Source organism: Saccharopolyspora sp. NPDC003752 (genome assembly GCF_053605825.1).
In genome coordinates this window covers 115,344-171,881 of record NZ_JBSGJZ010000005.1, presented here as the reverse complement: position 1 = coordinate 171,881, position 56,538 = coordinate 115,344, and the positions used below count along the sequence as shown (strand labels likewise).

50 protein-coding genes, 1 tRNA gene and 1 pseudogene (2 of these 52 running past the window's edge) are annotated in these 56,538 nt (G+C 70.1%); 26 read left to right on the top strand and 26 right to left on the bottom strand.

Annotated features, from left to right (window positions below; genetic code table 11):
* From ACWEV3_RS08845 to ACWEV3_RS08835, 3 genes are all read right to left on the bottom strand, one after another.
* On the bottom strand, positions 1-7,126 hold the 5' portion of the coding sequence (locus ACWEV3_RS08845) for a WXG100-like domain-containing protein (RefSeq protein WP_452613316.1). 3,194 nt of this gene lie to the left of the window's left edge; 7,126 of the gene's 10,320 nt are visible here — the first part of the coding sequence; its start codon is at positions 7,124-7,126; the stop codon falls past the left edge of the window.
* 27 nt (positions 7,127-7,153) lie between these two features.
* Positions 7,154-7,483 carry a hypothetical protein gene (locus ACWEV3_RS08840; RefSeq protein ID WP_452613315.1) on the bottom strand — a complete coding sequence of 110 codons (330 nt, stop codon included), beginning with the start codon at positions 7,481-7,483 and terminating at the stop codon, positions 7,154-7,156.
* Between the two features lie 300 nt (positions 7,484-7,783).
* Positions 7,784-8,197: a YbaB/EbfC family nucleoid-associated protein gene (locus ACWEV3_RS08835; RefSeq protein WP_452613314.1), complete on the bottom strand. Its 414-nt coding sequence runs from the start codon at positions 8,195-8,197 to the stop codon at positions 7,784-7,786.
* An 85-nt stretch (positions 8,198-8,282) separates the two neighbouring features.
* On the opposite strand from ACWEV3_RS08835, the gene ACWEV3_RS08830 reads away from it, so the two are divergent.
* Positions 8,283-9,560, top strand: a complete 1,278-nt coding sequence (locus tag ACWEV3_RS08830) for a S8 family serine peptidase (RefSeq protein ID WP_452613313.1) — start codon at positions 8,283-8,285, stop codon at positions 9,558-9,560.
* Between the two features lie 260 nt (positions 9,561-9,820).
* Here the strand turns inward: ACWEV3_RS08830 and ACWEV3_RS08825 are convergent, their stop codons facing one another.
* The 4 genes from ACWEV3_RS08825 to eccD form a co-directional block, all read right to left on the bottom strand.
* Positions 9,821-10,111, bottom strand: a complete 291-nt coding sequence (locus tag ACWEV3_RS08825) for a WXG100 family type VII secretion target (protein ID WP_093274562.1) — start codon at positions 10,109-10,111, stop codon at positions 9,821-9,823.
* Positions 10,112-10,178: 67 nt separating this feature from the next.
* Positions 10,179-10,517 (bottom strand): WXG100 family type VII secretion target, encoded by a 339-nt coding sequence (locus ACWEV3_RS08820; RefSeq protein ID WP_132494485.1) that lies wholly within the window; start codon positions 10,515-10,517, stop codon positions 10,179-10,181.
* Between the two features lie 141 nt (positions 10,518-10,658).
* Positions 10,659-12,089: a type VII secretion protein EccB gene (eccB, locus tag ACWEV3_RS08815; protein ID WP_452613312.1), complete on the bottom strand. Its 1,431-nt coding sequence runs from the start codon at positions 12,087-12,089 to the stop codon at positions 10,659-10,661.
* Positions 12,090-12,248: 159 nt separating this feature from the next.
* Positions 12,249-13,649 carry a type VII secretion integral membrane protein EccD gene (eccD, locus tag ACWEV3_RS08810; RefSeq protein WP_452613311.1) on the bottom strand — a complete coding sequence of 467 codons (1,401 nt, stop codon included), beginning with the start codon at positions 13,647-13,649 and terminating at the stop codon, positions 12,249-12,251.
* A 258-nt stretch (positions 13,650-13,907) separates the two neighbouring features.
* On the opposite strand from eccD, the gene eccCa reads away from it, so the two are divergent.
* The 5 genes and pseudogenes from eccCa (at position 13,908) to ACWEV3_RS08785 (ending at position 21,967) form a co-directional block, all read left to right on the top strand.
* Entirely contained in the window at positions 13,908-17,873 is a 3,966-nt protein-coding gene (gene eccCa, locus ACWEV3_RS08805; RefSeq protein ID WP_452613310.1) for a type VII secretion protein EccCa, read from the top strand.
* A 167-nt stretch (positions 17,874-18,040) separates the two neighbouring features.
* Positions 18,041-19,045, top strand: coding sequence for a hypothetical protein (locus ACWEV3_RS08800; protein ID WP_452613309.1), 1,005 nt, complete (start codon positions 18,041-18,043; stop codon positions 19,043-19,045).
* Positions 19,046-19,050: 5 nt separating this feature from the next.
* Positions 19,051-21,267, top strand: coding sequence for a hypothetical protein (locus tag ACWEV3_RS08795; protein ID WP_452613308.1), 2,217 nt, complete (start codon positions 19,051-19,053; stop codon positions 21,265-21,267).
* Between the two features lie 177 nt (positions 21,268-21,444).
* Positions 21,445-21,801 (top strand): annotated as a pseudogene (locus ACWEV3_RS08790) (Scr1 family TA system antitoxin-like transcriptional regulator); the annotation flags it as partial.
* Complete coding sequence (locus ACWEV3_RS08785; RefSeq protein ID WP_452613307.1) at positions 21,764-21,967, top strand: DUF397 domain-containing protein; 204 nt, start codon at positions 21,764-21,766, stop codon at positions 21,965-21,967. The pseudogene ACWEV3_RS08790 and the gene ACWEV3_RS08785, both read left to right, overlap by 38 nt.
* On the opposite strand, the gene ACWEV3_RS08780 is transcribed toward ACWEV3_RS08785, so the two are convergent.
* The 3 genes from ACWEV3_RS08780 to ACWEV3_RS08770 all read right to left on the bottom strand — a co-directional run bounded on the left by ACWEV3_RS08780 (position 21,964) and on the right by ACWEV3_RS08770 (position 25,029).
* A complete protein-coding gene (locus tag ACWEV3_RS08780) occupies positions 21,964-22,512 on the bottom strand; it encodes a hypothetical protein (protein ID WP_452613306.1) in 549 nt (182 codons plus the stop codon). The two genes, ACWEV3_RS08785 and ACWEV3_RS08780, sit on opposite strands and share 4 nt — an antisense overlap.
* Before the next feature lie 325 nt (positions 22,513-22,837).
* Positions 22,838-23,890, bottom strand: a complete 1,053-nt coding sequence (locus tag ACWEV3_RS08775) for a hypothetical protein (protein WP_452613305.1) — start codon at positions 23,888-23,890, stop codon at positions 22,838-22,840.
* A complete protein-coding gene (locus ACWEV3_RS08770) occupies positions 23,887-25,029 on the bottom strand; it encodes a type VII secretion protein EccE (RefSeq protein ID WP_452613304.1) in 1,143 nt (380 codons plus the stop codon). The genes ACWEV3_RS08775 and ACWEV3_RS08770 overlap by 4 nt, the downstream gene beginning before the upstream one ends.
* A 233-nt stretch (positions 25,030-25,262) precedes the next feature.
* Here ACWEV3_RS08770 and ACWEV3_RS08765 point away from each other — a divergent pair, with 233 nt between their 5' ends.
* Positions 25,263-26,210: a sigma-70 family RNA polymerase sigma factor gene (locus ACWEV3_RS08765; RefSeq protein ID WP_452613303.1), complete on the top strand. Its 948-nt coding sequence runs from the start codon at positions 25,263-25,265 to the stop codon at positions 26,208-26,210.
* Between the two features lie 238 nt (positions 26,211-26,448).
* Here ACWEV3_RS08765 and ACWEV3_RS08760 read toward each other — a convergent pair whose 3' ends face one another.
* Complete coding sequence (locus tag ACWEV3_RS08760; RefSeq protein WP_452613302.1) at positions 26,449-27,444, bottom strand: aldo/keto reductase; 996 nt, start codon at positions 27,442-27,444, stop codon at positions 26,449-26,451.
* 117 nt (positions 27,445-27,561) lie between these two features.
* On the opposite strand from ACWEV3_RS08760, the gene ACWEV3_RS08755 reads away from it, so the two are divergent.
* The 3 genes from ACWEV3_RS08755 to ACWEV3_RS08745 all read left to right on the top strand — a co-directional run bounded on the left by ACWEV3_RS08755 (position 27,562) and on the right by ACWEV3_RS08745 (position 31,482).
* On the top strand, positions 27,562-28,419 hold the full coding sequence (locus tag ACWEV3_RS08755; protein ID WP_452613301.1) for a helix-turn-helix transcriptional regulator: 858 nt from the start codon (positions 27,562-27,564) through the stop codon (positions 28,417-28,419).
* Positions 28,420-28,445: 26 nt separating this feature from the next.
* Positions 28,446-29,006, top strand: a complete 561-nt coding sequence (locus ACWEV3_RS08750) for a GNAT family N-acetyltransferase (RefSeq protein ID WP_452613300.1) — start codon at positions 28,446-28,448, stop codon at positions 29,004-29,006.
* 544 nt (positions 29,007-29,550) lie between these two features.
* Positions 29,551-31,482, top strand: coding sequence for an N-acetylmuramoyl-L-alanine amidase (locus ACWEV3_RS08745; RefSeq protein ID WP_452613299.1), 1,932 nt, complete (start codon positions 29,551-29,553; stop codon positions 31,480-31,482).
* A gap of 57 nt (positions 31,483-31,539) precedes the next feature.
* On the opposite strand, the gene ACWEV3_RS08740 is transcribed toward ACWEV3_RS08745, so the two are convergent.
* On the bottom strand, positions 31,540-31,761 hold the full coding sequence (locus ACWEV3_RS08740; RefSeq protein ID WP_452613298.1) for a hypothetical protein: 222 nt from the start codon (positions 31,759-31,761) through the stop codon (positions 31,540-31,542).
* A gap of 232 nt (positions 31,762-31,993) precedes the next feature.
* Between ACWEV3_RS08740 and ACWEV3_RS08735 the strand changes: the two genes are divergently transcribed.
* The gene (locus ACWEV3_RS08735) at positions 31,994-32,545 is read left to right on the top strand and encodes a flavoprotein (RefSeq protein ID WP_452613297.1); all 552 of its coding nucleotides are present in this window, start codon (positions 31,994-31,996) and stop codon (positions 32,543-32,545) included.
* A gap of 10 nt (positions 32,546-32,555) precedes the next feature.
* Here the strand turns inward: ACWEV3_RS08735 and ACWEV3_RS08730 are convergent, their stop codons facing one another.
* Together ACWEV3_RS08730 and ACWEV3_RS08725 are read right to left on the bottom strand one after the other, a co-directional pair.
* A complete protein-coding gene (locus ACWEV3_RS08730; RefSeq protein WP_452613296.1) occupies positions 32,556-32,780 on the bottom strand; it encodes a hypothetical protein in 225 nt (74 codons plus the stop codon).
* Positions 32,781-33,258: 478 nt separating this feature from the next.
* Positions 33,259-33,480, bottom strand: a complete 222-nt coding sequence (locus ACWEV3_RS08725; RefSeq protein WP_452613295.1) for a hypothetical protein — start codon at positions 33,478-33,480, stop codon at positions 33,259-33,261.
* A 193-nt stretch (positions 33,481-33,673) separates the two neighbouring features.
* Between ACWEV3_RS08725 and ACWEV3_RS08720 the strand changes: the two genes are divergently transcribed.
* Both ACWEV3_RS08720 and ACWEV3_RS08715 read left to right on the top strand, forming a co-directional pair.
* Positions 33,674-35,275 (top strand): hypothetical protein, encoded by a 1,602-nt coding sequence (locus ACWEV3_RS08720; RefSeq protein ID WP_452613294.1) that lies wholly within the window; start codon positions 33,674-33,676, stop codon positions 35,273-35,275.
* 181 nt (positions 35,276-35,456) lie between these two features.
* Positions 35,457-36,752: a hypothetical protein gene (locus ACWEV3_RS08715; protein ID WP_452613293.1), complete on the top strand. Its 1,296-nt coding sequence runs from the start codon at positions 35,457-35,459 to the stop codon at positions 36,750-36,752.
* 36 nt (positions 36,753-36,788) lie between these two features.
* Here the strand turns inward: ACWEV3_RS08715 and ACWEV3_RS08710 are convergent, their stop codons facing one another.
* Positions 36,789-37,334: an RICIN domain-containing protein gene (locus tag ACWEV3_RS08710; protein ID WP_452613292.1), complete on the bottom strand. Its 546-nt coding sequence runs from the start codon at positions 37,332-37,334 to the stop codon at positions 36,789-36,791.
* 227 nt (positions 37,335-37,561) lie between these two features.
* Here ACWEV3_RS08710 and cmtR point away from each other — a divergent pair, with 227 nt between their 5' ends.
* The gene (gene cmtR, locus ACWEV3_RS08705; RefSeq protein ID WP_358580035.1) at positions 37,562-37,900 is read left to right on the top strand and encodes a Cd(II)/Pb(II)-sensing metalloregulatory transcriptional regulator CmtR; all 339 of its coding nucleotides are present in this window, start codon (positions 37,562-37,564) and stop codon (positions 37,898-37,900) included.
* On the top strand, positions 37,897-38,544 hold the full coding sequence (locus ACWEV3_RS08700; protein WP_452613291.1) for a cation transporter: 648 nt from the start codon (positions 37,897-37,899) through the stop codon (positions 38,542-38,544). The genes cmtR and ACWEV3_RS08700 overlap by 4 nt, the downstream gene beginning before the upstream one ends.
* A 4-nt stretch (positions 38,545-38,548) precedes the next feature.
* Here the strand turns inward: ACWEV3_RS08700 and ACWEV3_RS08695 are convergent, their stop codons facing one another.
* Positions 38,549-38,983 carry an ArsI/CadI family heavy metal resistance metalloenzyme gene (locus ACWEV3_RS08695; RefSeq protein ID WP_452613290.1) on the bottom strand — a complete coding sequence of 145 codons (435 nt, stop codon included), beginning with the start codon at positions 38,981-38,983 and terminating at the stop codon, positions 38,549-38,551.
* Between the two features lie 80 nt (positions 38,984-39,063).
* Between ACWEV3_RS08695 and ACWEV3_RS08690 the strand changes: the two genes are divergently transcribed.
* The 4 genes from ACWEV3_RS08690 to ACWEV3_RS08675 all read left to right on the top strand — a co-directional run bounded on the left by ACWEV3_RS08690 (position 39,064) and on the right by ACWEV3_RS08675 (position 42,123).
* On the top strand, positions 39,064-39,426 hold the full coding sequence (locus tag ACWEV3_RS08690; RefSeq protein WP_452613289.1) for an ArsR/SmtB family transcription factor: 363 nt from the start codon (positions 39,064-39,066) through the stop codon (positions 39,424-39,426).
* Positions 39,423-40,505, top strand: coding sequence for an ACR3 family arsenite efflux transporter (gene arsB, locus ACWEV3_RS08685; RefSeq protein WP_452613288.1), 1,083 nt, complete (start codon positions 39,423-39,425; stop codon positions 40,503-40,505). The genes ACWEV3_RS08690 and arsB overlap by 4 nt, the downstream gene beginning before the upstream one ends.
* Entirely contained in the window at positions 40,502-40,897 is a 396-nt protein-coding gene (locus ACWEV3_RS08680) for an arsenate reductase ArsC (protein ID WP_452613287.1), read from the top strand. The genes arsB and ACWEV3_RS08680 overlap by 4 nt, the downstream gene beginning before the upstream one ends.
* 194 nt (positions 40,898-41,091) lie before the next feature.
* Positions 41,092-42,123 (top strand): tetratricopeptide repeat protein, encoded by a 1,032-nt coding sequence (locus tag ACWEV3_RS08675; RefSeq protein ID WP_452613286.1) that lies wholly within the window; start codon positions 41,092-41,094, stop codon positions 42,121-42,123.
* Between the two features lie 121 nt (positions 42,124-42,244).
* Here ACWEV3_RS08675 and ACWEV3_RS08670 read toward each other — a convergent pair whose 3' ends face one another.
* Positions 42,245-42,661 carry a YeeE/YedE thiosulfate transporter family protein gene (locus tag ACWEV3_RS08670; protein WP_358580050.1) on the bottom strand — a complete coding sequence of 139 codons (417 nt, stop codon included), beginning with the start codon at positions 42,659-42,661 and terminating at the stop codon, positions 42,245-42,247.
* On the bottom strand, positions 42,661-43,317 hold the full coding sequence (locus ACWEV3_RS08665; protein ID WP_452613285.1) for a YeeE/YedE family protein: 657 nt from the start codon (positions 43,315-43,317) through the stop codon (positions 42,661-42,663). Before ACWEV3_RS08665 ends, ACWEV3_RS08670 begins: the two co-directional genes overlap by 1 nt.
* 1,279 nt (positions 43,318-44,596) lie before the next feature.
* Between ACWEV3_RS08665 and ACWEV3_RS08660 the strand changes: the two genes are divergently transcribed.
* Entirely contained in the window at positions 44,597-45,538 is a 942-nt protein-coding gene (locus tag ACWEV3_RS08660) for a bile acid:sodium symporter (RefSeq protein WP_452613430.1), read from the top strand.
* A gap of 60 nt (positions 45,539-45,598) precedes the next feature.
* Here ACWEV3_RS08660 and ACWEV3_RS08655 read toward each other — a convergent pair whose 3' ends face one another.
* On the bottom strand, positions 45,599-45,991 hold the full coding sequence (locus ACWEV3_RS08655) for a VOC family protein (RefSeq protein ID WP_452613284.1): 393 nt from the start codon (positions 45,989-45,991) through the stop codon (positions 45,599-45,601).
* 249 nt (positions 45,992-46,240) lie between these two features.
* On the opposite strand from ACWEV3_RS08655, the gene folP reads away from it, so the two are divergent.
* From folP to ACWEV3_RS08640, 3 genes are all read left to right on the top strand, one after another.
* Positions 46,241-47,056 carry a dihydropteroate synthase gene (folP, locus tag ACWEV3_RS08650; protein WP_358580057.1) on the top strand — a complete coding sequence of 272 codons (816 nt, stop codon included), beginning with the start codon at positions 46,241-46,243 and terminating at the stop codon, positions 47,054-47,056.
* Positions 47,056-47,805, top strand: coding sequence for a dihydrofolate reductase family protein (locus ACWEV3_RS08645; protein ID WP_452613283.1), 750 nt, complete (start codon positions 47,056-47,058; stop codon positions 47,803-47,805). Before folP ends, ACWEV3_RS08645 begins: the two co-directional genes overlap by 1 nt.
* Before the next feature lie 283 nt (positions 47,806-48,088).
* Positions 48,089-48,436, top strand: a complete 348-nt coding sequence (locus ACWEV3_RS08640; protein WP_452613282.1) for a helix-turn-helix domain-containing protein — start codon at positions 48,089-48,091, stop codon at positions 48,434-48,436.
* 9 nt (positions 48,437-48,445) lie between these two features.
* Here ACWEV3_RS08640 and ACWEV3_RS08635 read toward each other — a convergent pair whose 3' ends face one another.
* From ACWEV3_RS08635 to ACWEV3_RS08610, 6 genes are all read right to left on the bottom strand, one after another.
* Positions 48,446-49,036, bottom strand: coding sequence for a ClpP family protease (locus tag ACWEV3_RS08635; protein WP_452613281.1), 591 nt, complete (start codon positions 49,034-49,036; stop codon positions 48,446-48,448).
* Entirely contained in the window at positions 49,033-49,659 is a 627-nt protein-coding gene (locus tag ACWEV3_RS08630; protein WP_452613280.1) for a ClpP family protease, read from the bottom strand. Before ACWEV3_RS08630 ends, ACWEV3_RS08635 begins: the two co-directional genes overlap by 4 nt.
* Positions 49,660-49,815: 156 nt before the next feature.
* Positions 49,816-50,205, bottom strand: coding sequence for a hypothetical protein (locus ACWEV3_RS08625; protein WP_452613279.1), 390 nt, complete (start codon positions 50,203-50,205; stop codon positions 49,816-49,818).
* Between the two features lie 584 nt (positions 50,206-50,789).
* Positions 50,790-51,416, bottom strand: a complete 627-nt coding sequence (locus tag ACWEV3_RS08620; protein WP_452613278.1) for a hypothetical protein — start codon at positions 51,414-51,416, stop codon at positions 50,790-50,792.
* 662 nt (positions 51,417-52,078) lie between these two features.
* Positions 52,079-52,480 (bottom strand): DUF6578 domain-containing protein, encoded by a 402-nt coding sequence (locus ACWEV3_RS08615; RefSeq protein WP_452613277.1) that lies wholly within the window; start codon positions 52,478-52,480, stop codon positions 52,079-52,081.
* Positions 52,481-53,086: 606 nt separating this feature from the next.
* A tRNA-Lys gene (locus ACWEV3_RS08610) sits at positions 53,087-53,162 on the bottom strand.
* Between the two features lie 335 nt (positions 53,163-53,497).
* On the opposite strand from ACWEV3_RS08610, the gene ACWEV3_RS08605 reads away from it, so the two are divergent.
* Complete coding sequence (locus ACWEV3_RS08605) at positions 53,498-54,220, top strand: DUF4232 domain-containing protein (protein ID WP_452613276.1); 723 nt, start codon at positions 53,498-53,500, stop codon at positions 54,218-54,220.
* 93 nt (positions 54,221-54,313) lie between these two features.
* Positions 54,314-54,751, top strand: coding sequence for a nitroreductase family deazaflavin-dependent oxidoreductase (locus ACWEV3_RS08600; RefSeq protein WP_452613275.1), 438 nt, complete (start codon positions 54,314-54,316; stop codon positions 54,749-54,751).
* A 215-nt stretch (positions 54,752-54,966) separates the two neighbouring features.
* Here ACWEV3_RS08600 and ACWEV3_RS08595 read toward each other — a convergent pair whose 3' ends face one another.
* Positions 54,967-55,986 (bottom strand): hypothetical protein, encoded by a 1,020-nt coding sequence (locus ACWEV3_RS08595; RefSeq protein WP_452613274.1) that lies wholly within the window; start codon positions 55,984-55,986, stop codon positions 54,967-54,969.
* Between the two features lie 216 nt (positions 55,987-56,202).
* Here ACWEV3_RS08595 and ACWEV3_RS08590 point away from each other — a divergent pair, with 216 nt between their 5' ends.
* Positions 56,203-56,538: the beginning of a sensor histidine kinase gene (locus ACWEV3_RS08590; protein ID WP_452613273.1), read on the top strand. The gene runs 780 nt beyond the window's last position; 336 of the gene's 1,116 nt are visible here — the first part of the coding sequence; the start codon lies at positions 56,203-56,205; the stop codon falls past the right edge of the window.

Genomic DNA, 56,538 nt, shown 5'->3' with positions numbered 1-56,538 from the left:
CGGTCTCGCCGACGTCGCCGATCGGCGAGTCCTGCGTCTCGCTGAGGTCCCCGGAAACACCGGCGGTTCCGGTCGCGCTGTGCGTGATCCTGGCGTTGGCCCGGTGGCGGTAGCCGACCGCCGCGACCGCGCCCGGTTCGGTGCCGACGGTGGTGGCCGGGCCGGTCGGGGTCACCTCGTAGGTCAGCGAAAGCCGCATCCACCGGCCGTTCTTGCGGACCAGCCCGGTGAACAGGTCGGTGCCGCCGTCGGCGAGCGCCTGCCGCTGCGTGTTGTTCAGCGCCGCGCCGGGCGCCAGCGCGCCGCGCAGCCGCTCCTCCAGGCCGGTCGTCTCGGCCACGTCCTGGCCGAGCTCGGACAGCAGGTCCAGCGCGTGCTGCAGCGGCCGCCCGTCGCTCGACCGCCAGCCGCTCACCAGGCCGGGGCCGATGCCGCTGCCGGTCACCGGGCGTTCCGGATCCCGGTGGTACTCCGGCGGCCGGAACCGGTTGCCCAGCACCACTTCTTCGTCGGTGTCGCGCAGCAGGCGCGCCAGTTCGGCGAGGGCGTCCGCGTCGCTGGTGTCGGCGGCGGCCCGCGAGTTCGGGTACTCCGCCAGCGCGCGATCCACCAGCCGCCGGTCGATGTCCGCGCCTTCCCGCCCGAGTTCGGCGGCCCGCCGCTGCACGGCGCGGGCGGCGACCCGGCGGTCCAGCGGCAGGTCGCCGTTCTCCCAGGCCGTCAGCATCTCGTCGACCATCGCGGCCGGGACGGCGTCCACGACGAGTTCCAGCCCGATGGCGTAGAACTCCATCACCTGCTGGGCGGTCAGCACGAACTGGAACCTGCCCGGCACGGTCTCGGTGCCGATGGCGGCGGGCAGCACCCGGGCCGCCGCAGCTTCGCCCGCCGCCACCGAGATGTCCAGGTCGGCCTCGAAGGTGAGCGCGTCGAGGTAGGGCGTGATGGCGTTCTCGTCGTCGCCGCCGGAGCGCCCGCGCTGGGCGGTCGTCCCGTCGGCGCGGCCGCCGGAGCCGCCCGCGTTCGAGTCCATGCCCCCCAGCACGCCCGGATCGGCGACCGAGGCCGTGGTCCCGTCCGCGCGGCCCGCGCGGAAGTCGTGCCCCGGCTGGGAGAGCGCCAGCGGGCCCGTGCCGACGCCTTCCAGCCGGTTCAGGACGCGCAGGCCGGTGGGCCGGGCCGTGATCAGCGCCCGGCCCCGCACCTGCCCGTGCGGGTCGCGGGTCCGGATCAGCTGGCCGTCGGAGAGCCATTCGCCCGCGTGCGCGAGCGCCGTCGCGTTGCTGGTGTCCACCCAGGCCGCGGTGGTCGGCATCCGGCTGCGCAACGCCGAGTCCAGGCCGCGGGCGTCGAGGTGCAGCAGGGACTGCATGCCGGTGAACAGCTCCTCGAACTCCGCCTCGTCCCGGATGCGCACCGTGGGTCCGGCCTCGCGCGCGCCGTCCGGGCGCACGTCCGTCGGGGTGTAGACGTCCAGGACCTGATCGGCGATCTCCTTGCGCACCTGGTCGCCCGCCGCGTCGCGGACCGGGGCGCCGGTGGCGTCGACCACGCTCACGGTGAGGGTCAGCGGCACCCGCCACAGCGAGCTGCCGCCCCGGTACTCCAGCCGGGAACCCGCGTTCTGCGAGTAGCTGAACGAGTCGGCCGCGCTGCTGCTGGGGCTGCGGCCCCAGATCATCCGGCCCAGCAGCGCGCTGGCTTCGCGGAGGCGGGTGCGCGCGAACTCCATGCTGGTGCCGATCGAGGAGCTGGTCAGCAGCGCGCTGACCCGCTGCGTCCGGCCGACGCGGCCGATCTCCTCGGCGCGTTCGGCCGCCCACCGCGCCTCGACCTTCACCCAGCGCAGCTCCACCTGCCCGGACCGGCCGCGGGTCTCGACCGGGATGCGGAAGCCGTCCTGCATCGCCTCGGCGAGCCAGGTCTGCGCCTTCTCCTCGGTGAACTCGGCGAGGATCGCGTCCACGTCGCCGTACCGGTCGGCGAGCGCGGCGCGCAGGAACTCCCGTGCCTCCGGCACGCCGGTCAGCTGGACCACGCGGTCGAGCAAGGTGGGGCCGCTGTTCTGCAGCTGGCCGGGGTTGGGCCGGTGCGGCCGATCCGGCCGCGTCAGTCCCTTGTGGACATCCGGCACTTCGCGCGTCGTGGTGAGCGGTCGGCCGTCGGCGGTGGTCTGCGCGCTTCCCCGCGCGTCGCGCACGAGTTCCTGCACGGTCGTGGTCGCGATCGCGCCGCCGGCGTCGTAGCGCAGGTCTTCGCGGCCGACCGGCAGCCCGTTGCGCGCCGCGTCCTGCGCCGCCAGCTGCACCCAACCCCGTCCCGTGACCTGCGCGATCCTCGGCCGGGAGGACTGGTCGACCTCGACCTCCGTGGTCACCTGCACCCGGTAGGTGTGCTTGGGCCGGAAGTCGAAGTCCTCCATGGTCATGAAGTGCCCCGTGCTGGTGTTCGTGCCGGCGGAGGCGCTGCGCCCGAACATGTACCGGACGGCGGCGACCAGCTTCGGGCCGAGCGACGACCCGACCTGGAATCCCCTGGTCAGCCCGGTCGAATCGGCCGCGGTGCGGTAGGCGGCCCCGATCTGGCCGTGGCCCAGCTGGTCACCGGCCGCGTGCGTCGGCGCGGCCGTGTCCCATCGCACCTGGGATCGCAGCGTCACCTGGTGCGACGCTCCCCCGGGCAGGCCGACCTCGAAGCTGAAACCGCCCGGCCGCAAAGCGGTTCCGATGCGTTCCTGCCGCTGCACCTGGTACAGCACCTGCGTGCGGACCGAGCCGTCGTCGCGCAGGTCGGCGGGGAGTTGCGCCAGGACGGCGTCCACCACGCGGCTGGTGTCGTCCAGGCCCGCAAGCCGACCGGCGCGGAGCAGATCGGCCTCGTCGCGCGTCGCGCCTTCGAAGACGACGGTTTCGCCGAGCGGCTGCTGGTGGGCCGCGTTCAGCCACACCTTCACCGGGCGGTCCGCGGCCACCTCGGTGCTGGCGCCTTCCTCGGCCCGGATCCAGAGCTTGACGTCCGTCAGGTCGTACTGGAGGACGTCACCGCGGAACTGGTCCGAGGACGAGACGTGGCCGAGCTGCGCCACCGAGGCGCCGTGCGAGTTGGTGGTGCTCCACCGGCCCTGCGGGTCGGCGTTGAGCGTCTCGCCCGACACCAGGCTCACCGGCACCTTCCCGGACAGCACGATCTGCCGGCCGCCCGAGGCGGCGTTGCCCAGCTCCGGCAGGCTCAGCAGCGTGGTCTGCCGCCTGAGGAGCTCTGCGTCGGTGCCCACCTGGGTGGCCTCGCCGACGGTGATCCCGACGGAGAACAGCTGGCCGTCGAGCGCGAGCGTCCGCCCGTTCTCGTTGAACAGGTCCGGGAACGCGGCCAGCAGCAGGTGGTTCAGCTCGGCCGGGGTCAGCCCGTCGACGCCGTGCTGTGCCAGCCACGCCACGGCCTCCGACATGCCCGGCAGCTCCCGGTCCACCGGCGCGGCGTGCGCGAGCGCGACCTCCGATGGCTTGCCACCCGGGACGCTGGGCGGAGCGCTGGGCGCACCCGGGCCTGCCGCGTTGGCGCCGCGGCCCGGCAGTCCCTCGTGCATCGCGCGCAGCCCCGCCTCGACCTGGGAACGCATCTGATCCGGTGTCCCGGCGGCGGAAACGCGCACCTCGCCGAGGTCCACCTGGCGCAGGGTGCCGGTGCCGTCGTCGAGCCAGGCCGGGGCGCGCACGTGGACCTCGCCCGGCGCCAGGCCCGGGTCGACCGCGAGGTCGGCCGCCACATCGGTGCCGGATTCGCCGTAGTGCACCAGCAGAGTCCCGTCGGGCTTGCCCGCTATCGCGACGGCGTCGGATTCCGCGGTCGCAGGCGTCGTGCTGGACTGGCGGCGGGCGATCTCCTCCTGGAGCAGCCGCTCCGCGTCCTCGCGCGAGCCCGCGTTCCCCGGTTCGACCTGCACTGTGCGGGGCGCTGCCTGCCAGATGTCGCCCTCCGTCGTCGCGTCGCCGCGGACGGGGGCGTGGCCGTGCGCGGCTGCGAACTCGCCGGGCGCGAGGACCGGGCTGGTGGCGAGCAGGTGCGCCATCGACTCCAGCAGGCGCTTCCCGCCGAGGTCCAGCGCCTCGGCCGCGTTCGACGTCGTGGTGGTGGAGATCCGGATCTCGGCCGGCGCGGTCTGGACGTAACCGGCCGGGGTCAGCTCGAAGCTCCCCGGCAGCACGTCGAACGCGCCCGCGGGCACGCCGTCGTCCAGGCCCAGCTCGACCTGGACCACCTGGCCGCCCGGGGCGTGGACGGTGAAGATCCCGGTGTTCTCGTCGAAGGATCCGAGACCGCGCTCGACCAGGCTCGTGAGCTGGTCGGTCGGCCCCTGGCGGGCGAGCTCCGGCGAGCGGACCGGGTCGGCCGGAGCCTCCGGCGGTTCCAGGCGGACCTGCTGCGCCTGCGGGACCGGGCCGGGCTCGCGCAGCGCGGGCGCGGGCTGGGCGGCGGTTTCCGGGGCTGTGGTCTCGCCGGATTCGGTGTTCCCGCTCTGCTCTGCGGTTTCGGGGCTTGCACCGTCTGGTGTGGACAGTTGTCCGGACTCCGCCGGGGCGCCGTTGTCCGGTTGCGTGACCTCGGACGTGGACGTCTCAGGGCTTCCAGGCGCCGAGGTGTCGGGTGAACCGGCCTCCGATGTATCGGTGCCGGAGGTGTTCGTGGTTTCCGACGCGCCAGCGGGGTTTCCGGCCTCCGTTGCACCGGCCGGATCAGCGTTCTCCGTCGTCCCGGCAGAACCAGAGCTCTCGGCGGCCGGAGTACCAGCCTCTGCCTCGCCCGAGCTGCCCGGCAAGTTCCCGGTCTCGGTTGCACCGGCCGGACCCGCGTTCGCCGTCGTCCCAGCCGAACTACCGGTCTCGACGGCCGGAGTGCCAGCCTCTGCCTCGCCCGAGCTGCCCGGCAAGTTCCCGGTCTCGGTCGATCCGGCCGGACCCGCGCTCTCCGCCGTCCCGGCGGGGTTTCCGGTATCCGGCGAACCGGCCGGGTTCGCCGCCTCCGGCGTCGTGGTGCTGCCGCCGGGCTCTCCTGGGCTGGTGGGACGCGTTTCGGTGTCCTGGCTCGCTTCCGGGCTTTCCGCCGTGTTCCCGGAGCTTGGGCGGCCGGTCTCGGCCCCACCCGAATCCGTCCGCCCGGCCTCCGGCGCACCCGCTTCGGTGCTGCCGGGGCCCGGCCTCCCGGCCTCGGTGGTCCCGGTCTCCGGGGTCTTTTCTCCCGATTCCGGTGCGGTTTCCCCGTGCTTCTCGCCGTTCTCCCGGCCGCCGCCGTTCTCGCCGTCCGCTCCGTCGTCGGCGCCGGGCGTGGAGGTGCCCGACCCTCCGTTCCCCGAGCCGCCACCCGAACCCGCCGAGCCGCCCGCAGCTCCGCCACCGGGGCGCGCCCCGCCGGGGCCCTGCCCCGCATTGGACGCACCGGAACCCGACCCACCGCCGGACCCGGCGCCTCCCGCACCTGCCGCCGGGCCGGTGGCATGAGTGCCGCCCATCGAGCCGTTCCCGGTCGGAGCAGCGGCGGGACCATCGCCCGTGAGCGCCGGGGCCTGGCCGCCCGCGGGCGATGCGGCCGTGGCCGGGTCTGCGATGAAGTTCGTCAGGTTCGGGGCTTGGCCGGTGCTGATCACCGACATCAGGTCGAAGGCCTCGGTGACCTCGTGGAAGCTGCGCTCACCGATGTGCTGCTCCCACAGCCCGCCGACCGCGCCGCCCAGCGCCGCCTGCCCGACGCTCTCCGCGGTGATGCCCTCGCCTCCGAAGAGCCGGCCTGCGCCGCCCGGCGAGGTCACCGCCGTGGCACCGACGAGCCCGGCCACGCCGCCGGCCGCGCCGAGCGCCACGAATCCCGAAGTCTTGCTGGCCAGCCCCAGCGGGGCTCCGCCGAGGCTCGCGCCAACGAAGGCCGCCGCGGTGGACCGCGGGTCGTAGGAGTACCGGCCGTCGGTCTCCAGCACGGTCTTGGCCTGGGCGAACACGTCCGCGCCGATGCCGAACTTGAGCGCGCTCTGCAGGCCGTAGCCCACCATCCGCTGCCCCAGGATGTTGCCGGTCGTGAACGCCTTGGTGCCCGTTCTGGTGGCCACCCCGCGTTCGAAGGTCCTGCGCACGGCGTCGTCGACCAGCCGCGCCTGCTCCCGGCTCAGCGCCGACGCGAACGGCACAGGTCGCCCCGCGAGCCTTGCCGCGATCTGCTTCTCGACCGCCTGCCGCATGGCGGCGTTCTTCCGGACGCTCTTCGCCGCTGCCCTGCGCAGGGCCGGCGTGGTCCCGGCGCGGGCGGCGTCCGTCGCCATCTCGCGCATGATCCGACCGGACTGCTGGCGCGCGGCCGAGCGCGCGAGCTGCCTGCCGAGCGCTTTGCCGCCGGCGGTCTGCCCGATCCTGGTCGCCGCGCGACCGGCCGCCGTCGTGCCCAACCTGGCGAACGTCCGGCCGCCGAGCTTCGCCGCCGCGGTCCCGGCGCGCATCCCCAGCTTCCGCAGGGTCTGCTGGATGAAGATCGCGCCGACGCGCTGCAACGCCTTCTCGACGGCCACGCGGGTCGCGTTCCGCGCCACGATGATCGCCGGTGGCACGGTGGCCATGGAGGCACCCCAGGTCGGCACCGCCGCGATCGCCGCCCGGATCGCCTCATAGCACAGGAGCAGCAGGCTGGCCTGGAAAGCGCTCTTGGCCAGCACCACGCTGTTGTTGAACTTGAAGGCTCCCTGCGCGTACGAGCCGGCCGTGGTGACGTAGTCGTTCGCGGCCTGGGAAAGCTTCATCACGGCCATCTTCATCGTGGGTGCCGCGATGCCGCCGTTCCAGCCGGCGGTGACGTCCTCCGCGGCCTGCTGCGCTTCCCGGAGGAATTCGACGGCGCGTTCGGCCTCCGCCACCCACGCCTTACCCAGCTCCGCCGACAGGTTCTCGTCGGCCTCCGGGTAGTCACCGATCAGCAACCGGAAGACCGAGCTCAGCCGCGGGAGCACGATGGGCGAGTGGAACCACGAGCGCAACCATTCGTTGAGCTCGTCGATGTACACGTCCATCTGCTCGCCGAAGTCCACCACGCCCTGAGCGAAGGCGTCGAGCGCATCGGAGGCACCCTCGCCGATGCCGCCGTCACCCAACGCGGACCTCCACGGCCGGACCCGCCATCACGCCTCGACGTTCCGGTGCTGGTCGGCGAAGTAGTCGTCCACCGTGCCGTAGCTGCCCAGCGCCTCCATGCCGTTGTCCGCGATGATCTTCAGCTGGCTCGCCAGGTGCGCGCGGTTCTCGAACACCGCGTCGGAATCCGGGAAGTTCGCCTTCCCCTGCTGTCCGATGCGGTCGCCGCCGAAGGTCCGCGGGTTGTCCATCAGCTCCGCGATCCGCTCCTTGCTCGCGTCCGCCCCGCCCTTGTATGCCTCGCCGTACTGGCCGAGCCGCCGCAGCAGCGCCGCGACCGCCTCCGGGCCGCCGTTGACGTTCAGCGCGTCACTCATCACAGTTCCGCCTCTCCGCGATTCACAGTGGTGGTTGCGTCCCGGTCAATCTCCCGTTTCGCGGCTTCTCGTGGCTGGTTCGCGTCACGGTCCCCTGAGGTGCGGTTGAGCAGAACCGGGGCTGACACCGGGCTACTCATGACTGGTCCGCCTCTCCGCGATTCACAGTTCCGCCTCTCCGCGATTCACAGTGGTGGTTGCGTCCGGGATCAAACCCGCGTTTCGCGGTTTCTTGTGGCTCGGTTGCGTCACGGTCCCCTGAGGTGCGGTTGAGCAGAACCGGGGCTGACACCGGGCTGCTCATGACTTCTCCTCCCGCTCTGCGTAGCGCTCGGCGTCGCTGCGCATGAGATCTGCGAAGTGGTCGTCGAAACCGAGGTCCTCGCGCGACTGCTCGGCGCGGATCTCGGCCAGCTCGGGCGGCATCTGCTCGGCCATGATCTCCTGCACCCGCTCGGTGACCTGGGCGACCGCGTCCCGGCTGGCCTGCAGGATCATCGCGGTCAGCGCGGCGGCGTTGGGCTGCCGGAAGACGCGCGGATCTATCACCAGGTCGACGAGTTGACCGCGCGGGCCGACCACGACCTTCACCATGCGGTCCGGCGACCACGCCACGCCGAGCTGGCTCATCATCCTCCGCTGGGTTTCCGGGATCCGGCGGGCCGTCTGCTGCAGCTGTTCCAGCAGGTCCCGGTAGACCGGATTCACCGACATGGGCTCAAATTCCACGGCAGGACCCCGAATTCATCGCAACGAAAACGTGGACAACTCGCGCGGTACACCGGCTAACATCCCCGGCGTGTACGCGAAACGCTGCTTGCGAACGCTGCTCGCCGCTGCCGTCGGCAGTCTCGGCATCCTGCTGATCGACCCGTCCGCCGCCCATGCACAGCAGTGCGTCGGCGCCGGTCAGCCGAACAGCCCGGTGCCGTGGGCCCAGCAGGTCCTCACCCCGGAACGGCTTTGGCCGCTGACGTCCGGCTCCAAGCAGCGGGTGGCCGTCGTCGGCACCGGCGTGTCGAGTCCGTTGCTGGACGGCACGATCGCGGCGAGCGTCGACCTCAGCCCGCCGTCGCGGACCGGGGCCAGCGGCAAGCCGGACTGCCTCGGCCTGGGCACCGCCGTCGCCGGCGTCATCGGCGCGAAGGAGACCAGCGAGCACGGATTCCACGGCGTGGCACCGAAAACGCAGCTGCTGTCCGCGAAGGTGGTGGGCGATTCGTTCCCGCAGGGCACGCAGCCGAACGACTCCGTGGCGCCGGACGCGCTGGCGGCCGGGATCAACTGGTCCCTGGAGCAGGGCGCGACCATCATCACCGTGGCAGCGGTGTCCTATCAGGACAGTCCGGCGCTGCGGCAGGCGACGAAGCGGGCCCTGGACGCCGACGTCGTGGTGATCGCGGCGGCCGGTCGCGCCGAGCAGAACGATCCGCCCGGAATCGCCCCGTATCCCGCCTCGTACGAGGGAGTTCTCTCGGTCGGGATGATCGGGGAGGACGGCATGGTCGCGGCCGACACGCACGCGCCGCGCGTGGACCTGGTCGCCCCGGGCGCCGAGGTCACGGCCGCCTACCCGGGCGGCGGAGTCGGCCCGGCCACCGGCACCGAACTCGCCGCGGGTTACGTCGCCGGAACCGTAGCGCTGCTTCGGGACTACCGGCCGCAACTGTCCAATGAGGAGGTCGTCCAGCGGCTGCTGGCGACCGCGTCGCCGGCGCCGGAGGGCGTCGGCAGCAGGAACTACGGCCACGGGCTCATCAACCCGTACCAGGCGGCGGTGGCGAACCTGGTCGACGGGCACCCGACCACGCTCGCACCGGCCGATCCCGGTGTCCCGACCGCCGAGGAGCTGGCCCGGGAAGCGGCTTGGCGGCAAAGCGATTCCCTCGCCTACGGCCTGGTCGCGGTGGGCGTGTCGGCGGCGGTCGTGATGACCGCCGTGGTGGTGTTCGGGCCGCGCGGCCGGCGCCGCCGCTGGCGGTCCGGCATCGCCGAAGCCCCGGTCGACCGCCCCGAGGACGAGCTCCCGGAGCCCCCGGCCGACCTCTTCGACGACCGGCCGAAAACCGGAGTCTGACCCCAAGTCCGGTCCCTCCAAGGCAACTCTGAGAATCGCAGTTCCGATGCGCGTTCCAACCTGACCGAACACACTCGTGAGCGGCAATGGCCGCTATCACGACCACAACCACTCACGACACCGCAGCACACAGTCGTGAGCGGCAATGGCTGCTATTGCGGCCATGTGCGCTCACGACGGCTGGCGAGCTCGCTGGTGGCTCGGCTCGTGGGCGGCTCCGGCCGGAACCGCCCACCCCACCACCGCATCCGAGCGCCGTGTCAGGCGTTGAAGAGGTTGGAGGCGCGGATGTCCGTCGCGAGCATGTCGTCGCTGGCCTGCGTGGTCAGCTGACCCGTTCGCACCTGGGCGTCGCCGAGCGCGTTGGCCTGGACGTCCCACTTGGCCTCCGCCTGGTCGAACGCGTCCGCCGCCGCACCGTTCCAGTCCTCTGCGAGGATCGCCTTCGCCTTGGTCTTCAGGTCGTCGAACAGGCTCTTCATCTGGCCCGCGGCGGTGACGGTGTTCCCACCGGTGTCGCTGATCGAGCCGAAGCCGTACTTGATCGTCATCGTGTCGCCCTTCCCTCAGGCAGAAGTTCTGAACCGCACTGGCCTTGCGCTGCCGGACGATTTCCGGTCACAGGCGGGAAAAGTTGCCCATTCCGGTGTCGCCGGTGCCGTCCACTGCGTTGAGCAGTTGCTGGTAGTCCTCGTCCTGCTGGCCGACCATCTGGGTGGTACCGGCCACGCCCTGGGCCAGGTCGACGAGGATCTGCGACAGGTTCTTCCAGATCTGCTCGAATTCCTGCTGCTTGGAGACGGCGGCCGTCGATGCGCCACCCATCCACGCGGCGCCGGCGATGGACATGTAGTCCCCGCTGATCTGCCTGATCAGGCTGCTCGCGTTGTCGTACGTGTCGCCGATCGCGGTCTGCAGCTGCGTCGTCTGTTCCGGTGTTAGCTTGAGATCGGGCAACTCCGGTCACCTCTCCAGGTGGGCAGTGGTTTGCCCACAGGCTATTCCGGTGCGCTGCCAGATCCCGGATAGCCGGAAATCGCGGCCTTCAAGGCGATTTCGCAGGTCACACCCGCGAATGCGGGGCTGCCTGCGGGAGAACTACGGGAGCGCCGACGCGGTCTGCAGCGCCGCCGCCGGGTCCAGCGTCGGGCCGGCCGGGATCCGCTGCACGAGCTCGGCGGGCATCGACACGGCGTCGGCCGGGCTGAACCCGAGCGTCTCCAGCACCGCCTCGGACGGCACCGGGAAGCGCAGGCCCAGGTCGGTGACGATGTGGTACGACCCGGCCGGATCCGTCGCCGACGCCTTGGCCCGGACGACCACGACGCCACCAGCGGGAACCAGCACCCGGTCCGCCAGCTTGGTGCCCTCCGGCGTCTCCGCGCTGGTCGCGATGCCCGCGTCGAGCACCCCCGCGTCGCCGCCCAGCGTGATCTCCGGCGCGGTGGCGGCATCCAGCGTCCGCGCGCACAGCGTGGCCCGGCGTTCGGCCGGCACCGGAGCCAGTTCCGGCACGTCAGCGGGCTTCGCCGACTCCCCGCTGGGCGCGGACAGCGCGGTGGTGACCGGCGCCGAGTTCGCCACCGACGGCGCGATGGCCACCGGCTCCACCGGGTACTGGCCGCGCACGATGCGCACCTGCAGCTCGGTCAGCGGGGCCAGCCCGTCCGAACGCACCAGGTAGTACTGCTCCCGGTCGCCGATGGGGTGGTGCACCAGGTCGCCGACCCGGTGGCCGCTGAGCACTGTGGACGGTGCGCCGAAGTCGTCGATGGTGATCGGGGCGATGTCCTGCCCGGCCGGAAGCCCGTTCAGCCAGGCCGTTCCGGCATCCAGCACCACGGCCTGCGGCCCGAAGATGGCGCGGATGACCTGCTCCGGCTTGACCGTGTCATCGGGGTTGCCGACGATCCGGTACCGGTGGTTGCGCCAGATCAGGTAGTTCATGTGGTCCTTGGCGTCTCGGGCCAGCACCGCCCGCTGCTCCAGCGGCAGCCCGCCCGAGAGGGAGCCGCCGACGAACAGGGTGCTGGTGGTGATCGGCCCGCCTGCTGCGTTGCGCCCCGGGACCGAGCACATCGTCCACCCGTCCTTGAGCGCGAACTGGGCTTCCGGCAGGGAGTCCGGCGCGCCCGGGATGCCGACCACCGCGCGCCGCGGCACGCCGGTCAGGCTCTTGCCCGACACCCGGTGCACCTTGACGTCCTTCTTCCCGGCCAGCAGCTTGGCCGAGGTGAAGTTCAGGGTGGGCTGCAGGGCGCCCTGCCGGTAGACGTAGCTCGCGCCGGTCTCGCGCTCGACGACCACCGATCCCTCGGCCTGCCAGGCGTTGCCGCCAACGCCGGTGAACACGCCGTAGACGCCGAAACCGGCCGCGACCAGCACCGCGATCATCACGCCCGCGAACGCGGCGCCGACGCCGCGGCGCAGCGGCGTCAGCTCGGGATCGGTCTCGCGCACCACCAGCGCGGACACGACCCGCTGCATCATGAACTGGTACGCCTGCAGCTGGTCTCGACGATTAGCCACGGTTCAGCCCCGTCTCCCGAGTTCGAGCACGTCTGAGGCGACGTTCCGGCAGGTCAGGTCCCGTGAGCGGTTCGGGGTGCTATAGCGCCCCAAACCACGCACGGCCTGTGACCGGCGGAAACACCGCGAAGCTCCAGAAACCACCACGGCTTCCCCGGCTCAACCGATGGAAGCCATGAGGCTTTGGACGTAGGTGAAGAAGCCGGTGATGTAAGCCGCGTACGGGATCAGCGCCAGGACCGCCAGGACGTCCGTCCAGTCGGCGATCCGGCCGAGGTGCGGCGACGGGGTCCGCCGCGCGTACACCACGCCCGCCGCCGCGACCAGCAGCGCGACGATCACCAGCCCCAGCAGGGAAAGCGCGAGTCCGAGGGTGCTTCCGAAGCCCGTGATCACGCTGCCGGCGAGTCCGGCCGCCACCGCCAATCCGGCCACCAGCAGCGGGATTCGCTGCCGCGGGATCGGGAACAGCCGCGACCGCAGCAGCAGAGCGGCGGCGGCCAGCGCGAGCATGGTCAGGCGCGCAGCGCCGCCGTGCGCGAGCAGCGGCGGAACGCAGAACGCCGCTGCGACGGCCAGGCCCAGCAGGAGGCCGGTGAGGATCTCGTCGGTGCGGCGCGCCGCGGCGAAGACCGTCGACGTCGGCGCCGCCGGCTTGTCGGCGAGCATGTCGGCCGCGCGCTGTGGGAGTTCCGGCACCGGCAGCCGTCCGAGCCGGATCGCCAGCAGCGGATATCCCGGCAGCAAAGCGATTCCCGCGGTCAGCACCACTGCCGCCGCCGCGTCCGCGCCGAGCCAGCCGCCGAGCGCCGCGCCCAGCGTGCCGAGCAGCCCGACCGCGATCGCGGCCACGAACGCGCGGGCAACGGCTGCGACGCCGACGTAGCCGGAGATGCCGAACACCAGCAGCGACACCGTGCCGACCAGCAGCTGCGCGCTGCCGAACTGCAACAGCCCGACGTGCGCGGGCGCGGTGATCAGCAAGCCGCCCAAAAAGGCATACGGCAAGCCACATCCGGCGAGCAACGCGCCCGCGCGGGCGTCCGGCACCGCGCGCGCGACGACGATGCCGAGCGCCGTCAGGACCACCGCGGCGGCCAGCATGACCAGCCCCGGAGCCAGCCAAGGTCCCTGGAACAGCAACGTGATCAGGTTGCCGCCGAGCAGCAGCGCAGCGGCGACGACCAGACCGCAGCGCCGGGTCGCGACCCGGCCCCAGCTTCGTCCATTCCGCCTAGCGCCGCTGGCAATTGTTTCCACCAGATCGTCGTATTCGATTTCCGGCCATTCGGACTGACCCGGAACCAAATGGAGCACTTCGCCGTCGCGAATTTCCTGCGCACCCAGGGTTTGCCGCGGGTCGAGCCGTTCTCCGGTGGGACGCCGCAACGCCCAACCGCCGTGCCGTTCACCGGCATCCGCCGCGTCGTCCCCGGCGTGGCGCAGGATGTAGGGCAGCAGCTCGGCGACTGCGACATCCTCGGGCAACGCGACGTCGATTCCGCGCTTCGGCGTGGATATCGTGACTTTCGCCAGAGTGATGCCCAATGTGGACGACATGGCGCTCCTCCGGGAGAGGCGTGAACTCGAATTCGCTAGGAGTGTCTCATCGATGATCTGCTCGGCGGTGTCGATAACGTAACCTCGGACGCCACGGCGGTCCGGGATCTCCGTCTAATGTAGGTCCGAACGCACCGCGCCCGGGCCGCCGTCGGCAAAGCGACCCAGCGGAACTTCGCCAGCAGCGTAGCAATTCGGATCGCGGCAGCGGGATGGCGAGATCGCGCCCGCGCCGCAGGCGATCTGGAGGTCTCGGTTTTGGGAACGATCATCGTCCGGCGGCCGTTGCGGCGTCCCGCCCCGGACCTGCCCTCCGGCGAGCTGGTGCTCGACCCGCCGCCGGAGAACCCGCCGCCGCCCGGCCGGAACTGGACGCGGGTGCTGATGGTGCTGCCGATGATGGCGGGCATGGCGGGCATGGCGCTGCTGATCGGCGCCGGGCGCTCGGGTCCGCTGATGTACGTCGCGGGCGGGCTCTACGGCGCCGCGATGCTCGGCATGATCGGCTTCCAGGTGATGAGCCAGGTCGGCCAAGGCGCCAGCAAGCAGGAGATGATCGCCGAGCGCCGCCGGTACATGCGGCGGCTGAGCCAACTGCGGGCGCAGGTGCGCGACACCGTGGAACGCCAGCGGCACGCGATGTTCTACCGGCACCCGAACCCCGACCAGCTGTGGTCCACCGCGCACAGCGCCCGGTTGTGGGAGCGCCGCCCGAACGACTGGGACTACACGGTCGTCCGGATGGGGCTCGGCCCGCAGGAGCTGGCGACCCGCCTGGTGCCGCCGGAAACCCGCCCGGTCGACGAGCTCGAACCGCTGTGCGCGATGGCGCTGCGGAAGTTCGTCACCACCTACTCGACGGTGCCCGACCTGCCGGTCGCGGTGGCGCTGCGCGGTTTCTCGCAGATCTACGTGACCGGCGACCGCGAGGCCAAGCGGGCGTTCGCCCGTGCGGTGGTCGCGCAGCTGGGGACCTTCCACGCGCCCAGCAACGTGCTCACCGCGTTCTGCATCCACCCCGCCGAGCGCGACGCGTGGGACTGGGCGAAGTGGCTGCCGCACGCGCTGCACCCGACCAAGACCGACGCGGTCGGCCAGATCCGGCTGGTGGCGCCGAGCGTCACCGCGCTGGAGGCGATGCTCGACGACGTGCTCGCCAACCGGCCCCGCTTCAACCCGGGTTCGATGCCGATCGAAGGCGCCGCGCACCTGGTGGTCTTCCTCGACGGCGGCGACACCTCCGGCTCCGAGCACCTGATGATCGAGGGCGGCGTCGAGGGCGTCACGCTGATCAACCTGGCCACCGACCCGCCGCGGGTGCTGGACGCGACCACGCTGGTCCTCGACATCGCCGCGGACGGCAGCCTCACCAGCCGCACCATGGACGGCACCGGATCCGTCGGCCGCGCCGACGCGTTCGACCTCGACGGCATGCAGGGCCTGGTGCGCTCCCTGGCGCCGATGCGGCTTTCCGCGCTGTCCACCGGCGATCAGCCGCTGTCCGGCTCGCTGGAGCTCACCGACCTGCTGGGCCTCGGCGACCCGTTCGAGTTCGAGCCGGCGAAGAACTGGACGGCCCGCGCAGGCCGGGACAAGCTGCGGGTGCCGATCGGCATCACCGCCGACGGCCGCCCGATGGAGCTGGACCTCAAGGAGTCCGCCCAGGACGGCATGGGCCCGCACGGCCTGCTGGTGGGCGCCACCGGTTCCGGCAAGTCGGAGCTGCTGCGCACCCTGGTGCTGGCGCTCGCGGTCACCCACGACTCGGAAGTCCTCAACTTCGTGCTCGTCGACTTCAAGGGCGGCGCGACGTTCACCAAGCTCGACCGCCTGCCGCACACCAGCGCGGTGATCACCAACCTCGCCGACGAGCTGCACCTCGTGGACCGGATGCTGGACGCGATCCAGGGCGAGCTGATGCGGCGGCAGGAGCTGCTGCGCAAGGCGGGCGACTACGCCTCCCAGCGCGACTACGAGCGCGCCCGCACCGCCGGGGCGCCGCTGGAACCGCTGCCGTCGCTGCTGGTCATCGTCGACGAGTTCTCCGAACTGCTCACCGCCCGGCCGGACTTCATCGACATGTTCGTCCAGATCGGACGCGTCGGCCGCTCGCTGGGCGTGCACCTGCTGCTGGCATCGCAGCGCCTGGAGGAGGGCAAGCTGCGCGGCCTGGACTCGCACCTGTCCTACCGGATCGGCCTGCGCACGTTCTCGGCGATGGAGAGCCGCGTCGTGCTCGGCGCGCCCGACGCCTACGAGCTGCCGCGCTCGCCCGGCAACGGTTTCCTGCGCTCCGGCACCGAAGAACTGCTCCGGTTCAAGGCCGCCTACGTCTCCGGACTGCACCAGCGCGGCGTGGTCAAGCGCACCGACGACGAGGGCCGGCAGATCGACCCGGTGCAGGACTACTCCACCCGCTACCTGCGCCCCCGGGTCACCGAGGAGCTGCCCGCGGAGACCACCGAGACCGAGCAGGTCGGCGACACCCTGCTCGACGTGCTGGTGGACCGGCTGGAGGGGCAGGGCAAGTCGGCGCACCAGGTGTGGCTGCCGCCGCTGGACGAGCCGCCCACCCTGGACCAGCTGCTCGAACCGCTGGTCGTCGACCCCGCGCGCGGGCTGACCACCGGCAAGGAGGAGCTGCGGGGCAAGCTGCGCGCCGCGGCCGGCGTCATCGACCGGCCCTTCGACCAGCGCCGCGACCTGTGCTGGCTGGACCTCGCGGGCGCGGGCGGCAACGTGGTGGTCGTCGGCGGCCCGCACAGCGGCAAGAGCACCGTGATCCGCGGCATCATCGGCAGCCTCGCGCTCACCCACACGCCGGACGAGGTGCAGTTCGTCTGCCTGGACTTCGGCGGCGGCGGGCTCACCGGCATGCGCGACCTGGCGCACATCGGCAGCGTCGCGACGCGGCGCGAGACCAACCAGGTGCGCCGCAGCATCGCCGAGGCGCTCGCGCTGCTGGCCGAGCGCGAGGCGCGGTTCGCCGAGCACGGCATCGACGGCATGGGCACCTACCGGCGGCTGCTGCGCGAGGGCCGGTTCCCGGAGGACCGCTTCGGCGACCTGTTCCTCGTCGTGGACGGCTGGATGACGCTGCGCAGCGACTTCGAGTCGCTGGAGCCCGCCGTCACGCAGCTGGTGAACCGGGGCCTCGCGTACGGCATCCACGTCATCGGCAGCTGCAACCGGTGGATGGACCTGCGGATGAACATGCGCGACGTGTTCGGCAGCCGCATCGAGCTGAAGCTGGGCGACGCGGTGGACTCCATGCTCGGCAGGCGGGAAGCGGCGAGCGTGCCCGAGCAGTCGCCGGGTCGCGGGCTCGCGCCCGACGCCGGGCAGTTCCTGGCGGCGGTGCCGCGAATCGACGGCCGGTCGACGGCGGAAGAACTCTCCGACGGGGTGCGGCACTTCGTCGACTCGGTCAACGAGGCCTGGCCCGGCGACCGCGCGTCCGGCGTCCGGCTGCTGCCCGCCGAGCTGCCCTACGCGGCGCTGCCCGAGGCCGAGATCGCCTCGCCGCGCGGCATCGCGGTCGGCATCTCCGAGGCCGATCTGCAGCCGGTGCACCTGAACTTCGAGGTGGAGCCGCACCTGATGCTCTTCGGCGACGTGGAGTCGGGCAAGAGCACGTTCCTGCGGACGCTGGCGCGCAGCATCATGACCCGCTATCGCCCGGAGCAGGCGCAGATCGCGGTGGTCGACTTCCGCCGCAGCCTGCTCGGCGTGGTGCCGGACGAATACCAGGTCGGCTACGCCAGCGCGGCGAACGCCACCAAGGAGATGGTGCAGCTGACCATCCAGGCGATGCAGAAGCGGTTGCCGGGCCCGGACATCACGCCCGAGCAGCTGCGAAACCGCAGCTGGTGGCAGGGCCCGGAGCTGTTCATGCTGATCGACGACTACGACCTGGTGGCGCCGAACCCGCACGACAACCCGTTCACGAAGCTGCTGGACTTCATGACGCAGGGCCGCGACATCGGCCTGCACCTGGTGCTGACGCGCCGGGTCGGCGGGGTGGCGCGGGCGGTGTTCGACCCGGTGATCTCCCGGGTCCGCGACCTGGCCTCGCCGGGCATCCTGCTGTCCGGCAACCCGGAGGAAGGCCCGGTGTTCGGCAAGCTCAAGCCGGAACCGCTGCCGCCGGGCCGAGGCTGGCTGGTCACCCGAGCCCGGGGCAACGAACTCGTCCAGTTCGCCAACCTCCCCCCGGAGCACTGATCGGCCTCGTGAGTGGCAATGGCTGTTCTGACGACCATGACCACTCACGAGCCGCACCACCCCAGTCGTGAGTGGCAATGGTCGTTCCAGCGACCATCACCACTCACGACTGACCGGCGGGGGTTGACACCGGGTGGTTTGTTGAGGGGAACGGGGTTCTCCGCCCCATGCGCGACGAAGGGGACGAGATGGCGGTTCCAGATCCGGACGGCCGCGGTGCGGCGAGCTGGCCCACCAACGGCGAAAACCTCAAGGCCGATCCCAGTTCGCTGCGCGGTTACGGCACGAACGTCGCGACCATCGGCAAGAACCTGCAGTCCGACACCATGGGCGGCGCCATGAACATCAACGGCGTCGGCGACGACATCTCCATCAGCACCGGCGGTTTCCCGGAGGGCGAGCAGGCCGATCAGCTGATGGCCCGCAACGCCCAGGAGATGATGCGGTTCCTGCAGGACATCCGGCAGAACCACCTGGCGATCTCGTCGGTGGCGCACATCTGCGCCGACCTGTACGAGGACACCGACGCGGCCAACGGCGTGCGGCTCTCCGGCGTCGAGTGGGCCTTCAACGAGCCCGGTGCGGAACGCCCGCCCGGCGCTCCCCCGTACCTCAAGGAAACGATCGCCGACAACATGGCCGACCAGCCCAAGGGCATCGGCGAGCTCGACGGCGAGAAGCTGACCGGCACGCACCACTTCTCCGGCGGCGTGGTCTACATGTACGAGTCCAAGGACGGCCGGACCCGCAGCGTGGTGCAGACCGAGGACGGCATCACCGAGACCGGCTACGACAAGGACGGCAACGAGAGCTACAGCACGACGTCCAAGCCGAGCGGGGTGATGATCACCAAGACCTATGGCGAGAACGGCAAGGTCGTCAGCACCACCAACCGCAGCGTGGAATCCAGGAAGATCTCCGGCGGCCGCGACGAGGTCACCACCGTCCGCACCAAGCAGACGGGCAAGGAGGAGACCGTCGTCGAAGAGCACAAGGTCACCAAGAAGTACTCGGACGGCACCGAATCCCGGCACTACTACGAGGAAGAGGAGGGCAAGCGCAGCGACGAGCGCTACATCGGACGGCAGCCCAAGCGGGTCACGCCCGAGGACTGGGCCGACGAGGCGCGTCGCACCATGAAGGAGAACCGCCGGATGGCCGGGGGGATGTGATTCGGATGGCCGGACCCGCTGACGACTACTACGGCTACAACCACGACGCGCTGGAGAACTACTCCAACGGCGGCGGCGCCGGGCCGATCGGCCCGGACGAGCTCTACTACAGCGGCGAGACCGACACCGGCAAGAACTACACGCCGGGGCCGGATTCGAAGGGCGCCGGGGACACCACCATCGCGATGATCCGCCGGCAGATCATGGGCGAGCAGCCCGGCACGGCCGACGAGCGCGGCGACCAGTTCGCCAACGTCGCGACGATGCTGTCGCACGTGCAGAGCCAGCTGCGCGGCCAGACCGAATCGCTGAAGGCGGAGTGGGATTCCCCTGCTGCCAAGGACGCGTTCCTGAGCAAGGTCGGGGAAACCCTGGCGTACCTGGAGGTCTGGGAAAGCGCGGCGAGCCGAACGGCGAGCGGCCTGCACGGGCTCGCGGCGGCGATGCGCGAAGCGCAGGAGGACATGCGCGCGCTGTGGGCGGAGTACAAGCAGGACCTCCGCGACATCAACACCAGCTTCCAGCAGGAGGTGTCGATCGAGGGCTACAGCAGCGCCGCGTGGGAAAAGGCGTTGGACAAGTCCCACGAGAAGTACAACCGGAAGGCCCGGGAACTGGCCAGCCGGACGGCCGACAGCTACGCCCCGTACATCACCAAGCTGGCGCTCGGGCGGGCGATGAAGGTCGACCCGCTGAACGCGATCCAGCACCCGGGCGCGCTCGGCCTCAAGCCGCCGAAGCTCCCGGCAGCCCCGGGCGGTCCCGGAGGCCCCGGCGGCATGGCGCCGCCCGACGGAGCTCCCGGCGGACAGAACGGATTTGCGCCTCCCGGCCCGGCACCCGGCGGACCGAACGGCGCGCCTCCGCCCGGCGGCGACGGTCCTAACGCGCCTGTCGGCGCACCGCCGCCCGCCGCAGCGCCGCCCGGCGCGCCGAAGGGATCGGCGCCTCCCGGCCAAGGCCCCGGAACGCCCCCGGGGACAGCACCTCCGAACGGCGGACCAGGCCAAACACCGCCCGGCCGAGCCCCCGGAATGCCGCCGGGCACGGCACCTCCCGGCCAGCCACCGGTCGGAGCACCACCGCCGGGCCGAGCCCCCGGAATGCCGGACGGCGTCACGCCGCCCGGCAAGGCACCGGGCGGCCCGGCACCAGGATCCCCGCCGTCGCTTCCCGGCGGCGGCGCACCCGAAGGCAGCGCACCGCCTGCGCTCGCCCCACCGACCGCGCCGGGCACCGGACCCGTCATCGGCCATTCCTCCCCCGGTGCGCCGATCGGCACCCCGGCGCCCGGCGCACCCGGCGCTCCTGGCACGCCAGGCATGACTGCGCCGGGCGATGCCGCGCCCGGCAGGCCGCCCGGCACGATCAACGGCACGGGCGCGCCGGGAGTCAACGCGCCGAACGCGCCCGGCACCGGCACGCCGCCGGGAACGATGACTCCGCCGCCACCCGGCGGCTCGGGGGCGCAACCGCCGAAGCAGCAGCAGGGCAAGATCCTCGGCCCGCGCATCGGAAACCCCGGCCTGGCAACGCCTTCCGACCCGGAGGCGGGCACCATCCGGCCGCCGGCGGAGCAGACCGCGCCGCCCCCGGGCGCACCCGGTGGCCGATCGGCGACGGGTTCGCCCGGCTCCCGGCCTGGCGGCCGGCCGGCGACGGGTTCGCAGGCGGAGGTTCCCGAAGCGTTCCTGCCGCCGCCGAACGCGGCGCCTTCGGTGCTGGGCGGCGAGCAGCGGAAAACACGCCCGGGCAGCAAGGCGGAGTCGCCGGACCGCCACTCCGGCAGGAGCGACGTTCCGCCGCCGGTGCTGAGCAACCCGCACCGCACCGGGCCGCTGAAGACCTTCACCGAACGCCGAGCCCAGCGGAAGCGCGAACGCGAGAAGAAGCTGAAGCCGCAACCGACTTCGGAGTTCGCGGTCGACCTGCCGCTGAGCACCGCGCCGGTCCTGGAAGCCAGGACCGCACCGGAAGTCGACGTGCAGGCGGAGCTGGGCGCCCAGGTGCCCGCCGCGCTGCGCGACCGGCCATCGGTGCTCGCGGCGCACGAGCCGGAGGACATCGGCGCCGACCGCGCGACCCGGCGCACCCGGCCCGCGGAAGCGCCTGCGGACCAGGACGCCTGGGAGGTGGAAACGCCGGGCGGCCCGGTGGTGAACGGCGAAGCGGAGTACCGCTACCGCCCGGAACCGGAGCCGACCCTCAACGGCAAGGCCTGAGCCTTGCGCTGAATGGATGTTTGGCCATGTGAAAGCCCGTGAGTACTTTGTGCTGCTATAGCAACACAAAGTACTCACGGGACCTGACCAGGCAAAACCCCATACCCTCGGAGCCCCGAGCGGGGTGGCCGGCCGGCGCGAGGGGAGGGGTCGCGCCGACCGGCCCGCAGGACCCGTCCGCCGGCTGCTCACGCTGAGCAGCTTCGACACCTCGCCGCAGCCGCGGAAGCCGACAACGTCGAGATTCTCGTCGTGCCGAGCAGGGCCGCCGAGTGGAACCCAAGCCACGCTGGCAGCTTCATCCACTTCGCGTTCGCCAAGGGCGAGCCGATCGTTTACATCGAGCACTTCAGCTCCCTCACGCTGCTGCACAGCCCGAAGGAAGTGAAGGCGTTTCAGGACGCGATCACTACCCTTCGAGATGTCGCGATGGACCGCTCGGACTCCGCGAAGTTCATCGCCGAACTAGCTGTTGAAGCAGAAGGAGGCCCTGCTCATGACGACTCTGAACGAGGTTCCGCAGAACTGGCGTAAGTCCAGCCGGAGCTCCACCGGCAACGCATGCGTCGAGGTCGGCGAGTTATCCGGCGGCGCCGCTGTCCGGGACAGCAAGGATCGCGACGGCGGGTACTTCGTCACGGACCGCGCGCAGTGGTCGGCGTTCATCAGCGCCGTCAAGGGCGGCCGGTTCGAGCGCTAGGGTCCGCGCCCTTCGGGCTGGGTGTTCACCGTCGTGCCGACGATGGCGCCGATGCCGGCGACGGCGAGTATCAGCAGGATGTTCTCGTCTTTGGCCCGGTACGCGTACGTGACGGCGGTGAGCACGGTGAAGGTCGCAGTGGCGGAGGCGACCATGACCAGGAGTTTGCTCAGGCCGGCGAAGTGCGCGTCCGTCGCCTTCCACACCACCACGATCGTGGCACCTGCCAGGGCGGACAGGACGATGAGTCCGACGCCGAGCAGGGTCCGGGGCGCCGGGAGGTCCGAGAACTCGTCGCGGATCGTGTAGGAGGTCTTGCCCGACTCGGACCTGCCGCGTTCGTACACGCGGTGGAATCCGATGATCCACAGCGTGCCCGTGATCGCGGTTGCCAGGAGCAGTTTGGGCGCAGGGCCCAGCGCTGTGAGCGTGGAGGCGTCGGGGTTCGTTCTGCGGCCCTGGTGGACTTGGATGACGGCTGCGGCCGTCTGGACCAGGGTGGCGGCGATGACGATCCACTTGATGACATCGGAGTCGGGGGACATCTGCGGATGATCTCGCGGTCGAGGCGCCCGGCGCCCGGGATTGCGGGATGACCGGGCCGTGGGAGCCCGGTTACCAACCGAACGGAGCAAGCGCGGGGACAGAATGAGCCCGGTCAGCTTGAACAGGCTGAACACCGCCAGGGTCTGGCCTGCCGCGCGCAGTGGTCGGCGTTCATCAGCGCCGTCAAGGGCGGCCGGTTCGAGCGCTGGGGCTCGGCTTCTGGTCGTGCTTGGCCGGTGAACGTTGTGCCTGGTTAGGTCCGTGAGTGTTTTGGGGTGCTATAGCGCCCCAAAACACTCACGGGGCAAAGCACCCGGACACCGTTCAGTAGCGGCCTGGGGCGCCGAGTTCTTCTTGCTCTCGGTCCGCCGGGTTTACCCACACGTAGTGGTTCTCCGACTTCGTCAGCACCGCCAGCATGTCGTCGTGCACGGCCTGCAGCTGCTCAGTCGTTCGCGACGTGAAGCGGCGAGCCGCTGCGATCGCCGCCGCTTCGTCCGCCGCCAACCGCTGCAGCAGCAGGACATCCGCTTGCAGGGCCGCGTGGGCTCGCTGCGGCGTGAACCGGTGCAGCACCATGACTCGCGTCTGCCACGGCGCGGGTGCCGCCGGGGACGGCGGTGATTCCGCGTCGTACAGCGACAGGACCGGTGCGTCCGCCGAGGCCACGACTCCCGCCGGGGCACCCGGCTCCAGCACCGCGACCCGGTCGGCACGGCCCGTCGCCGCCTGCCCGAGGTCCGACCAGCCCGCCGGTTGGTCGGTGAACACCAGGACCTTCGCGCCGAAGCGCAACGCCCGGTAGGCCAGCAGGCGCGCCGCCCAGGACGCGCCGACCAGCGCGATCGACACCGGTTCCGGCTGGAACAGCGTCATCGTCACCGGGAAGCCCGCCTGGTTCCGCCCCAGCGGGAAGCCGAAGGACGTGCCGGTGAGCTGCAGCAGGTCGAGCTCCGGTTCGGTGGCCTGGTGCCGGCCGATGTCCAGCCTCGGCACCGAACGCTGCTTGCGCGGCCGCCAGCCGCGTGGCTTGCGCACCTCCACCGTCGGCGTGTCGTCCTGGCGCGGGCCGGGTCCGCCGGGTGGCAGCGGCGCGGCGACGGCCTGCGCGGCCGCCACCGACGCGGACGCGGCGGCGGTGTTCGTCAGGACCGCGCCGCCCGCCTGCTGGTTCCACTCCGACGTGCCGAGCGCGGGCGCGAACGCCGCGTCGTCGGCGTCCTGGCCCTTCGGGACCTGGACCGGCCCCGTCGTCTCCGGCGGCTTCGCCACCGAGATCACCGGAACTCGCTTGGCGGCAACGGGTTTCGGCGGCTCCGGCCGCGCGACCGCAGGCGGCGCGACCGCCGACTGCACCGGGTGCTGCCCCTCGTTCACCGCGCCCCTCCTCCGGTCGGCGCCGACGCGTACACCGCGGGCAGCTGCTGTCCGTCCAATCTGGACAACCGGCCGCCGGCGTGCTCGACGAGGCGCGCCACCAGCTCGCAGGTCTGCTCGTACCGCTGCTCGTCGGCGGCCACCCGGACCAGCGCGGACAGATCGGTGCCGCGCTGCCCCGGCTCCAGCGCGATCGAGATGCTGACCTGCGCTTCCGGCACCTCCGCCAGCGCCGACAGCAGCAGCGCGCCGCGCTCCGGGTTCGGCCACGACCGCATCCAGAAGCAGCCGTGCCGCAACCTGGTGGAACGCCAGGAATCCCACTCCTCGCTCGGCTGTACGGGCCGCCGGTCCGCCGGTTCGGCCAGGTCGCAGGAGCGCACCAGCGCGTCGAGCAGCCCGTTGGCGTCGAGCGGGCGCGCGCGCAGTCCCCTGCGCCGCAACAACCTCTCGACCCGCCTGGCCAGTTCGGCGAGCAGCACCGGGACATCCGGATCGCTGTTGCTGTCCACTGCCGACTGGGCGACCACCTGCGCGTCCAGCCGCACCGCGATCCACACCACGTCGTCGCGCCGGTTCGTGCCCGGCAGTGGCGCGCTGTGCAGGACGACCTGCACCACCACGCCCGGCTGCTCGGTCGCGATCCGCGCCAGCGCAGCCATCGGAACCGGCGGCCGCGGCCCCTCGTCGTCGGCGACCTCCAGCACGGCGAACCAACCGGCGCCGTCGCTGCCCATGCCCAGGCGCGAATCCCCTTCGCCCGCAACGTCTTCCACGGTCAGATCGGGTGCCAGCTCGCACAGCGCCGACAGCCGCGCGTCGTCCCGGCGGGCCGCGACGATGCCGCGCCTGCGGCGGAACCGAAGGCGGAGCCAGAGCATCTCGGTCCACCACTGGTCGCCGCGCCGACCGAAGGTGGCCACGGCCGCGGCCAACCCGATCAGGCCGCCCACGATCAACGCCCACAAAGCCTGGAACAAGAAGAAGCACAGGGCGAGCTGCACGACCTCGAAGGCGAGCAGCCGCGTTAGGCTGACCGGACCAATGCGGCCCGGCCTGCGCTGCGGGCGGAACCACTCCTCATCCCGCGAACGGCCGAACGCGCTCGACTTCGGCGGTGCGCTGGTCTGGCTTGTCATCGAAGGCGGATCCCTCCCACGCGGCAAGGCTATCCCGACCACGGCGCCGCGGACAGTACCCGATTCGAGACCAGCCGTACCCGGACCGCACCACACCGCCGCCGGAATCCCGGCTCCGGCCGCACAGCCAGCGATTACGCCGCAGGCGAGCCGCCGATCCGCGCGTCAGCACGCTGCCAGCAGCTTTCGGCACGCTGGGCAGGGCGTGCACCCGTGTCCGGAAGGCTTGGCAGGTGGCGGCCCCGCTGCTCGAATTCGACGACGTTCCCGGAACCGAACGGCCTTCGGCGGCCGTCGATTCGGTGCGCCTCTACCTGGCCGGGATCGGCCGGACCGAACTCCTCGACCGGGCCGGGGAAACCGACCTGGCCGAACGCGCGGCGGCCGGGCTCCGCGCCGAAGAAGCCCTGGAAATCCCGGATCTGCCCGCGGCCCGCCGCATCGAGCTGCGAGCCGCAGCCGACGACGGGCGCGTGGCCAGAGCCGCGCTGGTGGAGGCGAACCTGCGGCTGGTGGTGAGCATCGCCAAGCGCTACACCGGGCGCGGCATGCCGCTGCTGGACCTGATCCAGGAGGGCAACGTCGGGCTGCTGCGCGCCGTCGAGAAGTACGACCACAGCCCGGGTTTCCGGTTCGCGACCTACGCGACCTGGTGGATCCGCAAGGCGATCAGCCAGGCGCTGGCGGACCAGTCCCGCACCATCCGGCTGCCGCTGCACCTCACCGAGCAGCTGACCCGGCTGGCGCGCCTGCGCCGGGAGCTGACGGCGAAGCTGGGCCGGGCGCCGGGACACGACGAACTCGCACAGGCGCTGGACATCCCGGTCCGCCACCTGCTCGAACTGCTCTCGCTCGCACAGGAACCGCTGAGCCTGGACCAACCGACCGGCTCCAACGGCGGCACCCTGGCCGACCTGCTGGCCCTGCCGGACGACGGCGAAGCGGCGGGAATCCAGTTGCTGCGCAACGAGATCGAAGCCGTCCTCGGCACCCTCAGCCCGCGAGAACAGCAGGTCATCCGGCTGCGCTGCGGCCTCGACGACGGGCGCCAGCGAACGCTGGCGGAGATCGGCCACGAGCTCGGCGTGACCCGAGAGCGGATCCGCCAGTTGGAGCACCGAGTCCTGCGGAAGCTCCGCGAACCGGCCCGAGCGGACCGCCTCCTCGCCTACGTCGGCTGACCCGGCCGGGCGGTCCCCACCGGCGGATCGAGGTGAACGGCCTGTTCGCTCCGGTAGACGAGGTGAACAGGCCGTTCACGCCACCCGCCCGGCGTTACCGGTTTCGAGCGAACGGACCGTTCACCTCGATAGACGAGGCGAACAGGCCGTTCACTCCATCCACCCGATCCCCAGGCCCGCACTGCGCGGGTTTGGCGCGAACGGTCCGTTCACCTCGACAGCTGCGGCTCCCCCGCCGCTACTCGCGGCTGTTCGAGGTGAAGCTCATGTCGGCGTAGCGGGTGCCCGCGACCTTCGCCGAAATCGGCTCCAGGAGTTCCAGGTCCGCCGCCGTGAGCGCCACGTCGACGCCGCCGAGGTTCTCGTCGAGCCTGGTGCGGCGCCGGGTGCCCGGGATCGGGACCACCGCCAGGCCGTCCTGCTGCGCGTACAGCCAGGCCAGCGCCACCTGCGCGAGCGTCGCGCCGTGCCGCTGCGCAACCTCCCGCAGCGGCGTCAGGAGCTCGGCGTTGCTGGCGGCGTTCTCCCCGGAGTACTGCGGGAAGTTCCGCCGGAAGTCGCCGTCCGACAGCTCCGCCGTGTTGGCGAACGCCCCGGTGAGGAAGCCGCGGCCGAGCGGCGAGTAGGGCACGAGCGCCACGCCAAGCTCCTTGGCCGCCGGCACCGCGGTGTTCTCGACGTCCCGGTTGAACACCGACCACTCGCTCTGCAGCGCCGCGATCGGGTGCACCACGTGCGCGGCGCGCAGCTCGGCGCCGGTCACCTCGGACAGCCCGAGGTGGCGCACCTTGCCCTCGGCGACCAGTTCCGCCATCGCCCCGACGGTCTCCTCGATCGGCACCGTCACGTCGCGCCGGTGCATGTAGTAGAGGTCGATCACGTCGATGTCCAGCCGCCGCAGGCTCGCCTCGGCCGCCGCGCGGACGTAGGCCGCGTCGCCGCGAAAGCCCCGGTAGTTCGGGTCGTCGGCCTTGCGGACCAGGCCGAACTTGGTGGCCAGCACCACCCGCTCGCGGTTCGCGTTCACGAACGGCGCGAGGAACTCCTCGTTGGCGCCGGAGCCGTAGATGTCGGCGGTGTCGAACAGCGTCACGCCGCGCTCCAGGGCGTGCTCCAGCGTGCGCCGGGCCTCGTCCTGGTCGGTCGGGCCGTAGAACTCGCTCATCCCCATGCAGCCCAGGCCCTGCGCGCCCACCACCGGGCCGGATCCCAGCTGAACCTGCCGCAACGTCATCTCGTTTCCCCTTCGGATCGGCTGCCATCGATGCTGGCCGCCATCGCGGGCGCGCGGCAGGGCGCGTTCCTCCTGGGTGTGGCACACCCAGGCTGGGGACGTGGCAGCATCGATGGGGTGAGCAACGAGCTGGGCAGCTTCCTGAAGGCGTGCCGGGCGCGCCGGAAGCCGAGCGACGTCGGCATCCCGGCCGGACCCGGCGTGCGGCGGACGCCGGGCCTGCGGCGCGAAGAGGTCGCGGCGGTGGCCGGGATCAGCATGGACTACTACACGCGGCTGGAGCAGGGCCGCGAACGGCACCCGAGCGAGGCGGTGCTGGACGCGCTGGCGCGGACGCTGCAGCTCGACGCCACCGAGCGCCACTACCTGAGCAACCTGGCCAGGCACGCGTCGCGCAGCCAGAACCCGGCGCAGCAGGAGGCCGAGCCGGTGCGGCCGACAGTGCTGCGGCTGCTCGACATGGTCGGCGAGGCCCCGGCGTACGTGCTGGGCGGCGGAAACGACATGGTGGCGGCGAATCCGGCGGGCCTCGCGCTGCTCGCGGGCATCGACCAGTGGCCCGCGCAGCGGCGCAACACGACCCGCTACCTGTTCCTGCACCCGGCGGCCCGGACGCTGTTCGTGGGCTGGCACGAGGTGGCGCAGCACTCGGTGGCCGACCTGCGCGCGACCTACGGCGACAACCCGGCAGACCGGCGGCTCACCGCGCTCATCGACGAGCTCACCACCAAGAGCGAGGAATTCCCCGCGATGTGGGCGAGCCACCAGGTGCAGCCGAAGGCGGCGGGCGTGAAGCGCTTCGACCACCCGGCGGTGGGCCGGATGGACCTGGACTACGAGGTCCTGGCGGTGCGCGGCGGCGACCAGCGGCTCGTCATCTACCAGGCCGAACCGGGCACCCCGGACCACGACGCGATGACGCTGCTCAGCATCGTCAGCCGCCGCGAGGAGCCGCACCGAACGCACCACGTCTGATCCGGGCGCTGACGTACTGTCGGCAGGTGCTCCGACCTGACTACCCGATCACGACCGACCGCCTGCTGCTGCGCCCGTTCACCACCGACGACACGGCGGACGTCTGGGCCTATCAGCGCCAACCGGAGGTCGCCCGCTACCTCCTGTGGGAGCCGCGCGACCGCGAGCAGGCGCGGGACGCCGTCGCGCAGATGGCCGGGGAGACCCGGCTCGGCGCCGAAGGCGACTGCCTCACCCTCGCGGTGGTCGCGCAGGAGCTGGACGCGATCGTGGGGCAGGTCGAACTCGTCTGGCGCAGCGAGAAGCACCGGGAGGGCGAGCTCGGCTACATCTTCAACCCCGACCACCAGGGCCGGGGCCTGGCCACCGAGGCCGCCCGCGAAGTCCTGCGGCTGGGCTTCGAAGAACTCGGCCTGCACCGGATCATCGGCCGGTGCAACGCCCTGAACACCGCCTCGGCGCGGCTCATGGAGCGCCTCGGCATGCGCCGCGAGGCGCATTTCGTCCAGAACGTCCACGTCAAGGGCGTCTGGCGCGACGAACTCCGCTACGCGATCCTCCGATCCGAATGGCAGGAACGGGTTTAGGAATCCCCCCAGAATGGCGTGCGGGCACGCGCAAGCCATGATCACCTGGAACGCCGAGCACCGCTTTCGCGCGAAACCGGCGTTCCACGTGAGGCAACGTGGCGATTTCGCGCGAAACCAGCGTTCCGCGTGAGGGCCGCTTGGCGATTTCGCGCGAAATCGCCACCACCGGGCTCCTTCGGGACGAGTGCGCCCGGACGCCGCCTCGGCCATCGCCGGCACTTTCGGGCATCCGGACGACCCGAAAGCGAAGAATTCCCGCTCTGCACGTATCGACCCGGTTTCAGATCGGATTTCGACGGTGCCGAATCGCTCGAACGGTGGAATGGTGGGCCCCGCAGTTGATCAACCGAGGACACGACGATGGCCCGACGCGTCCCGCGGCGGCCGACCGGCTGCGCCCGGGACTCGTGAGTGCTTTGGAGCTTCATAGCAATCCGAATCGCTCACGAGCGCTCGCGGACCACTGGCAGGTTCGGTGATCGACAGCGCACCCCACAGGTCCACTTAGGACACCAGTTCTGGTTTTGCGAGGTAGCGAACTTTGACTGCCAGGAAGCTCCACTGGTGGCGAGCCGCTGTGGTCACGGCGAGCGTCACCGGGCTGCTGACCGGCGCAGCCCACACTGCCCTCGGCGCCGGCCCCGATGCCGCCCCCACGACCCCGGCCGCGCCCGACACCGTCGAGCAGCGCGCCTTCGAATCGGCCGCCGCCGAGTTCGGCATCCCGATGCCGCTGCTGATGGCGACCTCGTTCCAGCTCACCAGGTGGGAGGACCACAACGGTGAGCAGAGCGTGGCCGGCGGCTACGGCCCGATGCACCTGACCGACATCGACCCCGACGAGCTCCGCAGCGAGAACCCGAAGCTGCAGAAGCTCGGGGACCACCCCACGCTGCACACCCTGACCGAGGCCGCGGCGCTGGTGGGCCTCCCGCCGGAGCAGGTGAAGCGCGACCCGGAGCAGAACATCCGGGCCGGTGCCGCGCTGCTGGCCCAGCGTGCCAAGAACCTCGGCGAGGGAAACCTGCCGAACAACATCGGCGGCTGGTACCCGGCGATCGCCGAGCTCAGCGGCAGCCCGCAGGCCAGCGGCGCGCAGTCCTTCGCCGACGACGTCTACGACGTGCTCGGCCAGGGCCGCGCCCGCACCACCTCGACCGGCCAGCGGCTGGCGTTCGCCAAGATCCCCGAGGTGCTGCCGGAACGGGATCTCAGCGGCACCAACCTGAAGAACGTCAAGGACGCCCCGCTCGGCCCGAAGCCGGAATGCCCGACCGAGCTGGACTGCCGCTACATCCCGGCGGCCTACGCCCCGACCGATCCGCAGGATCCGACCGGCGGCTACGGCAACTACGACACGGCCAACCGGCCGAAGGACGTCAAGATCGACTCCATCGTCATCCACGACACGGAGACCTCGTACCAGACGGCGATCTCGGCGTTCCAGAACCCGGCGCACGGCGCGGCGTCGCACTACATCATCCGCTCCTCCGACGGCCAGGTCACGCAGATGGTCCCCACCAAGGACATGGCGTGGCACGCCGGCAACTGGGACCGGAACATGCGCTCGATCGGCATCGAGCACGAGGGCTTCGCCGCCGAGGGCGGCAAGTGGTACACCGAGCAGATGTACCGCTCGTCGGCCGAGCTGGTGAAGTTCCTGGCGGACAAGTACGACATCCCGCTGGACCGCGAGCACATCGTCGGCCACGACGACGTCAGCGCCGACAACCCGGCGAAGGCCGGCGGCGAGCACTACGACCCGGGCCCGTTCTGGGACTGGGCGCACTACATGAAGCTGCTGGACGAGCCGCTGGACGGCGACACCGGCGGCGACGACGTGGTGACCATCTTCCCGCGGTTCGACGCGAACCGGCCGGAGGTCGTCGAGTGCCCGAAGGACGAGCCCTGCCGGACCCTGCCGGCGCAGGGGGCGAACTTCCTGTACCTGCACACCGAGCCGCGCGATGACGCGCCGCTGATCGGCTCGCCGACGGTGCACCCGGACGGCTCGCCGGGCACGACCAAGATCGAGGACTGGTCGGCCAAGGCCAACACGGGCCGGCAGTACGCGGTGGCGGAACGCTCGGGCGACTGGCTGGCCATCTGGTTCGACGGCAAGAAGGCCTGGCTGCGCGACCCGGGCGGCACGAACACGGCACCCGCCGACGACGCCGACCTGGTCACGCCGGTCCGGGACCAGATCCCGACCTACGGCCTGTCGCTGCCGCAGCCGGGCGACTACCCGACCGGCATCGACCCGCGCAAGATCAAGCCGCTGCCGTACACGGTGCCGGCCGGTCAGGTGTACGTCGCGGGCGAGGAGACCAAGGCGCTCGACTACAACGTGGTCTACGACGGGCTGAACGACCCGAACAACCACGAGGTGATCGTCGGCGACGAGGTCTACGTCCCGATCTCGTACAACTACCGCTGGGTCTACGTGAAGGAATCGGACCTCAAGTCGGTCTGACGATCATCGGCGGAGCGCCCTGCCCAGCGGGGCGCTCCGCCGATGACCATCTACCGCTTAGTTCCGGTGGTGTTGGCGCGCGTGTTCCACCTGGTGCTCCTCGCAAACCTTGTCATTCTTGAGGCAGCGGTGGTGATTTTGTTCCTGCGGGGCGAGCTGCGATGCCACCGCAGGCGCCGGGCCGACGGCGAACAACGCGGCCGGGGATAGCGCGGAAACTCCGAATAGCAGCGGCAGCGCCAGCGCGAGGCCGAGCGCTCCGCGCAAGGCAGTACGCATCACCGATGCTCCTTCGTCGACGTTCGGTGAGGCCCCGAAGCGCGCCGAGCCCGGTGGGCATTCGAAGACCCCAGTGCTCACCGACCCGAATCGATGGAATCCGGGTCCGCCAGAAAAGCCTACGCGCGCATACCTGCCGAATGGCGAGCCCAAAGTCCCTCGGTGCTGGTCGCGTGCCCGGTGGACGCCCACTGCGGTTCCCGGGTGATCTCTCCCGCGACATACTGGCGGTATGAGCGTGCGGACCCTGGGACTGATCGGATCGGCGGCAGGCGGCGTGGAGCAGATCCGCCCGGCCCTGATCGAACCGGCCATCTCGCGGGGCTGGCAAGTCGCGGTGACGCTGACGCCCGCGGCCGGGGCGTGGCTGCGGGCGCTCGGCGAAGTCGAGCGGATCGAGCAGGTGACCGGCCTGCCGTGCCGGGTCGAGCCCCGGCTGCCCGGGGCCGGCCGCCCGCACCCGCCCATCGACCGCTACCTGGCCTGCCCGGCGACGGCGAACACGGTCGCCAAGCTCGCCCTGGGCCTAGCCGACAACCAGGCCCTGACCACGCTGGGCGAGGCGATGGGAACCCCCGAGATCCCGGTGGTGGTGTTCCCGAAGATCAACATCACGCAGGTCCGCCACCCTGCGTGGAAGTCGCACGTGGAGACCCTGCGCCAAGCCGACGTGCGGCTCCTGACCGGCGACGACTACTGGCCCCTGCAAGGCCCCAGAAGCGACCAGGCCATGGAGATCCCCTGGCGCAAGATCCTCGACGCGACGCTCGACGACCGGACCTGAGCCCGATCCTCTAGTGTTGCCCGTGCTCTTGCAGGTGGCGTTGGAGCTCGTGCAGGTGCGCGTGCGTCTCGCAGATCACGTCGTCCTCCGCGCAGTTGTGGTGATACCGCGGATGAAGGGCGAGCTGCACCGCCACCGCAGGCGCCTGACTGGCCGCGAACGCAGCCGGGGCGAGGCCGGACACGAGTGGCAGCGCCAGCGCGATGCCGAGCGCTCCACGCAGAACAGTACGCATCACCGATGCTCCTTCGGTTGATGTTCACCGAAACCCGGAGATCTCAGTACTTTCCGAACCGAACGGCTGGAAATCGGCTCTGCCGAACGACCTTACGCGCCCGCGCCCGCCGAATCGCGAGCCCAACGGCCCTAGACACCGGCCGTGTCCCCTGTGGACACCCACCGCGGTTCCCGGGTGATCCCTCTCGCGACGTACTGGCGGTATGAGCGAGCGGACCCTGGGACTGATCGGATCGGCGGCAGGCGGCGTGGAGCAGATCCGCCCGGCCCTGATCGAACCGGCCATCTCGCGCATCACGCAGGCCCACCACCGGCGTGGAAGTCGCACGTGGAGACCCTGCACCAAGCCGACGTGCGGCTCCTGACCGGCGACGACTACTGGCCGCTGCAGGGCCCCCAGAAGCGACCAGGCCCTGGAGATCCCCTGGCTCAAGAACCTCGACGCGGCGCTCGACGACCGGACCTGAGCCCGGTCCTCAGCGTCCGCGCTGCTGGTGCTGCTGCTGGTCTTGCTGTTGTTGGTGCTGCTGCTGGTGCTCCTGGCAGACCCAGTCGTCCTGGTTGCACTCGTCGGTCTGCTGCTGCGCCACCGCATGTGCCGGAACGGCGGCGAACGCGGCCGGGGCGAGCGGGGCGACTCCGAACAGGAGAGGCAGCGCCAGCGCAAGACCGAGCGAACCACGCAGAACAGTACGCATCACCGATGCTCCTTCGGTTGATATTCGGCGAGGCCCGCAAATTCCCGCCGGACCCCGGTATGTTCCGACCGAATCGCTAGAACCCGGCTCCGCCGAAGAACTCTACGCGCGCACAAACGCCGGACCCCGAGGCCAAAGGCCCTCGAAACCGGCCCGCGAACGGTTGAGGCACGCACAAGTGGGGGTGACGCCAGTGGATGACGACTTGACGATCGCGGACGTGGTGGACGGCGCCATCGGCAGGTGGCAGCGGATGCGGAGCGAGTCCGCCAGGCAGGTGGCCGACCGGGACTTCCGGACCTGGCTGTTCGAGAGCCTCCCGGAGCAGGCGGCGAGCGCGGGCCCGTACAACCCGCGCGACCACGCCTACATCGTGTACGAGACCGCGACGGCGCTCTACCGCGTCGGCAACATCGCCGACTCGTTCCTGCTGTTGCGCTGGTACGGCGTGCATTACGCGCACCACCCGGATCCCGAACTGGGCGCGCGGGTGCTCGACATGCTGACCGACCTGTGCGCCTACACCGGGCAAGCCGATGCGGCGGGCAATGCCGCCGCAGCCGGTGTTCTGCGCGACGTGGTGGACGCCGTCCGCGGTCCGGTGGACGTCCGGGTGGAGCGCGCGCTGTGCCGGGCGCTGGCGATCCACGCGCACCTGCGCGGGCATCACCTCGCCGCGGTCAAAAACCTGTCGAGCAAACGCGAGGAGCAAGCGGCGCTGTGGACGGAGATCTTCCGGCGGTACCGGCACAATGCGGATCCCGAACTGCGCGGGAGAGCGGCGCAGGGCTTGTACAACACGGCGCTGGTGTCGCTCCAGGAGGGCGATGAAAGGGCCGCCCGGGAGAAGTTCGACGAGCTCGTGAAGTCGTTCGGCCGGGATCGGGGCGGGAATCCCGACGTGGACGAATGGCTCAGCCGGGCCGAGCACGCCGGCGCGGTGCTGGACGGATTCGCGGTCGGCGAGCCCGAGCTGAACCTCGACTACCTGCGGAAGCAGCGCGATTGGGACCGCAGGAGGCGGCGAAAGGGCTTCGGCCTGCCGTGGCTGCTGTCGGGCGCCCCGCGCAACCACATGGCCGAACTCGTCCGCGCCGCCCGGGAGAAGCACCTGAGCTCGGTCGGCCAGGTCCGCAGCTGGCTGTGCTCCGGCGAACCGTTCGTGCTCCTGCTGCGCAACTTCGGCCTGGCCGAGGAGTCGCGCGCGTCGTCGGCGCTCGCGTCGGTCCTCGAAGACCCCGACGACCCGCAGGGCGACTACGTGCAGACCATCGTGTACCGCGACTGCGGTCCCGCCTTGGCGGAACTGGAACTCGCGGTGCCGATGATCACGGTGGCCAGCACGAAGGCGGGCGAACTGGAGCTGTCCTCGGCGTTCGGCCAGTTCGTCCCCAGGGCCGCCCTGTACCTCCCGGACGCGACGTGGTTCGAGACCGTCGCGAAGCTGATCCCGCTGGCCGCCCAGATCATCGTCTGGGCGGCGGAGCTGACCCCCGCCCTGGCCCAGGAGATCGCCTGCCTGGAGGAAAACGGGCGCACGGACGACGTGCTGATCATCGTGGACGAACCGCCCTCGACGATGCAGAAGGCGTTCCTGCCGCGCAGCGGGAACGAGGTGCTGACGACGAACCACCCGGTGCTAGCGGCGTTCCCGAACGTGGTCGACGCACGAGAGTTCAAGAACCGGGGCGTCGCCGATTCCCCATCCCTCCAACAACTTCTCAACGCGCTGGAGGCGGCCCGCGCGGTCCCGATCGAGCAGCGCATCGAAAGGATCAGGGCCCACCTGGCCTAGGAGGTCGTTTCGGACTGATGCGCGGGCACCCGTGTGCAGTGGCCGTCCGGGGCGACGGTTTCGCGCGAAACCGCCGCTTCACGTGAGGCAGGGTGGCGGTTTCGCGCGAAACCGACGCAGAGCATGCCGGCGGGCAGAAAGTCCTTGGTCCGGACCCGCTCTCCGGGCGCAGTCTGGCGCTGTGCCCGAGGAGGACTTCGAGACGGCGCTTGCGGAGCTCGCGGATTTCCCCCTGGTGGAGGCGATTTTCGGCCGCCGCTCGCGGCGTTTCGCCTTGGGCGACGAGATCCCGGACGGCCCGCTCGCCTACCGCTCCAGGCACGAGCCGGTGCCCCTGACGGACCTGGAGCGGATGCTCGTGCTGAGCGCGATGGGCGGCACGACCGGCTGGCACTACTCGATCACCCGGCACGCCCGGTACGCCCCGCACGTCTCGAACTACGCCGGCGCCGCCGCCGGCCGCACCTTCCCGTCCGCGGCCGGGATCCACACCGCCGAGTTGTTCTTCACCGACGACTCCGGGCTCTACTTCTTCCCGACCCGCGACGCCGGCGCGCTGGTCGACCCGGCCGTCGAGGAGGTCACCCCGGAGCTGGTGGTCGAGCGGCACCGCGAGCGGCTGCGCCGGCTCTCGCCCGGGCGGCTGCACCTGCCGGCGGAGGAGCCCTACCTGGAGGGGCACAACACCTGGTGCGTCAACGTTCCCGGTTCGCTGCTGGTCATCCCGGTGGCGGACATCGCCCAGCACGTCATCGCAATCCTGTGCTTCTTCGCCCAGAACGGCTACGCGATCTACGACGACGTCAACGATCGCGAGCTCCCCGGGCTGGCGGAGTTCGGCGGGCTGGTCGACGTCGAGGAGCCGTTCCCGCTCACCTTCACCGAGCAGTACGCGCTGACCGAGGCGACGGCGGAGCTGGCTTCCGCCTGCTACGCGGGCGTGCTGATGCTGCAGGCGATGGGGCTCGGCGGCTGGATGTTCGACGGGATCGACCGCTTCGCGATGCTCGGCGCCTCCGGCGATCCCGACGTTCCCGGCCTCGGGTTCCGCTACGACGAGGACGAGCGCTGGCCGACCCCGAACCCCACCGGCCGGGAAGGCGTCTTCGAGGCCTGCTGCCCACCGCGGTACCGCGACATGGCGGCGGCGGTCGAGGCGTTCGCCGAACGCAAGTTCGGCCCCGGCGGGCCGTTCCACCGCGACACCCCGGGAGCCTGGACCGACACCCCGGGCTTCCGCGGCAGCGCCCTGGTGCACGACGACGAGTTCAAGGCGTGCGTCGCGCTCCAAGCGCAGTACGTCCTGGACACCTTCGGGAAGTTCCCCGGGACGGTGCCGACGGTGTTCATCATGAACTACGTCCAGGCCCACCACCTGGACCTGGACTTCTACGACCGCTTCTTCAAACCCGGCGCCTACCTGCACACCCACGCCACGCACATGCAGAAGTGGCACGGCGGAGGAGAAACTCCCTGACCACGAATCGAACTGGTGCCGAACGGGCGAGAAGCGTCAGGCCGGGGGGAAGTTCCACAGCTGGGTCAGCGCTCCGGACTGCTGGTCCATGACCGCCCAGTAGTTGCCGCCCATGTTGAACGGAGTCACGACGCGGCCGTCCGACCGGGAGCTGATCAGGTGTCCGCCGCCGACGTAGGGCAGCTCCCACTGCTGGTTGAGACCTTGTGCGCAGCTCTGCTGCACAACTGCCGTCCTACCGTCAGGCGCGTTGTAGTTGCCGACCGTAAGACAGAGGTTCGTGTCGCTGTTCCGAATCTGGTAATAGCCGGCGCCGAGGGCCTCGGGCCTCCACAGCTTGCCGCCTGGAGCCTCCTCGACGGCGTTCGCCCAGATAACGATGTTCTCGGCCTTGTTCGCCCCGTATCCGGTCGGAATCAGCTTCTGACCGGAACTCACGTTGACGATCCGGACAGCGGTTTGACGAGCGTCGCCGGAACCCTGGCGCGCTTCGTCGGCTTGCGCAGCGGAAACGGCCCCGGCAGCGGGGAGCAGGACCGTGGCCACTGCTGCTGAAACGACCTGGAGGATTCGCGAGTACATGAGAGGTCCTTTCCGATCTCATCCGGACACGAGCACTTCCGCCGTTGTCCCGCGACGACGTTCCCGTCACCCTCCGGAAACCGCCGAACGAGCACGGCCAACGGGTGTCCCCCACCCGCGCGGTACCGCCAGGGCTTGCCGCGCACCGTTCTCGAACGCCCCTTGGTCCGGCAGCCGAACAGTTCAGCCCTTGCTGATATATCACTGCTCGCTGTACTGTTCTGCCAATGCTGACGTGTGAGACGCGGGGCGCGGCGCTGGCCCGGCTGGGCAAGGCGCTGGCCGATCCGACTCGTTGCCGGATCCTGATCGCGCTGCTCGACGGCGAGAGCTATCCGGGCGTGCTCGCCGAGCAGCTGGGGCTGAGCCGCTCGAACGTCTCCAACCACCTGGCCTGCCTGCGCGGTTGCGGACTCGTCGTGGCCACCTACGAAGGTCGTCAGGTCCGCTATTCCCTGGCCGACGCCCACTTGGCGCGCGCGCTCGGCGAGCTGGTCCAGGTCGTGCTCGCCGTGGAAACGGATCAGCCGTGCCTCAACGAGGCCCAGCCCGAGGCGGCGCGGTGAGCGAGGATCGCTGCGTCGACGACTGCTGCGCGGCGGACACCGCGGCCGACCCGCAGCGACGAGCGGTGCTGGCTCGACGGGTGCGGTGGCTGGTCGCCGCGACGATCACCTACAACGTCATCGAAGCGATCGTGGCGATCTCGGCCGGAACGGCGGCCTCCTCGACGGCGTTGATCGGCTTCGGCCTGGACTCGGTGATCGAGGTCGCGTCCGCGGCCGCGGTGGCGTGGCAGTTCTCCGGCAGCGACCCCGAAGCCCGGGAACGAGCGGCGCTGAAGGTGATCGCGGTGTCGTTCTTCGCGCTGGCCGCCTACGTCTCGGTCGAGTCGGTGCGAACCCTGCTCGGCGCGGACTCGGCCGACCACTCGACGGTGGGCATCGTGCTGGCCGCGTTGTCCCTGCTGGTGATGCCGTTCCTGTCGGCGGCCCAGCGCCGCGCCGGCCGGGAACTCGGTTCGGCCAGCGCGGTCGCGGACTCCAAGCAAACCCTGCTGTGCACCTACCTGTCGGGTGTCCTGCTGCTGGGACTGCTGCTCAACAGCCTCTTCGGCTGGTCGTGGGCGGACCCCGTCGTCGCCCTGGTGATCGCGGCGGTGGCGGTGAAGGAAGGCCGAGAAGCCTGGCGCGGCCACCACTGCTGCTGAGCACTCAGGCGCCGGCGACCGATGCGTCGTCGTCCCCGGCGCAGCACTGCGCCTCGGCCGCGCCGAACGTCTGGGAGTCGGCTTTGACGACGTAGACCTCCCAGGGTTCGCGGCCGGGCCCGTGGACCCAGACCTTGTCCTGGCGGGCGTAGCAGCAGGTGGTGTCCTCCTCGACGTCGGTGAACAGGCCGAGCGCCTTGAGCCGTTCGGTGGCGTCGTCCACCTGCTCGGTGCTGTCGACCTCGACGCCCAGGTGGTCCATCACCGTGTCCTGACCAGCCTCGCCCTCCAGCAGGACGAGCTTCAGCGGCGGTTCGGCGATGGCGAAGTTGGCGTAGCCGGGCCGCCGCTTGGCCGGCTCGGCGCCGAAGAGCTTCGAGTAGAACGCGATCGATCCTTCGAGGTCACCGACCCGGAGGGCGAGCTGCATGCGTGACATCGCATCCCCTTGCTTAGATGTTCATCTAAATAGACGACCACAGCTTGGGCCGCTGATTCGACATCTGTCAAGATAGATGCATGTCGAAACAAGGCCCCGAGGATGCGACCCAGTGCTGCTCGCCGGTGATGCGGGAGCCGCTGAGCGCGGAGCAGTCGGCCGAACTGGCCCGGGTGTTCAAGGCGATCGGCGAGCCGGTGCGGCTGCGGCTGCTGTCGTTGATCGCGTCGCACGCGGGCGGGGAGGCGTGCGTGTGCGATCTGACCGGGGCGTTCGAGCTGTCCGGGCCGACGATCTCGCACCACCTCAAGGTGCTGCGCGAGGCCGGGGTGATCGAGGGCGAACGGCGCGGGACCTGGATCTACTACCGCGTGCGCCCCGAAACCCTGCGGGCCGTCTCGTCCGTGCTGGTGCCGGCCGACGCCGAGGCGGTCACCGCATGACCCGGGCGGCAGAAGCCCCGGTGGCCGCGCGCTTGTCGACGCTGGACCGGCTGCTGCCGGTGTGGATCGGTGCGGCCATGGTGGCCGGACTGCTGGCCGGGCGGTGGATCCCCGGCCTCGGGCCGGCCTTGGACGCCGTGCAGGTGGACGGCATTTCGCTGCCGATCGCGCTGGGCCTGCTGGTGATGATGTACCCGGTGCTGGCCAAGGTCCGCTACGACCGGCTGGAGACGGTCACCGGCGACAAGCGGCTGATGGTGTCCTCGCTGGTGCTCAACTGGGTCGCGGGCCCGGCGGTGATGTTCGCGCTGGCCTGGGCGTTCCTGCCCGACCTGCCCGAGTACCGCACCGGCCTGATCGTCGTGGGCCTGGCCCGCTGCATCGCCATGGTGATCATCTGGAACGACCTGGCCTGCGGCGACCGGGAGGCCGCTGCCGTCCTGGTGGCGCTGAACTCGGTGTTCCAGGTGATCGCGTTCGCCGGCCTCGGCTGGTTCTACCTGTCGGTGCTGCCGGGCTGGCTCGGCCTGCCGCAGGTCGGACTGGACGTCTCTGCGTGGCAGATCGCCAAATCCGTCCTGATCTTCCTCGGCATCCCGCTGCTGGCCGGGTACGCGACCCGCAAGCTCGGCGAACGCGCCGGCGGCCGGGACTGGTACGAAACCCGGTTCCTGCCGAAGATCGGCCCGGTCGCCCTCTACGGGCTGCTGTTCACCATCGTGATCCTCTTCGCCCTGCAGGGCGACCAGATCGCCGGCCGGCCCTTCGACGTCGCCCGCATCGCCGTGCCGCTGCTGGCGTACTTCGCGATCATCTGGGCAGGTTCCTTCGCGCTGGGCAAGGCGATCGGGCTGAGCTACGAGCGGTCGGTGACGTTGTCGTTCACCGCAGCGGGCAACAACTTCGAACTCGCGATCGCGGTCGCCATCGCCACCTTCGGCGTCACCAGCGGGCAAGCCCTGGCCGGGGTCGTCGGCCCCCTCATCGAGGTGCCCGTGCTGGTCGCCCTGGTCTACGCCGCCCTGGCCGCCCGCCGCTGGTTCACCGACCCCACCCCCGATCACCTGGAGCGATCGTGACCCGCACCCCCGAAGTCCTGTTCGTCTGCGTGCACAACGCCGGACGATCCCAGATGGCGGCAGCCCTCCTGCAGCACCACGCCCGGGGCGAGGTGGCCGTGCGCTCGGCAGGATCCGCCCCCGCGGAGACGATCAACCCGGCCGTCCTGACCGTCATGGGCGAGCTCGGCATCGACCTGTCGAACGAGATCCCCACGAAGCTGACCACAGACGCTGTCGAGGCCGCGGACGTGGTGATCACCATGGGCTGCGGCGACGCCTGCCCGGTGTTCCCCGGAAAGCGCTATCTGGACTGGGAACTCACGGACCCGGCGGGGAAAGGCGTCGACGATGTCCGCACCATCCGGGACGAGATCGACCGCCGAGTCCGCCACCTCCTGACCGAACTCTGAGCCCGACCTTCGGCGTTTTCCGTTGGTGGCCAACGACTTCAGCAGCCCCTTCGAGTCCAGGTCCGCCGATTCTTCCTTGCCTGCCGGTGTTTCCCGCCAAGCGCAGACGCGGAGTCGTGCCGTTCCATGATCAGCGGTGTCGGTCGCTCGTGGCATGCTCGCGCCTCAACGCTCCGACGAGAGAAAGCAACTACATGACCCTGCTGGACGACCACGGATCGGCCCTTCCGCTTCCCCCCGATCCGCTGAGCCCGGTGCCCGACCAGGTCGAGCGCGGGCTGGCGGCGTACCGGGCGGGCGATTCCCAGGAAGCGCGGACCCTGCTGACCGACATCGCCGACGCGGGACGCACCGCCGTGTCCGGGCATGCGGCCATGGCGCTGGCAGGCATCGAACTCGGCGAGAACGGCCTCGGCGACTCCTGCCGGCGGCGGCTGGAGCAGGTCGCTGCGGGAGAAGACCCGTGGCTGGGCCCCTTGGCGGCCGTGATGCTCACCCCGGACTTCGCGGACTCCGGCCGAGTGCTCCTCGGGAGCCTCGCCGCTCAACTGACCGGTGCGCTGGAGGCGGCCCGGAACGGCTTCGAGCAGGCCGCCGACGTCCACGAGGGCACGGATGCCGGGGACGTCGCCAACATCCTCCTCGGCAACCTCCTGCTCCAGAGCGGTGACCAGGCCGCGGCCCTCAAGCCGCTGCGGAACGCGCGACAGATGTGCGACGGCCTGTTCGCCGGCTACGCGGGTCACCTCGAAGGCCATGTGCTCATCGGGCAGGGCGAGAAGGAACGCGCGAGCCAGGTGCTCAGCTACGCGCACGGGGAGTCCCACCCGGCCAGGGGCGGCGGCGAGGGACTGCACCCGTGGGTCGCCGTCCGGTTCGGCGAACTGCTGGCGGGCGACCCGTGGCTGGACCTCGTCTACGACCAGATGGAGAACAGCGGGGTGAGCGAAGGCGAAGTGATCCGGGAGCCCTTCGAGTCCGCCCTGTACCACAAGGAGGTCAGCCGTCCCGCACTCGCCGACATCGGATTGCACCTGTTCCCAGGGGATTTCGAACCGGTGCACGCAGCCCTGGACCGCCTGAAGGCCTGGAGCGACGAGCGGTACGAGCGAGCCCGGAGGCTGGTGCTCGCGCTCTACACCCACGTCGAGGACGGCCGGGACGAGGAAAGGAACCTGGGCCTGAAGGAGCTGCGGGAGAGGCTGAGCCTCCCCAAGCCCCGCTGAGGGCGCTACGGGCGAAAAGCCCTGCCAGCAAAGAACCCCAGGTTCGCGACCTGGGGTTCTTTGCTGCCACCCGAAGGGCGGGATGCGGGGCCCGGTCCAGGACAGGCCCCCGCATCGGTCGCTACAGCCCGCAGGAGCCGCGGTCGAGCTGGAAGAACCTGGCGTTCGCCCAGCGGCACAGCCACATCCCGACCATGACGCCGGCGATCGTGACGAGAGCGGGCAGGTAACCGCTGGCGACCTGGATGATCGGGATCGCCGGGCAGCCACCCGAGATCGCCCAGCCGGTGCCGAACAGCACCGCGCCGGGGATCACGCCGCCGTGGATTCGCCCCGGCGAGCGGCGGACACCCACCACGGCGAAGATCACCACGATGATCGCCACGGCCCCGGCGAAGGCGTACAGCATGCGGGGATCCTGGAAGGTGAACATGCGGTTCAGCTCGGTGTAGTCGCCGAACCCGATGTTGGTGACGACGAAGCCGAGCGCCAGCCCGGTAATGATGTTGGCGACGAGCACCGCGCCCCTGGTACGCATCAGATCACCTTCCACAGCAGGAACGAAACGACGACGGCGGTGCCGAAGAAGACGGCAGTCGCAACGAGGCTGACCGGGCGCAACCGCCCGCAGCCGCTGAGTCCGTGGCCGGAGCTGCAGCCACCGGCCAAGCGGGTGCCGAAGCCGACGAGGATGCCTCCGACGAACAGCACGCCGATCATGACGTTCGAATCGGCGGTGACGAGCTGGCGGAAACCCTCGCCCATGTCGAAGCGGACCTCGAACCGGCCGGCGACGACGGCGGCCACCCAGCCGCCGACGAAGATCGACAGGAGCAGGGCGGCCTGGGTGACCAGAGGCGCCGAGCGCACGCTCCGCGTCGTGGCCTGCTCGGGCGCCGCGGATCCGGCGTCCTGGCCGTGCGGCTGCGCGCCACCGCGCATCACGTCCGGCGAGGTGGGTGCTTCGGATCGGGTCCCGAACTCCGCGGCGGTCGCCGCGGCGAACGCTTCCTCCAGGGCGCGGTCGTCGGCGAACTGGGCCTCCTGCCGTTCGATGCGGCGTTCGGCGCGCCAGTGCAGGACGCGATCCCACGCCGAGGACACCCCGAAGGACCGATCCGTGATCAGCGTGTAGTTGATGGTGACCAGGGCGAGCCCGATCGCGCCCGCCCACCAGGGCCAGTAGTTGCTCATGCGGGGCCTCTCATCCACTCGGCGAGCCGGGTCCACCAGCGGCGTTTCGAGCCCTGCGCTCGCGTGGGCCGCGCTACCTGGTCCGAGGTCGGTGGGGTTCTTGGGACTTGCGGGGCCCGCGAGGGGGCCGGCGGGGGTTGTGTGGGCTGTGACTGTGGGGGGCGGGGGGACTGAGAGCGGAATGACGACTCGCGAGGCCTGGTCAGGTCCGGTCTCGGCGCCGGTTCGAACCAGGCCACGGTTTCCGGCGACTCGGAGATGAGCGGCGCGGGCGGGGTCGGTTCGGCCGTGGCGGACCGCTCGGCGGCCTTCCTGATGTGCCCCACGTCGGCACCGTTCGGGAGCAGCGAGATCGGCACGAGCTGGCCCCGGGACGCCAACTTGTACCGGGCGCAATCGTGCCACCTGTCATTGCTGTCGCAATAGGATTCGCGCCAGCCGCTCAAGCTTGCCTTCAACAACGGGAAGAGGGGGCATGATTGGGCGTGGGAGCAGCCCATATTACTCCGATCTGACCTGCTCATACCGCCTGGTCGGGGTAGGTGATATGGCGCGATCATGTCGTTCTTCTATTTGCACAACCCGACCAGCGATCGCAGGGCGTAGCGAAGTGCAACACACCGTAACGCGATCCCCCTCCGGATTATTAATACGACTTATCCCCCGGCTCGTTACTCCCGTTACACGTCCGGCAAAAAGGCGAATCTCAATCAAAAAAGCACGATGACCAGCTGCTTTCCAACATGTTCACGATTAAATAACAAAACATCGATGAATATGGTTACTGCACCGTGATACGAGCGTTCTCAAATCGATGCCAGGCGATGTGGAATTCGTCCTACTTAATATCGCGCGGTTATGCCGCCTCCCGCAGTTGCACGCGGAGGGGCGAAACCTGGTGAAAGTCACTACCGTCGCCTGCTGACTCACGTGCCACACGAGCCCCTTTGCTGGTCAAATGGTGCGGGCCGGACGAAGTCGCGGATTATTCGCCAGTCGCCGAGGGCGCGGCCGAGGAACCCCGTTCGTGACTCACGGCCGTCGATGACGCAGGACGCGTACCTTTGCTACCTGCGCAGAGCACGAAAGAACGCCCACCGGAGACATGGACGTTCGACGTTGTTCGTGCACCGAAAAACCCAAGAGATCGAGCGAGTGGCTGGTGCGAAGCCACACCGACGCCATCCCGACGGCCTGCCCCGGCTAGCCACGTTGCTGGTTCGTCCGCACCCTGCAAGGAGAACGAACGTTGTCGTCCGCATCGGGCCTGGTCGCAGGCATGGAACGCCATCAGGTCGCCGGCTACGTGGGCGCGCTCGCGGCCGGGGCTGTCGTGGGCTGGGCCGCCCCCGATGCGGGGCCGGGCCTGGAGCAGGCCATCAACCCGGTGCTCGCCGCTCTGCTGTACGTGACGTTCTTGCAGGTACCGGCCGCCGAGCTGGGGCGCTCCCTGCGGGCAGGCCGGTTCCTGGGAGCCGCGCTGGTGGTGAACTTCGTGGTGGTACCGCTGGTCGTCGCGGCCATGTTCACCTTCCTGCCCGCCAACCAGGCCGTGCGGTTGGGAGTGCTGCTGGTCCTGCTGACGCCGTGCATGGACTACGTCATCGTCTTCAGCGGACTGGCAGGCGGCAGCAGCCAACGACTGCTCGCAGCCACACCACTGCTGCTCCTCGCGCAAATGGTGCTGCTGCCCGGCTTCCTCTTCCTGTTCCTGGGCTCGGACCTCTCCGATGTCGTCGAGGCCGGTCCCTTCATCGAGGCGTTCGTCGTGCTGATCGTCATCCCGCTGACGCTGGCCTGGCTCACCCAAGCCTGGGCGGCTCGCGGGAAGACCGGGCGACGATTGGCCGACGCGGTGAGCACCCTGATGGTGCCGCTCATGGCCGCGACCCTGCTGGCGGTGGTGGCCTCCCAGCTGCCGAAGCTCAGCGACGGCCTCGCCGCGGTGGCCCGCGTCGTGCCCTGCTACGTGCTCTTCCTGGTCGTCATGGCCTTCGCCGGGCGCGCCGTTGCCCACCTGTTCCGCCTGGACGTCCCGGACGGCCGCGCGATCGTGTTCACCGGCGCCACCCGCAACTCGCTGGTGGTCCTCCCCCTGGCCCTGGCCCTGCCCGACGCGCTGGCCATCGCGGCGGTCGTGGTCGTCACCCAAACCCTGGTCGAGGTCGTCGGCATGGTGATCTACGTCCGAGCAGTGCCCCGGCTCCTACCCACCCGCTGATTCCCGGGCCGGACGACGCCGATCGAGCGAGGTGACGTACGAGCAGCTCGCGGTGACCGTTCATGCCGGGCCGAGCAGGTCCCACCGGTTGCCCGAGATGTCCAGGAAGACGGCGACCCGCCCATAAGGTTCGGCGCGTGGCGCGGTCACGAATTCGACCCCGGCCCCGACCATGCGGTCGAACGCGGCGTCGAAGTCGTCCACCCGCAAGAACAGACCCACCCTGCCCGCGAACTGGTTCCCCACCGCGGCAGCCTGCTGCACACCGTCCGCGCGAGCGAGCAGGATGCCGGTTTCCCCGCCTGGCGGCCGAACGACGACCCACCGCTTCGGACGTCCGTCATTCGTCGACGACGGCGTGTCCTCGACGAGTTCGAAGCCCAGTGCTTCGACGAAGAACTCGATGGCCCGGTCGTAGTCCTCGACGACCAGCGCCGCCAGCTCCACCCGCATCCTCGCGATCCTAGGCCGATCACGAATCCGAACTTCCCGACAGGACGTCGGCCACGTTGCCCGGGTACAAGCGCGATCAGCTCTGGCAGACTGGCCCGTATCCACCCCTGAGCGCACATCCGGTTGCAGAGGGTAACGGCGGCTCGGGCAGCTACCGCAGGAAGGATCGGGCCAGTGCAGGAACTCGGCTCTAGCGCATTCGACCTCTCGTTCCGTGGCCGGCGAGTGGTTCGAGACCGGGCGTTGGTGATGGCGATCGTCAACCGCACGCCCGACTCCTTCTACGACCGGGGTGCCACGTTCGAGGAGGACGCGGCCAAGGCGGCTGTCGATCGCGCCGTTGCGGAAGGCGCCGATGTGATCGATATCGGCGGTGTGACCGCGAGTCCCGGCGCGGAGGTCGATGCCGAGGAGGAGATCCGGCGGGTGCTGCCCACCGTCGAGTGGATCCGGGCAACGCATCCCGATGTCTTGATCAGCGTTGACACCTGGCGGCACGAGGTCGCCGACGCGGTTTGCCGCGCCGGCGCCGACATCATCAACGACGCGTGGGGCGCCGCCGACCCGCAGATCCTCGACGTGGCGGCGGCCTACGAGGCCGGCTACGTGTGCACCCATTCCAACCGCGTCCCCCGGGCGGAGCCGGTTCGCTCGGACTACGAGGATGTCGTCACCGCGGTTCTGGACGAGACGGTGCGGCTGGCCGAGCTCGCCGAATCCAAGGGCGTCCCGCGCGGTGGCATCCTCGTCGACGGCACCGGATACGGGAAGAACACACCCGACCACCTGGCCCTGGTGGCGCGGGTGCAGGAGATCGTGGAAACGGGCTGGCCGGTGCTGATGGCACTGTCGAACAAGACCTTCGTTCGCGAAAGCCTCGACCTCGACGTCGCCGATCGGGAGGAGCTCCTCACGGGCACGTTGGCGGCCACCGCGATCGCGGCCCGCGTCGGGGCGGCGATGTTCCGCGTGCACCAGGTTCTGCCGACTCGGCGCACGCTGGAGATGGTCGCCTGCATCAACGGCACGCGGACCCCGGCGCGAGAGCAGGAATGGATCTCGTGATGAAGCAGATCTGGCCAGAGCACGCCGACCTCGACGATCAGCAGCTCGAACGCCTCTACACGTATCCAGCGGGCCACCGATGGCTTGTCGTCAACTACGTCTCCAGCGCTGACGGAGCCGTTGAAGTGGGCGGCCGCGCGCGCCGGCTCTCCAGCCCAGCCGATCAGCAGGTGCTCAAGCTCGGGAGCGACCTCGCGGACGTCCTGCTCGTCGGTGCCACGACCGCGATGGTCGAGGAGTTCCGCGGCGTGCACCCGGACGAACCCACGCTCGAACTGCGTCGTCGTCACGGGCTCCGGGATGTCCCGCCGACGGCCGTGGTCACGACCGGCAAGTCCCTGCCCGCCGATGCGCCGGTGATCACCGAGGCGGCTACCCCGACCCTGGTGATCACCTGCGCCACCGCGCCGGTGAAGAAGCAGAAAGCCTGGGAGGAGGCCGGCGCCGAACTGCTGATCGCCGGGGAGGACACCGTCGACCTCGCCGCCGCGACCGAGGCGCTGGCCGAACGCGGCCTGAACCGGATCGACTGCGAAGGCGGCCCGCACCTCTTCGGCGGACTGCTCGCCGCTGGTGTGGTCGACGAGCTGCGGTTGACGATCTCGCCGCTGCTGGTCAGCGGCACGCACGGGCGGATCGCCACTGGGCTGCCGCTCGACCCCATCGACATGGAGCTGGCATCCGTCCTGACCGAAGACGGCGCGATGCTGGTGCGCTACCTGGTGCGGAACCGTCCGGCGAAGCCCTGAACCGGCGCGGCCGCCTTCCGGTTTCCCTGATCATCGACGTTTGCCGTTGGCTGCCAGCACCTTTGGATACCTGCACGAACGCAGGGGCGGATTTCGCGTTGCCTGCGGGCGTTTGCTTGCTGGCTTTCCCTGCTCCCCGATGACAGGACGTCGGCTTCAGCACGGCGGTGTCGAGGACCGGCATGTCGACGACAAGCGACGATGCCCTGCGGGCCGAGCCCGGTGTTTCCGCCGGGAGCGGAACCGCTGCCCTCGGGCGCGGGGCCGGTGTCAGGATGACGGTATGGCGGACATCCTCCCCTTCCACCAGAAGCGCACCCCCCTGCCGGATCGTGAGCCGGAACCGCTGTGGCGTGAGGTGCTGGGCCGGAGCCTGCGCACGACCAGGGAGGAGCAGGGTGGCCGCCTCGTCGACATCGCGGAGCGGGCCGGCATCTCGCCGCAGTACCTGTCCGAGATCGAACGCGGCCGCAAGGAGCCCTCCAGCGAGATGATCGCCGCGGTCACGGGTGCGCTGGGCGTCGACCTGGCCGACCTGCTCGCCGGCATCGCGGGCGACGTCCGGCAGCGCCGCAGCGCGGGCCCCGCGGTCAGGCGCCGCCCCGCGGGACCCGTGCTCATGGCCGCCTGAGACGCGGTCTCAGGTCCGGTGATCGAGGACGCGGTCCGCGAGCCCGTAGTCGACGGCGCCCGCCGCGTCCAACACGCGGTCCCGGTCGGTGTCGTGCCGCAGGTCCGCGACACCGCGACCGGTGTGCGCCGAGAGGATCTCCTCCATCTGGGTGCGCACCCGCACCACCTCGTCCGCCTGGATGATGAGGTCCGGGATGGCGCCGCGGCCCTGCGCCGCGGGCTGGTGCAGCACCACCCGGGTGTGGGGCAGCACGGATCGGTGCCCGGCCTCGCCCGCGGCCAGCAGCACCGCACCGGCCGCAACCGCCTGGCCCACGCACGTCGTCGCCACCGGCGCCTTGATGTAGCGCATCGTGTCGTACAGCGCGAGCATCGCGGACGGGTCACCGCCCTCGCAGTTGATGTACAGGTTGATCTCCCGTTCCGGGTTGTCCGCCTCCAGGTGCAGCAACTGGGCGATCAGCGCGTTCGCCACGCCCGAGTCGATCGCGGTGCCGAGGTAGACGATCCGCTCCGACAGCAGGTGCGAGTAGACATCCATGATCCGCTCGCCGCCCACGCTGCGCGTGATGACGTTGGGGATGGTGTAGGTGCTCATTCGCCGGCTCCCGTCGCCGCGCCGAGCCCCAGTTTGTGCGTGCGCACGGGCACGAGCTGGTCGAGGCTGTCGACGATGTGGTCGATGAAGCCGTACTCGCGCGCTTGCTCGGTGGTGAACCAGCGGTCGTGCAGCGAGTCGGTGAAGATCCGTTCGATCGGCTGGCCGGTGTCCTCCGCGATGATCCCGAGCACCGTGTCCCGGGTGTGCCGCAGGTCGTCCGCCTGCACCTCCACCTCGACCGCCGATCCGCTGATCCCGGACGAGCCCTGGTGCATCAGGATCCGGGCGTGCGGGAGGGCGAAGCGCTTGCCCGGTGTGCCCGAGGACAGCAGGAACTGACCCGCACTGCACGCCAGTCCCAGCGCGAGCGTGGCCACGTCGCACGGCACGAGCCGCATCACGTCACGGATGGCCAGCATCGCGGAGACCGAGCCGCCCGGCGAGTGGATCCACAACGAGATGTCCTTCCCGGGATCCTCGCTCGCGAGGGACAGCAGTTGGGTGGCGAGCACGGTCCCGTTGTCGTCGTCGAGCGGGCCGTCGAGGACCAGTACCCGCTGGCTGAAGAACCGTTCTCGGAGTCGGTGGTCGAACAGTGGCTGCTTCTCGTGGTCCGTCATGCCCCGACAATGCCGCCACCCCGGCGCAGTTCCCGGGTTTCTCTGCTGTGAGCAGATCAGCCCTCAGCAGCCCGGCACCGAACTATCCACTGTGGACTTGGAGACGCCCCGAGCGGTGCGGGCGTGCAAGCTCCCCCAGAACCAGCCTGTACGGACTCATCGGCGCAGGCGCCTGCGGATCGCCGCGGCCACCATGAGGATCGGCACGATCGGCGGAAGGAGAGCCAATGGCCAGAACGCGCCCACCAAAGCAGGCAGCACCAACAGCAGCGATCCGAAGCCGAGGGTGAAGCCGAGGTCACCATCCTGATCGTCGTGGGGACGCCGGACAAACACGGCGACCAGACCTACTACGGCCATGACCACCAGCACCCGCAGACCCCACAGGCCGATCTGTGCCGTGCCCGGCGCTAGAACGGCCACGGGAAGGAAGACCACGAGGTACACCCATGGACCGACGACGCACACGCGCGCTGCGACGAGAGCTCGCCCATCAGAGCGCCCCTTGGCACTGGGCGGCTTGCGCCACCACACGATCATCGGCATCTCGACCCTCCCCTGGTCCTGCGCCGCGGAACGCCCTCATGGCAGGGGGCAGCATAATGCCGACCGCGCCTGTCAGTTTCCACGCGACAGTTTTCCAGGGACAAAGCAAGGGCGAAGCCCACGAACACGAAACCCCAGGCCTTCGACCTGGGGTTTCGGCGGGCCGCCAGGGAATCGAACCTTGAGCCCGCGATTCTCGATTCCGTGATCACCAGTGTTTGCCTTCGTCTGCCAACATCTTTGGTTACCTGCGCGATCTCCGACTACCGATTTCGCCTTGCCTGCCGTTGTTTGCGGTCGCTAGCGGGTGATTTTTGGCAATTGGTCGGCAACCTCTCCCCGCTGCCGTTGAACCCCGAAGACCACTTAGGGAGCCCAGCGTGAGTGTGGCTGGAGTTCAGCGCTACCCCGGACGTCCGGGCGTCACCGCCGGAGCTTCGTGCCGGGAGCAGTCCTGCGCGTCCGTACCTTCCTCGTCCCGGGCGACTACCCACCGCATGGAGATCGTGGTCCCCTGCACTGCGCAGAGGTGCGCACCGGACGCGTCGTAGCCCCCGGAAGACCCGCAGCACCTCACCCGTGGATCAATCGGCTCTGGTTTCCCGGACGCCGAGGCGGACGATCCGCGCGACGGTGAACACACCAACCCCGGCGAACAGCACGCCCCACGGGAAATTGGTCATGAAGGCCCGGGGCGCGCTGGAATGCGAGTCCGGGACGATCAGCGCCACCAAGTCCGCCTCGGCCCACGACTGGATCGCCGCTGCGGCCACGCCGCCGATCACCAACCACCAAGCTAACCGGCGGAGCGAGGCCACCACGGGCTCGCTGAAGACGCGATCCCGCCCGGCGATCCGGGACAACCTGAGGATCATCCACAAAGTGCCGAGGTAGAGCACCGCATTCGGGAGGCGGGAGAGCAGGCCCAGCGCGATCGCCGCACCGGTGGGAGCGGTTGTGCACACCTGGGCAAGCTCGCTGTGCAGGTGCACCACGTTCGGCACCGGGCTGGCGTCGCTGCTGATCGGGATCTGGTACTCCGACGTGATCGAGCAGACCTCACCCTTGCTCACGCCCAGGAAGCTGAAGTTCGTGCTGAACAGGGCCGCAATCCCGAAGACCGCAAGCACGATCGCCCCGTAGTAGAACAACACAGTCGCAACGCGGGTGATGGGTTGCAGCGCATCCCGCTGATCGGATTGATCTGCCATGAGCGCGCACCCTAGGGCAACAAGATCATCACGTTGGCCGATTCGCGGAAATCCCGCTGCTGAGCCGGGAAGACGATTGGGGCGCTCCAGCCGTCGGCGACCGCTTACAGATGCCTGTGCGCTTCAGCCAGCGGACCCGCTCCATAGCGATCGTCCTGAACCCGCGGATTCTGAGGCCACACCTGCGGTTGTTTTGCGAGGGTAACGCGTGGCGGACTCGGCCATCCAGTCGGATACCGCAGACCGCCCTCGAACACGGGACCTTCTGATGGCGTTTCCGTGATCCCCGACGTTTCTCGTCGTTTACGGATACTTCCCTCTACCTGCGAAAACGAACCGCCCGACCTTCCCGTGAGAGCCGGTCACCTGTGGTCCTTCGCGGTCGATTCTTGGCGATGAGTCGGCAATCCGGAACTACCGGTGCAGCTCGCCATCTGCGGCCTCACCGACACGAAGCCATCCTTTCGGGCAGCTGGCGAGAATCACCTGACTTGGCTCACGTTCGGGCCGGAATCGGCAACGCGGTTCGTTGGCCTGTGGTGTTGTCGGCGCGATGGGCGAGATTTGCGCACTAAAATCAGGGGCCTAAGAGCGTGTCTCGTTTGGAGCTTGGTCCGAAACAGCGGTCTCCCCTAACCACCCAACCCAGCCACCCGCCCGGATCAGGCGGGACCGGCGCGGAAAACGTCCAGTTCGACGAGATACCCGTTGAAGTGCAGCCCGGACATTTCGGCCTCCCAGCCATCAGCACGGTCCACCTCGGTCAGAACCGCCGAACCGGGCACCGGGTAGGGGTGGCTATCGCCTCCGTGGGCAGCCGCATATCGGCAGTAAGCACGCCTGATGCCCAGCACCCTCGCGCGTACTGGCGAGACTTCCTCAGGCACCTCGTTGTGATGGCTCTCCACGTGCGAGACGCTCTGGGCCAGTTCGGGTCCCAGTGCCGCCGCCAGCCATTCGCGGTCTGGATCGTCGCGCAGCGTCCAATCCACGCGCTCGCCCACCGCGAACGGCTCGCCGCAGCACTGTATTTCCCACTCGCTCACCCACACCAGCGCGTTCATGCCACCAGTCTCTCGGATGTGCGGGCGGGCCGGAGCGTCTTCCGGCGAGCCCGACGCTCGCGCCTGATCATTTTGGCAGCTGGCGATAGTCAAGGGGCGAAGTTCCGAAGGACGTGGATCTGCGGGGCTAGGGGTCCCCGCGCATGCACGCCCTTGACCTCGGCTGCTGCCCGGAGACACTTCTTGGTTCGGGTGAGATCACGTTGTGGTGTTCCGTGACGGGACCACAAGCCGGTGAGCACCTCACGGCCGGCGGATTCGTGCTCGACGGGAGTGGTCAGGTGACCAACTCGGCGACGCGCCCAGCATGTTCGCTGAAGCTTGCCCAGGTGCCCGGCTCGATGAGGCCGGCCGAATCGGGTGGCGGCCTTCTCCGCCACTGGCGGTTCCTGCGGGGCCGCCCTTGACGAGGCAGGGTTGACGGCCCGGCTGATCGCAAACCAGCTCGGGCACTCGCGGCCGCCGATGACTCAGGATGTGTACATGGGCCGAGACGCAGTCAGCGCTCGATGCGGCCGGCGACGAGGCCGACGAGTAGTTATGTGTGGGAAAGGTGTGGCTCGGCATCCACAAAAGCGAAACCCCAGGCCGTGTGACCTGGGGTTTTGGTGGGTCGCCAGGGGATCGAACCCTGAACCCGCGGATTAAAAGTCCGCTGCTCTGCCAGTTGAGCTAACGACCCGCGTGCCCAAGGTTACAAGGTCCGGGCGATCTTGTGCGGTACCGGTCGCAGCTTCTTCGCCGATGAAGGTCACATCCGCACCCGCCTTGCCCTGCGGTGAGGGGTTCCCCCACCCCCTCCGGCCCGTGGCCGCCGCAGCGCCCGAGGCTGTCTACGTTCGGCGCCGGGGCGCTTCACCCGTTGCCGCCCGGCTTCGGGAGCAGCGTGATCCTGTGATTACATCACTGCAGGTCAGCGAGTTTTGAAAACTTCTTTCGGCTCATTGACAACCCCGGCGGGCGGTACACGTCTTTCGGGGCAAAGGGGAACGAAACAGCTTTTCGAAGGGGACACCAATGCAGCTCAACCGCACTCGGACGCTCGGCGCGATCTCCGGACTCGTCGGGGGCGCCCTCCTGCTCGCCGGATGCGGCCAGCCGGCTGCAGCGCCGCAGACCACGCAGGGCACCACCGACGGGTCCGCGGCGGCCGCCGGGATCGCCCCCGGCGAGTTCCACCCCGACCAGTCCGCCGGTGACGGCAAGTCGACGAGCGACTCCAAGCCCTCCGCCGGCATGACCGCCGGTGGCCAGGCGCCCGGCAGCGGTCAGCGCACCACCGGTGCCAAGTGCACCTCCAGTGACTTCAAGGTCGACCTGAACGTCCAGCCCGACCGCCCCGGCGTCCTGCTGATGGCCGTCACCAACAAGTCGCAGAAGGTCTGCGACCTGAACGGCTGGGCGACGGTCACGCCGCTCGACATGACCAACAGCACCATCGACGTGCCGACCCAGCAGGTCGAGATCCCGGGCGGCCCGACGGACTTCAGCCTCGACCCGGGCGAGACCGGCTTCGCCGGCGTGCTCATCGAACTCGGCGACAAGGGCGACTCGAACACCTTCACCGCCACCGGATTCCAGGTCGGCGTGCCGGGCGCCGGCGACGCGGTGAACGCCACCGTCTTCGGCACCGACGGCACCAACACCGGGAACGGCGGGCTCTACGCGGAGTTCCCGATCAAGTCGATGAAGGTCGGCACGCTGCAGCCCGCCGCCCAGGGCGTCACCGTCTTCGACTGATCCTGGCGGGTTCGCCGGTCGGCGGCAGGGGAATAGGGGCCTCCCAGGGGGCGTTCCACAGGCGCCGTTGACGCTGACGTTAGGAGCGCTTCAATGCCGCTGACCGGCGAATATGAACCCAGCCCGACGGAGTGGGTGCGCAACCAGGTCGAGGAGTACGAAGGCTCGGGCGGCACCAGGGGAACCACTCTGCGCGGGCTGCCGGTGATCGTCCTGACCACCAAGGGCAACAAGTCCGGGAAGCTCCGCAAGACCCCGCTGATGCGCGTGGAGCACGACGGCTCCTACGCCGCCGTCGCCTCGCTCGGCGGGGCGCCGAAGCACCCGGTCTGGTACTACAACGTGCTCTCGAACCCCACTGTCGAACTGCAGGACGGGCCGATGCGCCGGGACTACGTGGCGCGGGAGGTCACCGGGGACGAGAAGGCGCTGTGGTGGTCGCGCGCGGTCGCCGCCTATCCGGACTACGCGGACTACCAGGAGAAGACCTCGCGCGAGATTCCGGTGTTCGTGCTGGAACCGGCTGCTTAGCATGGTTGGGGCGCGACGGCTGATGCCGTCGCGCCCCGACTGTCTACCGCGACCCTCGTCTGTGTGCGTCGGCGGCATTTCGCACGTCCACCACTGCGATGCCGGGCGCATGCTCGTCCACAAAGGACAGTAAGTCGTCCGGACTTTTCCGCCGTGGCAACCGCTTCCAGTTTCTCCGCGCGCAGAAGTCGCGATCTGGTGGTGGCGTAGCCGCGTCAGGCCGGGGTGCAGGTGGCTCGGACCTGGGTCGATGCGATGTGGGCGCCTTCGCCGTCCGCGCCGCCCGCGTAGTCCTCGCCCCGGTCGTGCAGCTTCACCGAGATCTTGCCCTGGGTGATCTGGTACGACCCGAGGTCCACCCACTTGCCGAGGTTGGTGACCTGGTTGATGTCCTTCACGCCGATCACGTTCGCCGCGCCCTGCTCGAACGAATTGAAGATCGAGTAGTGCGCCTTGGTCGCGCCGACGTTGCGGCGGTCGCCGTCGTTGGGGATGTAGACCGACAGCGCGCAGGTGCCGGTCGTCACCTTGCCCGACACGTCGAAGGTCCACTTCGCGGAGTTGCTGGGGCCGGAGGCGTCCAGGTCTCCGGACATCGGCATCGCATCGAAGGTGCCGCGGCAGCGGCCGTCGGCGGCACCGCCGTTGCGGATGTACCAGCCCTCGCTGCCGTTCGAGTGGTAGCCGACCGCCTGGTACTTCTCCGTCGCGGTGTTCGAGCAGCCCGCCCCGGCGATGAGCGTGCCGCTCCCGCCGCTCGGCCCGCTCACCGTCGACTGATCCGGCGGGGGCAGCGGGTTCTTCCCCGTCTCGGCGGGCTCCTCGCCCCGTGCCGGGGGGACGTCGTTCCCGGCCGTCAGCTCGGGCTGCGCGGGCGGTGCCGGCACCGGTTCCGGCATGGCTTCATGCCCCGGCAACGCCTCCACCGCGTCGATCGGAACGCCGTCCGCGGCCATCCCCGGGGTGTCGTCGTCGCCCGAGAACAGCACCGCGAGCACGAACGGCACGGAGACGAGGATGACCGCCGCGGCGGCCAGGGAGATCAGCGAAACCTTCGACGGCAGGCCGACGTCCTTGGCCGGCTGGGGCGGAACGTCCGCGGCGGGCGCCGGTTCCGGCCGCGCCGCGCCGGAAAGCGAGGCCAGCGGGACCTTTTCGTAGGACGGCTCGTCGGGTTTCGCCGATTCGATCGGAGTGCCCTCCGCCGGCACGTAGAGCCGCAGTTCCGGCGGCAACGAATCCAGAGAGCGGTCCTCGGGCGACCCAGCGCCCCCGTTCCGATCAGTATCCGACGCCACACTTACTCCAGAAATCGGGGAAGGCGACGTTCCCGAAAGGGACACCGCGTTTCAGCCCGTAGCTTATACTTTGCCCAGATCTGGGGGGAACCTGCCGCTGATGCACCTTTACCAGATGTAAACACCTGGTCGACAGCAACAGAAACGAAGGTCATGCACGACCTCATCTTCGTCGCGCTCGTATCGCTGTGGTGCTCGGTGGCCGTGGGCCTGCTCGGCGCCTGGATCCTGTGGTTCCTGCGGCGGGGGTCGCTCGTCGTGATGATGATGATGCTCGCGGTCATCACCACCATCTCCATCGGCTTCACCTTCGTGGTGCTCGCATTCCTCGACCTGTTCACCGTGCGCGGCATGACCGCTGTGCTGCTGGCGTGCATCCCGACGGCCGCGGTGTCGGTGATGCTGTGCCTGCTGCTCGGCAGGCGGATCCTGCACGGCAGCCGGAACCTCGCGCGCGCCACCCGCACCATGGGCGAGGACGGCCGGTTC

Bases quoted from the DNA above. Each gene is read 5' to 3' on its own strand.
- ACWEV3_RS08640 (WP_452613282.1), top strand. From the start codon at position 48,089: ATGGCGGACATCCTCCCCTTCCACCAGAAGCGCACCCCCCTGCCGGAT.
- ACWEV3_RS08730 (WP_452613296.1), bottom strand. From the start codon at position 32,780: ATGCGTACTGTTCTGCGTGGAGCGCTCGGCATCGCGCTGGCGCTGCCA.
- ACWEV3_RS08625 (WP_452613279.1), bottom strand. From the start codon at position 50,205: ATGCCGATGATCGTGTGGTGGCGCAAGCCGCCCAGTGCCAAGGGGCGC.
- ACWEV3_RS08615 (WP_452613277.1), bottom strand. From the start codon at position 52,480: ATGAACGCGCTGGTGTGGGTGAGCGAGTGGGAAATACAGTGCTGCGGC.
- ACWEV3_RS08600 (WP_452613275.1), top strand. From the start codon at position 54,314: ATGCCGCTGACCGGCGAATATGAACCCAGCCCGACGGAGTGGGTGCGC.
- ACWEV3_RS08780 (WP_452613306.1), bottom strand. From the start codon at position 22,512: ATGTCCCCCGACTCCGATGTCATCAAGTGGATCGTCATCGCCGCCACC.
- ACWEV3_RS08665 (WP_452613285.1), bottom strand. From the start codon at position 43,317: ATGAGCAACTACTGGCCCTGGTGGGCGGGCGCGATCGGGCTCGCCCTG.
- folP (WP_358580057.1), top strand. From the start codon at position 46,241: ATGGCGATCGTCAACCGCACGCCCGACTCCTTCTACGACCGGGGTGCC.
- ACWEV3_RS08725 (WP_452613295.1), bottom strand. From the start codon at position 33,480: ATGCGTACTGTTCTGCGTGGTTCGCTCGGTCTTGCGCTGGCGCTGCCT.
- ACWEV3_RS08695 (WP_452613290.1), bottom strand. From the start codon at position 38,983: ATGTCACGCATGCAGCTCGCCCTCCGGGTCGGTGACCTCGAAGGATCG.
- ACWEV3_RS08735 (WP_452613297.1), top strand. From the start codon at position 31,994: ATGAGCGTGCGGACCCTGGGACTGATCGGATCGGCGGCAGGCGGCGTG.
- ACWEV3_RS08645 (WP_452613283.1), top strand. From the start codon at position 47,056: ATGAAGCAGATCTGGCCAGAGCACGCCGACCTCGACGATCAGCAGCTC.
- arsB (WP_452613288.1), top strand. From the start codon at position 39,423: ATGACCCGGGCGGCAGAAGCCCCGGTGGCCGCGCGCTTGTCGACGCTG.
- ACWEV3_RS08840 (WP_452613315.1), bottom strand. From the start codon at position 7,483: ATGAGTGACGCGCTGAACGTCAACGGCGGCCCGGAGGCGGTCGCGGCG.
- ACWEV3_RS08635 (WP_452613281.1), bottom strand. From the start codon at position 49,036: ATGAGCACCTACACCATCCCCAACGTCATCACGCGCAGCGTGGGCGGC.
- ACWEV3_RS08760 (WP_452613302.1), bottom strand. From the start codon at position 27,444: ATGACGTTGCGGCAGGTTCAGCTGGGATCCGGCCCGGTGGTGGGCGCG.
- ACWEV3_RS08620 (WP_452613278.1), bottom strand. From the start codon at position 51,416: ATGGCAGATCAATCCGATCAGCGGGATGCGCTGCAACCCATCACCCGC.
- ACWEV3_RS08795 (WP_452613308.1), top strand. From the start codon at position 19,051: ATGGCCGGACCCGCTGACGACTACTACGGCTACAACCACGACGCGCTG.
- ACWEV3_RS08630 (WP_452613280.1), bottom strand. From the start codon at position 49,659: ATGACGGACCACGAGAAGCAGCCACTGTTCGACCACCGACTCCGAGAA.
- ACWEV3_RS08770 (WP_452613304.1), bottom strand. From the start codon at position 25,029: ATGACAAGCCAGACCAGCGCACCGCCGAAGTCGAGCGCGTTCGGCCGT.
- ACWEV3_RS08660 (WP_452613430.1), top strand. From the start codon at position 44,597: ATGGAACGCCATCAGGTCGCCGGCTACGTGGGCGCGCTCGCGGCCGGG.
- ACWEV3_RS08675 (WP_452613286.1), top strand. From the start codon at position 41,092: ATGACCCTGCTGGACGACCACGGATCGGCCCTTCCGCTTCCCCCCGAT.
- ACWEV3_RS08655 (WP_452613284.1), bottom strand. From the start codon at position 45,991: ATGCGGGTGGAGCTGGCGGCGCTGGTCGTCGAGGACTACGACCGGGCC.
- ACWEV3_RS08825 (WP_093274562.1), bottom strand. From the start codon at position 10,111: ATGACGATCAAGTACGGCTTCGGCTCGATCAGCGACACCGGTGGGAAC.
- eccD (WP_452613311.1), bottom strand. From the start codon at position 13,649: ATGTCGTCCACATTGGGCATCACTCTGGCGAAAGTCACGATATCCACG.
- ACWEV3_RS08835 (WP_452613314.1), bottom strand. From the start codon at position 8,197: ATGTCGGTGAATCCGGTCTACCGGGACCTGCTGGAACAGCTGCAGCAG.
- ACWEV3_RS08670 (WP_358580050.1), bottom strand. From the start codon at position 42,661: ATGCGTACCAGGGGCGCGGTGCTCGTCGCCAACATCATTACCGGGCTG.
- ACWEV3_RS08710 (WP_452613292.1), bottom strand. From the start codon at position 37,334: ATGTACTCGCGAATCCTCCAGGTCGTTTCAGCAGCAGTGGCCACGGTC.
- ACWEV3_RS08740 (WP_452613298.1), bottom strand. From the start codon at position 31,761: ATGCGTACTGCCTTGCGCGGAGCGCTCGGCCTCGCGCTGGCGCTGCCG.
- ACWEV3_RS08605 (WP_452613276.1), top strand. From the start codon at position 53,498: ATGCAGCTCAACCGCACTCGGACGCTCGGCGCGATCTCCGGACTCGTC.
- ACWEV3_RS08690 (WP_452613289.1), top strand. From the start codon at position 39,064: ATGTCGAAACAAGGCCCCGAGGATGCGACCCAGTGCTGCTCGCCGGTG.
- cmtR (WP_358580035.1), top strand. From the start codon at position 37,562: ATGCTGACGTGTGAGACGCGGGGCGCGGCGCTGGCCCGGCTGGGCAAG.
- ACWEV3_RS08800 (WP_452613309.1), top strand. From the start codon at position 18,041: ATGCGCGACGAAGGGGACGAGATGGCGGTTCCAGATCCGGACGGCCGC.
- ACWEV3_RS08785 (WP_452613307.1), top strand. From the start codon at position 21,764: ATGACGACTCTGAACGAGGTTCCGCAGAACTGGCGTAAGTCCAGCCGG.